Consider the following 57,671-nt stretch of genomic DNA (forward strand, 5'->3'; position numbering starts at 1 on the left):
CCATTAAACCGTCCTTCACCTAAGGTTTAGTCATTATAGTTTTCATCATGTGTATACTCTTTATAATATTCTAGTATTCCTCAATGAAAAATCAATTTTAATCTATTCTTTTTTCAATTTTTATTATCTATATCCAAAAATAATAAAACATTTTTCAACATCATCATATTCATAAGGAATACTAAATTTATTAAGCATACGCTCTATTTCTGATTGTTTATCAGTAACACATGTTTTTGGCTCAATTAAACGTCCTTGACCAAGAACTTTCTCAAATTTACTTCTAATTTTAAACCATTCAACAATTCTCATATTCATATGAAAAAAATGTTCATCAGCATCAATCGTCCAATATATGCTAGGCTCTTCTTCATCAAAAAACGTCTTATATTGTATCGGGATGTCTCTCATGTTCTCCATGATGGAATCTATCAGTTCTTTCCATTTTGTATTGTTCATAAAAGAGGTTAGATTTCTTTCTTCAAGAACCTGCTTAATTTTTTCTTTTTCAGTTTTTTTGTTGTTATATTTCCCATTTTCAATCTCGTCTATAATGTGTTGCATAACAGATAACTCTCTATTATCTAGTTCTTTATAAACATAAGATGGCGATATACATTGTTTATCTCTTTGTACATAATACCACCCGTAATGCATCCAACCAGTCACTATAAAATGGAAATCTCCCTCCCAACTTATATCGAAATAAATTCTATCGTCAACTTTAGAACTACTTATTTTTATAACTCCACTTCTCGAATTTAGTTTTTCACATAAAATAGTATGTATTGATTGCATCTATCACTATTTCTCCTTACACCTTCAAATTTACCTGTCTATTTCTAATACAAACATTTTATTCTTCAAACTTTTCCTCAACATTAAAAATCACTTCACAATCGCAACCAGCACCATTTTCTCGCAAAAATTCTATAACCTTTTCAATATCCATATTTTTATCTTTCAAAAACTCATTTGTTAAAGAAAAATCGTGATTACACTCTACCGTTTCTGATTTATCATTTAGATAATCAAATAATTCATAAAATAATTTCTTTTCCATCGGTAAGTTCTCTTCAAATTCTTCCATTTGTTTGACTTGATATTCTTGTAATAATTTTCTCTTCTCAAATTTGTTCATGAGCTTTTCTCCTTTATAAAATTGTTGTTTTAAATCATTTATTTTTTTTACCTTATACACCATATCTCCACTATTCCAAATATACATAATTGCCGTCACTGGTCTTTTTCCGTCTTCCCGAAGCCATCCTGTAAATGTAGTTGTATTGCCATAATAGCCTTCAATAATGATTTCAAATTCTGAGTCTGTATATTCATCCATAAATTGTTGTAAACCAATAGACTTTCCATTGAAACGCCCTTCACCCAAGGTTTTGTTAAATATCAATACATCGCAAAGGTCGATATCACATTTTTCAAAACATATTTCACCTGGATACGATCTTTCTTCACCTTCTACAAATTCATATATTTTATTCACTTGTAACGTCAAAGTTTCGTTGTAATATGTGATTTCTTTCACCCTACTATCATGAAGGCTAAAAAGGATGTTGCTATTTCTATCGTGTATAAATTTCATACCATTACTCATAATATCACCTTAATATGTTTAGTCATTATAGTTTTCATCATGTGTATACTCTTTATAATCTTCTATAAATCCAGTGCTGTTTCATCCAAGAGAAAGTCCTCTACTCCAATATATAAAATTCCATCATCATCAAATCTAGGCACTATGTTGTTTCTAACTATAACAATTTTCTTAAATGAATCTCCCGTTCTTCTCAAGGATTCCGTTTCTTGTACTTGTTTTTCTTTTGTATCAACATTAAGTGCCGATTGAATATAATATCTATTACTTCCTCTATTGATAACAAAGTCTACTTCTAAATTTTTTCTAACCGTTTTTTTATTCTCATCTTTATAGTTATATTCCACAACACCAACATCTACATTTAGTCCCCTCATACGAAGTTCATTATATATTACATTCTCCATAATATGTGACTGCTCATTCTGTCTGAAATTTAACCTTGCATTTCTAAGCCCAATATCTGAAAAATAGTATTTGTACGGAGATGATATATATTTCCTTCCTTTCACATCGTATCTTCTAGCCTTTTCAATTAAAAAAGCATCAATAAAATAATCCAAGTAATTACTTACTGTAAGCTGAGATATCTTTATATTTTTTTCTGACATAAAAGTATTCGCCAGCTTAGTTGGATTAGATAAAGAACCAATAGATGAAGATATAATATCCAACAAATCATCCATGATAGATGCATCTTTAAGAATTTTATTGCGCTCCATGACATCTTTAATATAGGTGCTTGTAAACACATTCTTCAAATACTCGCTCTTTTTTTCATGATTACTTAGCTGTACAGACATTGGCATGCCACCGTACAAACAATATTCATCAAAAGCCTTTCCCTTGTCGCCTTCATAACATGAATAAAATTCTGCAAATGAAAATGGATATACTCTTATTTCATCACCACGATCTCTAAACTGCGTTAGCACATCTGATGAAAGCATCTTTGAATTACTGCCAGTAATATATACATCTACATTCGGAATTTTCATAAGCCCAAGCACCAAATCAACAAAGTTTACCTTTGAGTCAGTGCCTTCCAGATATGGATTAGAAATTTCTTCTACAAATTGAATTTCATCGATAAAAATATAATATTTACGTCCATTATCTTGTATTTTATCTCTTAAATAATCATCTAGCTCAATTGGATTTCTGTATTTGATATTCTTCAGACTATCAAGTGCAATCATTATAATTTGATCTTCACACACTTCACTAGAAAGTAAATACTTTCTATATAGTTCAAATAAAAGATAAGATTTTCCACATCTTCTAATACCTGTAATAATCTTTACTCTTCCATTATCTTTTTTGTCGATAAGTTGATTTAAATATCTTGGTCTTTGTACTTCCACTCTCATACCCCATTTAATAATATATTGTAAATACGCATTTTTATTAAATCTATTTACTATATTATAGCATTCTTAACCCACAACTCCAATTAGCACTTTTAAAATAAATGCGTATTTACTACTTTTAATTAAATCATTGTAAAATAAAGCAAAAAACGCCACATACTTTCACCCTATAACAGGCTATGAAAGTACATGACGTTTCTAATAGATATGTAATTGTCTAATGCACTAGTACCCAAAGTACCCTAACTTTCAGATTAGTGTGTACTTTTAGAATCATTACGACGGCAAATGCCCGCAAAGATAGATCCTGTAAAGTTGTGGATAATAGAGAACACGGCGCCTGCTACGGCTGCTTGTGGTGTAAAGTGTTTCAATGCCAAACTAGCTGCCAAGGCAGAGTTTTGCATCGCCACTTCGATTTGCATAGCACGACGATCTGGTACGGTAGAACCGAACAGACGACAAATGAAATATGTCACTACATAACCGCTCACATTTTGCACCAAGCAAGCCAAGAAAATCATCACACCATGGGCTAAAATATTATCACGGCTAACGGCAGTGACACCAGCTAAGATGATCAATACAGCTACGGCACCTACTGTTGGCAAGACTTCTTTCACAGGTTCAATGCGAGAACCGATGAAATAGTTCACAATAATCCCTAGTGCAATTGGCACGGCAATGATTTTCACGATGGACATGAACATTGGCCAGAATGCAATATCTACGGTTTGTCCTGCGTATAACACGATGAAGAGCGGTGTTAATACGGGCGCTAATAACGTGGATACTGTTGTGGCAGATACGGACAATGGCACATTACCATTTGCCAAGAATGTCATTACATTAGATGCGGTACCGCCTGGTGCTGCCCCTAACAAGATAAATCCTAAGGCGATTTCTGGTGGGAATCCAAACAAGGTACCTACTAACCAACCTGCTAGTGGCATCCACAAGAATTGAATCAAGGATACCAAGATCACTTGCCACGGTTGTTTAAATACGTCTAAAAATACTTTTCCTGTTAATGTTAAGCCCATGCTGAACATAACTAATTGTAACAAAGGAACTGTTTGTTTCGCTGCGCCCATGAATAGTTCTGGCACTAAAAATGCGATAACTGCCATAGCTAACACAATCCATGCTAGGTAATCATTGAACAAGCGATTAATACTACGAATAAAATTCATATGTAACCTACTTTCTATAAAAAATGAGAACTTTTCAATTATAACAAATATTTCTCTCTAATAAAAGGGATTTATCTTAAATTTATAATATATTTGTCCATTTATGTGTTACAACTATTAGCTGTGATGTCCATCGTATAGTTTTCGTCCTACTCCCCTGATCATAACTAGGATCCGTTATTTTATATCAGAAAATGTTATCTACTTAATTGTATAATGCAATTTCACTTTAAAATAAAAAAGAAACATAAGTGACGATAACTCCTAACATCAACATTAGATGCCTAGATTCCTCATCACTTATATTTCTTCCTTGTGAGACAGTTGTATGTAAACTGATTAACTAGCTATTTAAAAACTCCTCGATTACAGGATTTTTCATCATCTCAGCTTGCTCTGCCTCTGTAATAACTTGTACTTTATCTCGGTCCACATTAACCAAGCAGAGGAATCCTAAATGATCGTCTTGGTTCGCACGGAATTGGTGTGCCATCAATTTAGGAATTTCAATCATATCCCCTTCTTGTACGTTTTCCACGGTGTCGCCTAGTAAACATTGGCCTTTCCCACGGAAGATCATGACCATATGCGTATGTTCATGGCGCTCCATAGTGCTATACCCACCTGGTTGTACCTCAAAATAACGGAATTGGCATGGAATATCCCAAGCTCCATCAAACAAAACTTGACGGGTCACATCTTTAAAAGGGCTATTATCTTGCTTGTACACCAACGTGTCGACTCCATCCCAGGTGTATTCTTTTTGATTAAACTTGCGTATCATACTAACTCCTATAAAAGGGCCATCTTGGAATCAATCCAGATAGCCCCTCCTTGTATTCTAATATATACCTGGCATATCACCAGATAGTACGCCTTATTTGAATATTTTCTTAATAGCGCCCAAAATGCCGCCATGTTCATGAACATAGTCTTTCACAGATTCCACTTCAAAACCTGTTTCGTCGATAGCTGCACGAATGGTTGCTTCATCCGTTTTAGTATGGTCAAAGCGAATACGCACTTCTTTTGTTTTTAAATCTACAGTGGATTCTAGTACGCCTGGTAACCCACGAACAGCACCATTCACAGTATTTTCACAGTTCACGCACATCATACCTGGCACGTGAAATAATTTTGTAGTCACATTACCTGTGCTACCACAACCGCAATCTTTACACATAGTTCCTCCTAATTATTTTGTTTATGACTATTAGTAGCACCAGCTTCTACATCAATAGTTTCCGCTTTTGCAGGCTCTTCTTTAGCTACTTTTTTATCGCCACTAACAGCATCTTTAAATTCATTAATACCTTTACCGATGGCCTTACCAATTTCAGGTAATTTTTTAGGACCAAAGATAACAAGAGCAATAATTAAAATAAGAAATAATTCTTGTGTGCCAAAATTAAACATGCCTAATACCTCCTATTTCAAATCAATTAATTTTTATGGGCAGAATCATCTACATACCATTCTACTGGTTCATGAGTTAATACCGCACCTGGTAAACAATGGTCTACTCGATCCTCCCAAGAATATTCTTCATATTCCTTACGTTGGCGAAGCACGCGTGCTAAGGCCGCCTCTTTAGAAGCACCTACCACCGTGAACCACACAGATTTCGCATTCACCAGCATTGGGAATGTTAATGTCACACGTTCCCATACTTTGCCATCTTTTACGGCCACTACCATACGATCACGTTCATACAAAGCTTCAGATTTAGGGAATAGGGACGCTGTATGTCCATCATCACCTAAGCCTAGTAAGACTAAATCTATGGATTCCTTTTCTGTACGCTTCAAGACCATTTTTACTTCTTGTTCATATTTATCTGCTGCTTCCTCCACAGTACCATTATTTGTTGGTACTGGATAATAGTGAGCAGCTCCCATAATATTTCCAAATAAGCGATCTTTTGCACGGCCAAAATTATTATCTGGATTCGACTGTGGTACAAATCGTTCATCTACCCAAAGGAAGAAAATATGCTCCCAATCGATACGATTTGTATACTCATCAGAATCGAGCAAAGAAAATAATGCATTCGGAGTGGTACCTCCAGATACAGCCACCACACAAGCGCCTGTTTCTGCAATGCATTCATTTGTATAGGTTAAAAATCGATCGGCCACTGCTTTCGCCACGTCATCTCCTGTAGGAAATGCATGAATTATATCTCTCGCCACGACCAAGATCCTCCTTCTAATAACTCTTCCGCTTCTTTTGGTCCCGCACTGAAAGCTGGGTAGAAGCATAACGGTGTTTCTTCATCATTTCGTTCCCATGCTTCAATCAATGGCTTAAATAAGCGCCATGATTTTTCTACCGCATCGTTGCGAACGAATAGTGTTTGGTCTCCTAATAAACCATCTAAAATCAATCTTTCATAAGCATCTGGAATGTCTGCTAATTCCTTAGAATTGCTATAAGAAAAATCCATTTCTAGGGTGTTAACACTCAGCTTAGATCCTGGAGATTTCACCTCTAAGGACAATCCCATTCCTTCATTTGGTTGCATGCGAAGAACCAATACGTTTTGGTTAAAGTCTTTCGCATGGAACGGTTTAAAGATGGAGTGCGGAATTGGTTTGAAAGTTATGGCAATTTCGCTAGATTTCTTCGGCAATCGTTTTCCTGTGCGAAGATAGAACGGCACATCACGCCATCTCCAGTTATCTATGAATAATTTTAATGCCACATAGGTTTCTGTCGTAGACGTCGGTGGCACATTTTCTTCCTTCCGATACTCTGGGGCTGGACGTTCTGTATTACCAGAATCTGCATATTGACCACGCACTGCAATATCGCCTAATTTTTGACGATGTAAACTGCGAATAGAGGAAATTAACTTACCAATTTCATCACGGTAATCGTCAGCATTAAAACTAGCAGGTGGTTCCATGGCAATCAAAGATAATACTTGAATCATATGGTTTTGCACCATATCACGCAAAGCGCCTGCCCCATCATAATAGCCTGCACGTTTTTCTACGCCTAATTCTTCGGCTACAGTAATTTCTACACGCTCAATATATTTGCGATTCCAAAGCGGTTCAAATATAGCATTGGCGAAACGAAGCATTAAAATATTCTGTACCGTTTCTTTCCCTAAATAATGATCGATACGATAGGTTTGCTCTTCCGTAATATATTGTTTCAAGGATTCATCTAATGCAATAGCACTTTCTAAATCATGTCCAAATGGTTTTTCAATGATGACACGGGACCAAGAACCTACTTCTTCTAACAGCTTTGCCCCATGTAATTCACGTACAATAGGTTCAAATAACTCTGGTGGCATGGCTAGATAAAATAGTGCATTCCCGCCTGTACAATGAGCATCTGCCACACGCTCTAATTCTTCGCGCAACGCTACATACGTAGACGGCTCTGTATATTGACCAGCTACATAGGAAAAGCGTTCAATAAATGCTTGTTCTTCTGCATTGGGTTCACGGTCACCTAAGATGGATGCTTTCACTTGTTCACGAAATTCATCGTGGCTCATCGCTGTCCGTGCTACGCCCACTACGGCTACCTTCGGTGAAAGTAAACCACGTTGAAACAAGGAATAAATAGCTGGCAACAATTTACGCTTCGTCAGGTCTCCGGAGGCCCCAAAGATAACAATGGCACCTGCCCCTGGTGTATGTTCAATACATAATTCTTCTTTTACATTATAGGACACATTCATGGTGAATCTCCTCTTACATCAGTTTCCACTGGAAACACTAATACTGTACCTTTTATTATAGCACAAACCCCACTATTGACAATGGTCATCGACCTTTGACTTTTTCATTTTCATAGGGTATAATAATTAAGCACAATTTGTGCAAAGTTTTATTAATCTATGAGGTGATAATCACATGGCAACGAGAAGAGAAGCACGATTTAAGTTATGCCGTCGCTTCGGTGTGAACGTTTTCGGTCACGCGAAGGCTTTAAAACGTGTAAAAAAAGACCAACGTCAAAAGAAAATGTCTGAATATGGTCTTCAATTATTAGAAAAACAAAAAGTTAAAGCATACTACAACTTGCTAGAACGCCAGTTCGTACGCTATTACGATAAAGCGAAAAAAATGCACGGTGTTACAGGCCAAAACATGTTGAAATTGTTGGAATGCCGTTTGGACAACCTTGTATATCGCATTGGCTTCGGTAACTCCATCCGTCAAGCACGTCAAATGGTAAACCATGGCCACATTCTTGTTAACGGCAAACGCGTTGACATCCCTTCTTACCAATGTAAACCAGGTGATGTAATTGAACTTCGTGAAGCTAGCCGTGACAACGAAATGTTCAAAGTGAACTTCCAAGAACTTCGTTCTTTCGAACTTCCTTACATCGAAAAAAATCTTGACGCTTTCCAAGGCACATTAACTCGCCTTCCTGAACGTGAAGAACTTCCTATCGAAGTAAACGAGACACTAATCGTCGAATTGTACTCCAAATAATAGGATACTACAGCAACCAGTCTTCGGATTGGTTGCTTTTTTTTATGCTTTCATAGTTGAAATTATTGTGGGCAGTTTATATAATGAAAGTATATATCATTCATTATATAGTAAGCGAGGTGCGATTATGAAAAAACTGTTTCTTCTACTAACGATTTTTTCGCTTTTTTCAATGTCAGCATTTGCCGTTTCATTAGATGAGCTAAGAAATACACCTGAAAGATATAAACTAGTCCAAGCTAATTCATTAGGTGAAGAGTATATCGATATTAATTCAATAAGTGTAATGATATATAATCCACCTTACTATACTATTAACGCAACCACTTATATTGTTGCTTATGACAAAACTGTAATAATGCAACTTGATAACATTTTCTTTTATAATTACAATCAATCTGTAAATTCTTTAGTAAAAAAATTTATTACACCTGAAGAAGTAACCGCTCGTATAAAAAAAGACACAGGTATAAAATCCCAAATTAAAGGTGCTGCAGTTTTCAATTATGATGGAAGTATCCAAGAAACTTATTACCAATATAATTTATCTAACTCAATGTACATCCCTTTAAAAGCCGATATCTTCTTAGCTACGTACATGTCAGCATTATATAGTTTTTACAAATCTTACAACATGTATTTTAATCCACCTTCTAAAGGTCAGTTATTTTAAAGGTAACCACTATGTCACAAATTCTTTTATCAATATTTTACTTCATTCTAGCTGGCATTGCCGAAATCGGCGGTGGCTATTTAGTATGGCTTTACCTGAAAGACGATAAAAGCCCGTGGTATATGCTCGCAGGTGCTATTACCCTCATCATTTATGGTATCATTCCTACCCTTCAGGAGGCTCCCTTCGGAAAAGTCTATGCTGCCTATGGCGGCATCTTCATTGCCCTCTCTATTTTATGGGGCTATTATGTGGATGGCATTACACCCGATCGATATGATATCATCGGCGGTATTGTGTCTATCATCGGGGTGTTGATTATTATGTATTATCCTCGGTAATAACGTTAATTACAACTATATATACAAAAATCTCTAGTCAAAGCGATGCCTTACGCACTCGCTTACACTAGAGATTTTTATTATCTATTAAATTTTTTCACCATAGAAGATCAATTCTTCATCTTTCACAAGAGCATAGGAACGTGTACCAAGTCCCATGCGGTCTGCACGTAGTAAGATGGCTTGCCATTCGCTGTTAGGGGAAATATCTTTGAAATAATCCCACGTACGTTTTTCTACTGTGCTTAATACGCCATGTTCAACTGGTGTAGCTTGGGTAATAATGTCTCCCAAAGCTTCATCCATAGCCACCATGTCATAGGATACAACAATGCCTAAGTTACCTACGATTTCGTTAGTAGCACCAGCCTCTTTCAGCTTATCTTGGTTCACATAATCCGCCACAATGTCCATCGCTACCCCTACATGGAATCGTTGACGATTTCTAGTGGCAGCTGCTGCATATTCAGCTACCGCTTTATGATGCTCTGTACCTGTTAAGGCTACCAATTCACGACGACCTTCTAGGCTCGCAGAGTACCACCCTGTATTGTTCACAGCCCCAGAGAATCCGCTGTACTCATTCGCTTTAATGTGATTCACAGAAATCACCACATCACTGGTAGCAATGCGTTCGTCGATATAGGCTACCTTCACAGATTCACCATCAGGAATGATGACCTCACAAGAATGGTTGCTAGGCTCATCCACATAAACCACCGTTCCACCTTCGGATTCAATGCGAGCTTTCATATATGCCACTACCGTTTCATACGCCTCATAATCGCTGTGCAAATCATTGCGAAGTAGAGCTACCTTTTTGCCAGCGCAACCAATTTCATCAAAACCAATTTTGCGCAACAAAAAATCTAATCGTTTATGAATTAATTCTTGATTAACCTCTTGTAAAGGGGAGTAATATACTTCCATATCATGCCTCCTACAACTACGTCATTTTGTAAAAAAGGGCTGCATCTACTGACACAGCCCTTACTTTGGCGGAGAGAGGGGGATTTGAACCCCCGCGCCAGTTTCCTGACCTACCGCATTTCGAGTGCGGACTCTTCAGCCACTTGAGTACCTCTCCGTATACGACGGCGTTCTTTGAAAAAATCTTTCATAATTTGACTGCATTCCTCTTGCAATACACCCGCCAACACCTGTGGTTCATGGTTTAGATTTGGATGTGAAAGTACATTAAACAAAGATTCTACCGCACCGCCCTTATAATCGCTACTGCCATAGACAACGCGATCAATGCGACTGTTAATTATGGCACCAGCACACATAGGGCACGGCTCTATCGTAACATAAAGCGTGCAACCGGTCAACCGCCACCTTTCAAGCATGGCATTCGCTTCACGGATGACAAGGACCTCTGCATGAGCCGTCGCATCATGGTCAATCTCGCGTCTATTGTGATGACGACTGATAACCTTGCCTTCATGCACCAACACAGCTCCAATAGGGATCTCGCCCATATCATAAGCCTTCCGTGCCTCTACCAAGGCTTCACGCATATACTCTTCATCAGTCATACAGTCACTTCCTTTCCAATTGCCGCTATTCAATAGAATACCATACTTTCAGAGAATCGTCACTTCTTAAGCTAATTATGATATAATAAAGAGTACATGCAAACATTTTGATGACTTCACTGAGGTGACAATCTTATGGAACAACGAGCTTTTAGTAAAATCAATGTGGGGCTTGCTATCACGGGCAAACGTGATGACGGGTACCACAATATAGATACCATTTTTCAATCTATTTTCTTAGGGGATTCCCTCTATTTCGCACGCCACCATTCTGTGGTGTTCTCTGGCGATGCGCCTGAACTGCCGTATTATATGGCACAATTAATTCCCTATACAGAAAGTAATATTGCTATGAAAGCCCTTCGTATGGTGCAAGACTATACGGGCTGTAAACAAGGGGCTGCCATTCACTTGTTAAAACGAGTTCCTCCTTGTGCTGGCATGGGCGGTGGCAGTGGTGACGGTGCCGCTATGTTACTAGGTCTTAATAAATTTTGGGATCTTCGCTTAACCGATGAGGAACTATTGACCATGGCAACTAAACTTGGTTCTGATGTACCTTTCTTACTGAAAGGCGGTACTGCCCGTGGCACTGGTCGAGGAGAACAATTAGAAGTCTTGCCAACTAGTAGCGCTCAATGGCTACTAATCGTAAAACCAGAAGTGAGCATTTCCACGGCAGAAGCCTACGGAAGATTCACGGGGACTTCTCGTGTCACTTCAGACACGATGGATACCGTTACCACACATATGAACGCCAAAGACTTTCATCAAGCTTTTATTAGTAGTGACAACACCTTTGAAGAATTAATATTCCCTATCCATCCAGAACTTGCATCATGTAAGCAATTTTTCTTAGACCGTAGATTTCCTACCATCATGACTGGTAGCGGTCCTACTATGGTGGTTCTATTGGAAAAAGCACTCGATGCGATTCGATTACAAGAAGACATCAAAACAGCTGGTCATAACTGGCTTTCACTAATTACGAAAACACATGATGAGGAGGCCCTACGATGAATACACCACGTTTACAACCCATTCGTTTAGACGCGTACAAACCGCTTCGTGAAATTGTTAGCGATGCGTTACGCCAAGCTATTCGTGACGGTCTATTGCCACCAGGCGAACGCCTCATGGAGATTCCTTTGGCGGAAGAGCTCGGTGTGAGCCGTACTCCTATTCGTGAGGCAATCCGCATTTTAGAGCAAGAAGGTCTTGTGGTGATGATTCCGCGCCGTGGCACCTATGTGGCAGATATGAGTTTGAAAGATGTGACAGAGGTCTTTGAACTTCGCTCTATCTTGGAAGAGCTCGCTGCAGAACTCGCTGCAGAGCGTATTACCAACGAAGAAATCGAGGTCTTAGAGCAACATCTGGTAGAAATCGGCAACTACATGAACGAAAATAATTTAGACAAAGTCGTACAAGCCGATATTCTATTCCACGAAATTCTTTATAAAGCGTCTCGTAATGATCGTCTTGTGGAAATGATAAACAATCTACGAGAACAAACGTTGCGCTTCCGTACATTGTCTATGAGTCAAACAGGTCGTCTCGCCAAAACTTGGGATGAACATCGTCAGCTGGTGGAGGCAATCTCCGATCGCGATGTAGAACGAGCTCGCCAGATTGCTCGCATCCATATGGAAGAATCTGAAAAAACATTGTTAGAAGGTATGCAATTAAAAAGCCATGAAGGCTAATGTATCTTTCACATATCATAATTGAAATAGAAAGGGTCCTTATAGGACCCTTTTCTAGTTATCTATATATACATAAAATCATATTAGTATAGCATCTACAACAAAAGAGGAATGGCCCTGTATTCTCAGTTCCATTCCTCGTTTTTAAGTTCTATACCATTTTAGTTCTATCATATGTTTTGGCTCTATCATATATTTTGTAGGGACAGCAAAAGCCATCCCCCAAGATATATTTTTTATGCATACCATAGACATCCCATAGGCAGATCATTCAATCTGCTTATGGTCCAACCTCTATTTGCCACTCATATATTTCGCTTTAAATGCCGCCAATTGCGCTTCTTCTAATGCCATGCCTTCCTCTTGGAAGTGAGCAATACTTTGCTCCATTTCTTCGTAAGCTGTTGGCACGATTTTCGTAAAGCGATCTTTGTACAATACCCAGTTTTCAAGCATGTGACGACCTTGTTTAGAGTTCGTATGCAATACATGTTGTTGTATTAATTCGTGGATCCGTGCTAGGTCACTTTCAGTAGTTTTACGAAGTTCCACAAGTCCTGTGTTACAATAACGTCCATCTAAATCAAGCACATACGCATAACCACCGGACATGCCAGCCCCAAAGTTACGACCTACACGGCCAAGGACAAGGACCTCACCGCCGGTCATGTATTCACAACCGTGGTCGCCCACACCTTCTACAACGGCTGTGATACCGCTGTTACGAACGCAGAACCGTTCCCCAGCTACACCATTGATATAGGCAGTACCAGAGGTAGCTCCATAGAATGCTACGTTACCGATTAAGATATTTTCATGCGCTTCATAGGTAGCAGCCTTTGGTGGATACGCAATGATAGTACCACCCGACAAACCTTTACCAAGATAATCGTTGGCATCCCCTTCGAGTTCCAATGTCATACCGTTCGGGATGAAAGCACCAAAGCTTTGACCAGCAGACCCAACGAAATTTAATTTGATGGTATTCTCTGGCAAGCCCGCTTCGCCATAACGACGAACTACTTCGCCACCGACTAAGGTACCTACCACACGATTCACATTACTGATTGCCAATTTAGCACGAATTGGTTTTTGATCATCCAAAGCAGGACGACACATGCGAAGTAATTTTTTCATATCCAAGGTGCGTTCCAATTCATGGTCTTGGTCGATGCTGTGCATATGACCAACAGAGGCATCTGTGTATGGTTTGAACAGGATTCGTTTCAAGTCCACACGAGATAATTTGAAATTATCGTCTTGGGAGCGTTGGCGTACTAAATCGATACGACCTACTAACTCACGCACGCTACGAATGCCTAAACGAGCCATTATCTCACGCAATTCTTGGGCGATGAATTTCATCAAGTTTTCCACATATTCTGGTTTGCCTGTGAATTTAGCACGCAATTTTTCATCTTGTGTCGCCACGCCGTACGGACATGTATTCATATGACAAACCCGTGCCATGCGACAACCTACTGCCACTAATGGCAAGGTACCAAATCCGAATAACTCCGCCCCTAGTAAGGCTGCGATAGCCACATCATAGCCAGTCATCAGTTTACTATCTACTTCCAGTTGTACACGGTCGCGCAAACGATTCAACATCAAGGTTTGATGTGTTTCTGAAAGCCCTAATTCCCATGGCACACCTGCATGTTTTACCGATGTACGACCTGCTGCACCAGTACCACCATCATAGCCGGAGATGAGGATGCTGTCTGCTTTCGCTTTCGCTACCCCTGCAGCAATGGTACCTACCCCAGCTTCTGAAGTCAATTTTACAGAAATCGCTGCACTTGGGTTAACACATTTCAAATCATAAATCAACTCTGCCAAGTCTTCGATAGAATAAATATCGTGATGAGGTGGTGGAGATACTAGCTCTACCCCTGGTGTAGAATGACGAGCTTTCGCAATGTCTGGGTATACCTTTTTGCCCGGTAATTGACCGCCCTCACCTGGTTTCGCACCTTGGGCGCATTTAATTTGCAATTCTTTTGCATGTACCAAGTAATTCGTAGTCACCCCAAAGCGACCGGACGCAATTTGTTTTACTTCACTATTGCGATTATCTCCATTGGCATCGAGAACAAAACGGCTTGTGTCTTCTCCGCCTTCTCCAGAATTCGATGTAGATCCTAAGCGATTCATAGCGATTGCAATGGCTTCATGCGCCTCTTTACTGATGGCACCATAACTCATAGCGCCAGCTTTAAAGCGTTTCACAATGTCTTCCACTGGTTCTACTTCTTCCACAGGAATACCGCCACCTACAGGGAAATTCAATTCCATCAAGCTACGCAAGGTCACATGATAGTCATTGCGAATCATTTTAGAGTATTCTTTGTATGTATTATAATCCCCTTCGATTAAGGATGTTTGCAACAACTTAATCGTATCTGGATTAAATAAATGCTCTTCTCCATCTTTCATAGGTCCGTACCAACCACCTGGTTCAAGGACTTTCACATCTTCTTTGAAAGCCCGTTGGAATCGTTCCAATGTTTCATGAGCCACACCACCTAAGCCGATACCGCCAATGCGTGTCGGTGTATTCGGGAAGTAGGTACTAATAAAATTTGTATTCAAACCCAATGCCTCAAAGATTTGCGCCCCATGGTAACTGCGCACAGTGGAGATGCCCATTTTCGACATGACTTTCATAATGCCAGATACAGAGGCCTTGATGTAGTTTGCTTCTGCTTCCTCTGGTGTAAGGTCTCCCAATCGGTTGGTGGCTTGTAAGTCACGTACTGTTGCTAATGCCACGTATGGATTGATGGCCGTTACACCATATCCTAAAAGTGTACAGAAATGATGCACTTCACGAGGTTCCCCAGATTCTAAGATTAAGCCCATTTCTGTGCGCAATACGGTGTTAATCAGGTGATTGTGCACTGCAGCTACTGCCAATAAGGCTGGAATTGGCGCATGGTGTTCGTCCACGCCACGGTCAGACAAGATCAACACATTTTGGTCTGTGCGAGCTGCTTCCTCTGCATCTTTGCACAAACGGTCTAAGGATTCTTTCATACCTTCCGCACCTTTGGCAGGATCAAACAAGATTGACAAGGTCACAGATTTCATGCGACGGCAGTCCAATTGTTTAATACTTGCCAATTCTTGGTTCGTCATAATTGGAGTTCGCATAGAAACTGCATATGTACCCACTTTGTTAGGGTCTGTTAAATTACCGCTATTGCCTAGCATCACTCGTGTAGAAGTTACCATTTCCTCTCGGATCGCATCGATTGGTGGATTTGTCACCTGTGCAAATAGTTGTTTGAAATAGGAATACAACATTTGCGGTTTATCCGACAAGATTGCTAGCGGTGCATCGGCACCCATAGAACCAACTGGATCTTTTCCGTCTTTCGCCATCGGGATAATCATACGTACCAAATCTTCTTGTGTATAGCCGAATACTTGTTGTTGCATAAACAAGTCTCCTACTTCTGGGATGCTATCTTCCGTAGCTTGTTGAATCTCCGATAAATGAATGACATGCTCTTTTACCCACTCGTGATAAGGAAGTTCTGTAGCCACTCGTTGCTTGATTTCTTCATCAGAAATGATACGGCCTTCTTCTGTATCGATTAATAGCATTTTACCTGGCTCTAAGCGACCTTTCGCACGAATCATATCGTCCGCTTCATTCACTACACCTACTTCAGATGCCATGATCACACGGTCATCAGCTGTTACATAATAACGTGCAGGACGCAAGCCATTTCTATCTAAGACACCACCGATCACTGTACCATCGGTAAAGCCCATTGCTGCCGGTCCATCCCATGGCTCCATCATGAAACTATTGAACTCGTAAAAATCATGCTTTTCTTGGCTCATCAAGGTATTGCGTTCCCACGGTTCTGGAATCATCATCATGATCGCATGTGGCAAGCTACGGCCTGTCATGTGCAAGAACTCAAGGGTATTATCAAACATAGCAGAGTCAGACCCTGTATCGTCCACCACAGGAAACACTTTTTTAATATCTGGGAACAATGGAGATTCTGCTTTTCCTTCACGAGCATTGATCCAGTTTACATTACCACGGATCGTGTTAATTTCTCCATTATGTACTAAGTAACGGTTAGGATGTGCCCGTGCCCAGCTTGGGAATGTATTCGTACTGAAACGAGAGTGGACCATTGCCAAAGCAGAGGTGAAATCTAAATCGTTCAAATCTAGGTAAAAGTTTCGTAATTGCACTGGTGTCAACATACCTTTGTAAACGATGGTTTTGGAAGACAAGGATGCAATGTAGAAATCGCTACTCATTTCTTTACTCAATGGGACGATGCGTTTTTCCGCAATTTTACGAATCATATATAATTTGCGCTCAAACTCCGCTTGGTTCGTCACATCTGGACCTTTACCAATAAGGATTTGGATCATCCAAGGGCGAATCAAGGCTGCCTCATGTCCAACTGCTGTAGAATCTACCGGTACTTCACGCCAGCCTAATACGATTTGACCTTCCTCGCGAACGACCTCTTCTAGGATTCGCTTTTGCTCATTACGCAATGTTTCGTACTTATGAGCAAAGACCATGCCCACTCCATAATCGCCTGCAGGTGGTAAATGGATCCCTAACACTTCGCACTCACGGCGGAAAAAGTCATGTGGAATTTGTACTAAGATACCCGCTCCATCGCCAGTATCCTTATCGGCGCCAGCACCACCACGGTGCTCCAATCGCTCAAGAATACGCAAGCCATCGTCGATAATATCGTGGGACTTTTTACCTTTAATATTGACTACAAATCCCATACCGCACGCATCTTTTTCAAATTGGGAACTATACAAACCATTTGCTTCCAAATGGCGCTGCTCCTCATGTTGTTTTGCAATGGTACTCATTTCCATCATAACCCTCTCCTCCTGTAGGCTCTCTATTACAACACTAGCGTACTTAACACTAGGTATACATATACTGAAAGTTCTAATTCATATGTCAACTGACTGTACTTTACAGTAGTTCGGCTACATGCTGTATTAGCATCCACCTACTATATACTCACTCTGTAAAGAATTAGCCTCTTATGATAATCAGTAACTACATTTCATAATAATCATAAAATATAGTTCTAATTCTATAGAATATAGAACTGTATACTATACTAGCAAAAATTATATTATTTTTCAATACATATTACTTATGTATACATGTATTCTTAAATAATCCATCTCTTTTTACTTCTTACCCCATGACTTCAAACTCATATATTATTGTGTATCATCTATTAACTCTTCAAAAATCTATACATTTACTTTCATGGGGTCTTTCAACATTACTTTCATCCACACCCTTATATATGCCTACTATGCAAGAAAACGCACAGCTACCCTAAGGTAACCATGCGTTTACGTCATTGTAAAAGTATTCTATTATACGATGCGAACAATCCAACCTTCTGGCGCTTCGATTTCACCATGTTGAATGCCAAGTAATGTTTCGCGCAATTTTGTTAATGTTGGTCCCATTTCATCCATGCCGCTTGGGAAGAAGATATCTTCTTCTTTTGTATGAACCATGCCAACAGGAGAAATAACAGCTGCTGTACCGCAGAGACCACATTCAGCGAAGTCTTTCAATTCTTCTTTATACACTTCACGATGTTCCACCGTCATACCCAAATAATGTTCAGCTACATACATCAAGGAACGACGAGTAATCGATGGAAGAATACTATTTGATTTAGGCGTTACTAATTTACCATCTTTCGTGATGAAAATAAAGTTTGCTCCACCAGTTTCTTCTACCTTTGTACGAGTTTGTGGATCCAAGTACATATTCTCTGCATACCCTGCTTCGTGGGCTGCTTCTAGCGCATGCAAGCTCATAGCATAGTTCAAACCCGCTTTAATATGACCTGTACCATGCGGTGCTGCACGGTCAAAATCGGAGATTTGGATTTTCAATGGCTTCACGCCGCCTTTGAAATAATCCCCTACAGGAGTACCAAAAATACGGAATTGGAACTCATCTGCCGGTTTTACACCGATAACACTGTTCGTACCCATCAAGAATGGACGAAGATACAAACTACCACCTGTGCTATACGGAGGCACAAACTCTTGGTTCGCTTTTACCACTTCTTTCACAGCCTCGATAAAACGATCTGTTGGAAATGGTTGCATTACAAGATATTTCGCAGAATCATACATACGCTCAGCATTTAAATCTGGACGGAAACACACAATATGACCATCTTTTGTGTAATATGCTTTCAAACCTTCAAAAATTGTTTGCGCATATTGGAATACACCAGCACATTCATTAAGGACAATATTCGCCTCATCCGTCAAACCGCCTTCATCCCATTGACCATCCTTGAAATTAGACACATAACGGAATGGCGTTTCTTTATAACTAAAATCTAAATTGTTCATATCAATCTTTGCCATACTGTCCTCCTATAATTCCATACCTGTGAAAGCCGTGAAAGTACACGTATATCCGTCCTTCTAGCCCTTCACATCATATGAATATTTACTGATTTGTATTTTATATAAAAACTATTATACACCCAACACGGAAAATGTACAAGAGTTTACCAATTAAACCTGCTTTAAGTAATGTCACTTTTTTATGAAGCCTTACATTGATTGAATACATACAAGATCATCAAGTGTTAGCTCCTTGTCTATTACATCATCCCAACCCGCATCCTTATATATTTTCTCCAAGATACTATGCGCAATCCAAGACCCACCTAATAGATATCCAGCATTAGTAGATTGATATACTTCTACATAAAACCACTTTGCTTCGGTCTCCTCATTCTCTTCATCTGCTGATATTTGATGAAGCAACATAGTAGCTAGATCATGAATCTTTTGTATTTTCTCCGCATCAATTTTATAAAAAGAGTCAGTAATGGTAGGTACGCCTTCTCCATGACCTACCTTTCGTACATGATTCCTCAACGCACTATCATTCTTCAAGGTACTTATATCGTTTGCTTTATCCCAACACATTTCATGAAGAATCATCATATCAGCTTTTGCTATGTCCATATGATTAGCATAAAAACTATACACATATTTTTTCTCATTAGGTCTATCTTCCACAATTTTAATAAGAAGATTATCCATCACTGCTGCAGGATTTTCTATTAGCTTAATCCCCTCTATCCGTTCATAATAGGAATCTATGTATCCCTCAACTTGTCTCATCACCAATATGAGATATTTCCTACGTTCTACATACTTTTGGTCTATCAAATCACTTTCACCTCTATGTATACTACTCCTTTTACCACTCTTCAGTCACATACAAGGTAAACTCCTTTTTCCATGATTCTGGTATAGGCGTACTTTCATAAAACCAATAACATATACAATATTTTATAAAATTTAAGCAAACTTTAATTGGCACATCATCATAATACTTACCCTCATTTCTACAATAGGAAACAAAATCTTTTAAGAAAAACACAATTTGTTTCGGCTTTGTCGTATCTCTCAACCCTCTAAGCATATATTGTTCTAGTTCATCCAATGAGTCAATCTTTCCATTTACATACTTAGACATAGTATGAATAAATTCCGCAGTATCATGTGCTTCTGTTAGGTCCACTACAAATGTATCTTCATCAGTTACTATCTTGTCTCGCAACAAATCATACTCTGATTCTTCCAAATAAATAATTTCATTATGGGGCGGATCTATCGTTTCTGTCCAAGAAGTCTCTTGCACATAGTATAACTTGCACAGCTCTAATGGTATGGATGACCAAGATTCCATAGCTTCTGTTTCAACAGCCCATCTAGGCATAACATTACCAGCAAAAAACGTCCACACCAATAGAGCATCTAAATCTCTATGCATATTAAAAGAAAATATGTCCCTCAAATAACCTAGAATTCCACTTTTTCTTTTCATCGCTATATCCAGATTTCTAAAAATGATATAGAGTTCTCGAACGGGTTCCACTCCTTTAGCATTACCATATAATAGGATATCTTCCAAATGATATAAATTTATAATTCTTTCATCAATGAGAAACTTTTCCTTAACAACCTTGTATATATCATCCCAAGTATCGATATGATTTCCATCAAGTTCTATCATCATTCTATGGTCCGTGCTATTTTCCATATGCAAAGACTTATACTGTGTTTCCGAAATCGCTTCCATAGAAACTATACGTGCCAATGTATTTCCCCCTTTCTCTTTTTATATTCTAGCAGAAAATTTATACATTCCACCATTTAGTAAATATATATATACCCTCGATACAAACAGCACTATAAAAAATATATTTTAAAATATTGCGCACTGTCGAATTAAACCAATACAATAACTCTTTATGTGTCCAATAATAATATCCTACAATCGTATATAGAACCAGCACTAAAGAGTTCCACTTTATCAAATAATTTGTGAAGCCATAGCGAACATATATAAAAAAAGCCACGATGAACAACAACGTACGTAACAGATGAATCACTACATTTGTAAAAGCAGTATATCGTTCGTAATTATATTTCCAACAATACACACATAAAGGAATCAACCCGATGCAATGATAAAAGAAAAACAAAGTATCTTCAGTTTCAGCACCATAATCATGCAATGTATTAAGTATAAGTTTAACTAATTCAAGCATGATCCACCTCTTTTAGTGGAAGTACTAACTTTTTTAAAAATCTAAAAAGACCACTATTAATACTAAATCCAGCTAGTATAAAACATAATCCATTAAAAGGAGGGATGAATATTAAAATCGCCCAAATCGGTGGTATCTGCATAGATCTAAATCGTTTGATAATAAAAAGAAACAACAAATACTGTATACCACCTACAAACAATAATGCTATTACAATTAAAATCTCAAGGCTTACTCCATTTTTTTCTAAAATAGATCCAGGTATACCTACTCCCCAGCCCCATAAAAAAATCCACCATAGACTTTTCCAAAAATCTTTTGCAGTCATAGGTTTATATGGATTGAAAGTATCTTTTATCGTCATTTATATCCACCAATTCTCTCTATAAAACATCTAACAAGCAATATACTTCTCAATTTATATCTAATTATATTTTATCACAACAAATATCCATCTCCTAGAATTGCCCTCATTCGTAGATCATCTCAAGGTGTTCCTATTCTCTTGAGCTTACATGCTTAGAAGATTGGAACATGTGCCGAAAAAACTTCATAAGTCGTAGCCTGTGAATATATTACGCATACATTACACAAACAAAGAAGCGCGCGGCATATTCCGGAGCAAACCTACCGTAGAATCAGTTTGTGGAGGAATGTGCCGCGATCTTCCATTTGCAAGAGATACTGCACAGGCTACAAATGGAGCCAGCGTATATGTTCCGCTCTTCCCTTTGCCTAATCAAGACCGCCCCAAGATGGAATAGAATAGAAAAGACTCCTATGGGATAATCCCCATAAGAGTCTTTTCGTCTTGCAGTATGTTGTCATCCTAAGATGACTATATAATAACTTCGTTCAGCAGCAAACCAACTTACACATTCGCTGACTCACCGGAGTTGAAGTTACTAACTAAATTATTCCGGCTTTTTAAATTTTGGAGATGTTGGACATGTTTCAGGAGTCACGTCTTTACGAGCTCCTAAATCACCACTGCGATCTACATAGGTAGTATGTAACAATTCATGCGCAATGTGTCCTAATGGTTTTTCCAAGAAATTAGCATATGCATCTTTAATTTCAGGGTTTTCATAAGAAGAACGAAGCTTCATGTTGGAATCCCAGTTATAAAGGCCTTCAATACGTTCACCTTTTACTTTATTGGCAACTGGTAATTTAGCACGTGGTTGTCCGCCACCGCCGATACAGCCACCTGGACAAGCCATCATTTCAATGAAATCATATGTTTTACCAGATGCTTTCAATTCATTCAAGAATTCACGGATATTTTTACCACCATGACAAACAGCCACGTTGATGGTATGTCCACCGATTTCTACGGTTGCTTCTTTCACACCGTCCATACCACGCACATCTGTTAAGTTAAGAAGTGGAGCTGGAGATGGTTCGTCACCAGTGATGAATTTGTAGGATGCACGCATCGCTGCTTCCATAACACCACCAGTATTACCGAAGATAACACCGCCACCAGTAGCAGCACCGATGAATTTATCGTATGCAGAGTCTTCTACTGCGGCAAAATCTAATTCTGCTTCACGAATCCATTGTGCAAATTCACGTGTAGTGATACAGATATCTGTATCTGGACCCAAGTCTTCTCCAGTGAAACGAGCTGCATTATTTTGCTCAGGACGACGAATTTCCGCTTTTTTAGCAGTACAAGGAGCTACGGATACGGATACAATTTTCTTAGGATCAATGTTCATATTTTTTGCAAAATATGTTTTGACCATAGCAGATTCCATAGCGATACAGCTACGAGCTGAAGAGATATGTGGTACGTATTCTGGGAAGAATGTTTCACAGAATTTTACCCATGCTGGACAACAGCTAGTAAATTGTGGCAATGGACCTGTACCATGTAATTTACGTTCTAATAGTTCGTTTGCTTCTTCCATGATAGTTAAGTCAGCACCGAAGTTAGTATCAACTACATAGTCAGCACCTAACGCACGAAGAGCACCTACCATTTTGCCTTCTTGGTATGTACCAGGCTCAAATCCAAATTCTTCACCGATGGACACACGAACAGCTGGGGCTGTTTGGATAACAACGATTTTCTCTGGATCTGCAATGGCTTCTTTTACTTTATCTAATTCTGTACGTTCGTACATTGCGCCGAATGGGCAAATAACAGCACATTGACCACATTGGATACAGATAGGATTATCTCCTGTTGCTTCCAAATCGTAGTAATCAAGTACGCTCATAGTGTCAGCACATGCTTTACGACAAAGAGTACAGTTCTTACATTTTTCTAAATCATGAATAATCGCCACATTATCCTCAGCAATAGGGGCACGGCGATCAAGATGTTGGAATCGACTTTCGAAACTCATTTTTATGCACCTCACATAGTGTAAACAATACTAGTTATGTATTCATTAACTTTCCGTCATATTATAACAAAATAAGTATTGAATGTGTAAAAAATCTACTTCATAAGTTAGTATGTATTCATTTTTGTTATGACAAAAATCACGATTTCCACCTGAAATATATTTTTATATTATTTTTTTAGTATATATTAATATTACACCTTGTTTTACAACGCAATTTCTATCATCTATATTTCAAAATTCATATACCCTAAAATTTACTAGGATTTTACCCTCAGTAGCACAAAACAGGAGAGTTCCCCCTCCTGTTTCTATTTTATTTCAACTCAAATAATGGGGTGTTCTTTGCTTGATCCCCCAAAGCTGTTTGTGTAAACGTATTAATAAATTGTTGCACTGCCAATGTAGGAGTTAAGCGGCCCTCAATAACTGCATCTTCAATGCCTCCACGGCAAGATACAATTTCTGGTGCACGATAGAACAAGTTTTGTAGATGTTCTTCTACCATGGAATATACCCACGATAAGGTTTGATCACGGCGGCGTGCTTGTAGCACTCCATTGCCTTCACATTGTTCCATGAATTTTTCGATAACCCCTTGCCATAACTCCATGATGCCATCCCCAGTGTAGGCAGAACATGTGTAGGCATGAGTTGTCCACTGTTCCGTGGCATCACGAATAAACCATAAAATACGTTCGTATTCTTGGCGTGTCACTTTGGCACGTTGCAAGTTATCTCCATCGGCCTTATTAACAACAATGGCATCTGCCAACTCCATAACGCCTTTTTTCATACCTTGTAATTCATCACCAGCACCAGTCAATACAACCAGTAAGAAGAAGTCTACCATGGAACGCACTGTCGTTTCACTTTGACCTACCCCTACGGTTTCTACTAGGATTGTATCATACCCTGCCGCTTCACATAACAGCAAGGTTTCTCTACTTTTACGAGTCAAACCGCCCAATGTCCCACCTGATGGAGATGGACGAATAAAGGCATTCGGTTCCCGTGAAAGTTGCTCCATCCGCGTTTTATCCCCTAGGATAGATCCGCCTGTCACTGTACTCGATGGATCCACCGCAAGAACAGCCACCTTATGACCATTTTGACATAGCTTTGTGCCCAGTGCTTCAATCAAAGTCGATTTACCAGCACCCGGTACCCCTGTAATCCCTACACGAGTGGACTTGCCTGTGTACGGCAACAAACGTTGAATCACTTGCTGCGCCATTTCAAAATGAGCTGCTGCATTACTTTCAATTAAGGTAATGGCACGGGATAAAATCATCCGATTACCAGCCAGTACCCCCTCCACATAGTCATCAACGGTCAATTTTTTCCGTTTTACTACCTTAGGAGCTACCGGCTTTTGTGGTGCATGGGTATGTGCATCCATCCCATCATGGCCACCGTCCACACCGCGCATAACACGGCATGCAAATTTATCATCTTTCTCCTCAGGAACCCAAGAAGGCTTATAGGTATCATCACTCATAAGACACCCTCCTTTCACCGATTCGAATATGACAAACACGCAATCAGTAGCCAGCTACAAAGTAGCACGAGGCACTGACTACGTGTCATGTCTTACCTATATACGTATATCAGATTTTGAATACTAATTATTCTTCCTCTTCTAGACGTTCTTCTAACAATTCAAGTACTTTTTTAGCACATACTGGAATGATGGTACCAGGTCCAAAGATTGCTGCTGCACCATGCTCATAGAGATAATCATAATCTTGAGCTGGGATAACGCCACCGATAACAACCATAATATCTTCACGGCCTAATTTTTTAAGCTCTTCACATAATTGAGGCATCAATGTTTTGTGACCGGCTGCTAAGGAACTCATACCTACGATATGTACGTCATTATCTACTGCATCTTTTGCTGCTTCTTCTGGAGTTTGGAATAAAGGTCCGATATCTACGTCATAGCCCATATCTGCGAAGGCTGTAGAAATTACCTTAGCTCCGCGGTCATGACCATCTTGACCCATTTTCGCTACGAAAATACGTGGACGGCGACCATGTTTTTCTTCAAATTTTTCAGTCATGCTGCGTACTTCTGTGATTACATCATCATCGCTGAATTCACTGCTGTATACACCGGAAATAGAGCGAATAATCGCTTTATGACGGCCACATACTTTTTCTACTGCATCAGAGATTTCACCTTTAGAGGCACGAGCACGAGCTGCTTCTACGGCTAATTCAAGCAAGTTTCCTTCTCCTGTTTCCATCGCTTTTGTAATTGCATCCAAACAGCTACGTACTTTGTCATTATCACGATTAGCACGCAATGTTTTCAATCGTTCGATCTGTGCCAAACGTACCGCTGTATTATCAACTTCTAAGATATCTAGTGGATCTTCTTTATCAAGACGCAAGTAGTTAACACCGACGATTTTTTCACTGCCGGAGTCAATGTGCGCTTGGCGACGAGCTGCCGCTTCTTCGATACGCATTTTTGGAAGACCTGTATCAATCGCTTTAGACATACCACCCAAAGCTTCAACTTCTTGAATATGAGCCCAAGCTTTACGGATCAATTGGTTAGTCAAGAATTCTACATAGTAAGAACCGCCCCATGGGTCGATAACTTTACATACGTTAGTTTCATCTTGGATATACAATTGCGTATTACGAGCAATACGCGCCGAGAAGTCTGTAGGCAACGCAATCGCTTCGTCAAGAGCATTTGTATGTAAGGATTGAGTATGACCCAAAGCTGCTGCCATCGCTTCGATACAAGTACGAGTGATGTTATTGAATGGATCTTGTTCTGTTAAAGACCAACCAGATGTTTGGGAGTGAGTACGCAATGCCATAGATTTAACATTTTTTGGACCAAAGGATTTAACAATCTTAGCCCATAACATACGGCCTGCACGCATTTTAGCGATTTCCATGAAGTAGTTTTTACCCATCGCCCAGAAGAAGGATAAGCGCGGTGCGAATTGGTCAACTGTAAGACCCGCTGCCACACCTGTACGCAAGTATTCCAAACCATCGGCCAAGGTGTACCCTAATTCGATATCTGCTGTAGCACCTGCTTCTTGCATGTGGTAACCAGAAATGGAAATACTATTGAATTTAGGCATGTATTTAGATGTATAGGCGAAGATATCACCGATGATACGCATAGAAGCTGCTGGTGGATAAATGTAAGTATTACGCACCATGAACTCTTTCAAAATATCATTTTGGATCGTACCTGCCATAACGGATTTATCTACGCCTTGTTCTTCACCGGCTAAGATATAGAAAGCCATAACTGGTAATACGGCGCCATTCATTGTCATAGATACAGACATTTGATCCAATGGAATACCAGAGAACAAGATTTCCATATCTAGAATGGAGTCTACCGCAACGCCGGCTTTACCAACGTCACCGACTACACGAGGGTGGTCGGAGTCATAACCACGGTGAGTAGCCAAGTCGAAGGCGATAGACAAACCTTTTTGACCTGCCGCTAAGTTACGACGGTAAAAGGCATTGGATTCTTCCGCTGTGGAGAAACCTGCATACTGACGTACTGTCCAAGGCCGTTGTACATACATGGTGCCATAGGGTCCACGAAGATACGGAGGAATACCCGCTACATATTGTAAATGGTTACATTGATCATAAATGGAGGCATCATACACAGGACCCACATCGATTTGTTCCATAGTACGAATGAAGTTGTCATCATAGGACTTGCCAGTTTCAGCTTGTAATTGCTCTTTCCATGCATCAAAATCGGATGCTTTTGGGCTAGCAGCTGTAAAAGGAATATTTCTAAAATCCGGAATCATCTACATCATTCCTTTCTCGCGTTGCATTGCTAATAATGTTTGATAGCAATTGGAGCGTACACTAATATAATCATCCATGCCTGCTGCATCGCAAAGTTCTTTCAACTCTGGAGATGGAGCCCCTGCCAAGAATACTTTCATAGCTGGGCGAGCGGCTTTGATTGCTTTTGTCACTGCTGGTGCCAATTCTGGGTATGTATCATCAGTGGAACATACGATTGTCACATCTGCATTCGATGCTAAGGCAGCTGCTACCGCTGCGTCTACAGTTGGGAATCCATCATTGGTAAGCACATCAAATTCAGCTACTTGCATAAAGGAAGTAACGAAATCGGCTCTCGCTTTATGTTGAGGAATTGGGCCCATGTTAGCCAAGAAGATTTTAACATTGTCCCCATTATGTGTTTCTTTAAAGTTTTCAGTGCGCATACGCAATTCTTCGTATTGTTCTGTCCAACGATGAGATAGAATTGCTTTCACAGTGATACCTTCACTGCCATCTGCTAAGGCTTCAAAAACTTGTCCAAAGCTAGCGCCCGCTACTAATGCAGTATACGCAGCACTTACCAAAGAACCAATTTCACTGAAGTCGGATTCTTGTAGTTTTTTTAGAGCTAATTCAGCTGCATCAGTTGTACCCACATTAGCTAATGCTGCTACACGAGCTTGGCGTAAGCCCTCAAAATCTACCACTGGTACTTCTAGTAATTCTTCCGTCATGTTTGGATACATGTTACTACCAACGGCACGATCTTTACGGGTTGCCAAGTTTTTAAAGCGGCTTTGTAAAATAGCATCCACGGCTTCTTGCGTTTCACCAGATACTAATGTTTCTAAGATGCCACCTTTACCTTCTAATTCTTGGAACAGTGCCCAAGATTTTTCAGTTAATTCTTGTGTTAATGGTTCTAAGTACCAGCTACCACCGGCAGGGTCAACTGGTTGAATGAAGTTGAACTCTTGTTGCTCCATGATTTGAATATTACGGGCAATACGGCGAGAGAATTCATCACTTGGACGAATGCAGCCATCAAGAGGTCGTACAAACATACCATCCATACCACCAACTACTGCGGAGAAGGATTGAGAACCAGCACGTAATAAGTTTACATATGGATCAAATACAGTTTGTGTAAAGTGAGATGTACTTACGAACAAGTTAATTTTCTTCGCTTCTTCATCACCGCCACAATGTTCAATAATTTGAGCCCATACCATTTTTATAGCACGTAGTTTAGCTATTTCCATGAAGAAATTAGCTCCTACACTGACATGGAAACGAATTTGTTTTGCAAATGTATTCACATCGATACCACGGCGTTCCATTTCACGCAAGTATGTGACAGCTGTAGACATAGCAAAGCCTAATTCTTGTACGTCATTGCCACCGCCATTATGGTATACATCTGTATCTACCAAAACTGTGCGCAATTGTGGTGCATGTGCAGATGCCCAAGCAATGGTATGTGCCATATCATCAAAATATTCGTCCATAGGGCGTGGTAAATGACCATCTTGTGCCAAAGTACCAATTGGGTCCGCCCCAATCATACCGGACAAGGATTTTACATCCACCCCTTGCGATTCGCAAAGCGCATGTAATGCAGCCGCCCAGCATACGCTACTAGCACCTGTACGAATATCTAATTCTTTTGTAGTTAAGTCCATGCCTTTTAATAAAGCTTCCACTTCTTCTACAGTAGACAAAGACACCCCTGCGTCAGCCACATCTTTAGCTTCAGCTTTCGTAGCATCTTGTCCTTTCCGTGTAGCACTGTCCAGTGTGAAACTGATAGCTGTGCTACCTTTATCTAATTCAAATTGTAACATGTCATGCATGTCAGCAATTGTTTTTCCGTCACAACGTTGTGCAATTGTCCAAGGTGTATGGATATATCCACTAGCTTTCGCACCCCGTAAATTGCTATCACGACCAGGATATGTCAAGTTTTGAGTCAATCCCTCTTGGTCGCTCAACCAATACATTGGTTGTAAAGTAATTCCTTCGTATGTTTTTGTATACATACTTTTTTGGAAATCTTTCCCTTTCAAGATACCTTCTACCGTCGTTTTCCACTCCTCGTAGGTAGGGATAGAAAACTCATCAAACGATACATCTGGTAGCTCAAACTGTTCTTCGTGAACTTGTGGTTCATGATGCTTGTCTTGTCCCATAGTCTAGCTTCCTTTCTCTGACCACATAGGCATACGTTCCCTTACTCAAACCACTTTTCTAGTGAGATTTGCCTCATCATAGAGATTCTAATAGCTTATGTAATCGTTGCAGCTCTCATAAAAATAAAATAAACAATTAGAAACTGGGTATACCCTACCCACCCCTATAACTCATCACCCTACCTAGTCTCTTACTGAAAGATATAACTATCATTCATAAAAGAAAAACCGTTTTCGATTGAAAACGGTAGGTTATGATTTAGCGTATGCACTTAGCGCAAAACCATCTCTACCCGTCTCTCGCGGATCTAACGACATGCTTCTTACGGCAGTTCTTCTGACTCAGGATCTTCGCTACGCTTCGCCTTCCCAGTTTCCCAGTGACGCTACATGAAGTTTCGCTCCCCTTTACAGCGGCGGGACCGTGTTGGCTTTTCACCAAGCTTCCCTATTAAGCCTCGCGGCACCAGTAAGGCGAATATAAAGTTATACCTTGATTATAAACTGTTTTATGAAAGAATAGAACGGCATTTACAGGCTATAACAACATTTCACATCGACATAATCTTCAGTTATCATAAGATACCTATAATGCATTTTACAGTCTTACTAACGCAATGGTTAGCATCTATCTCATAATAGACCTCCTATTCATTACTAACAGTTATTTAATGCATAATCAACATTTATTCTTAATATAAAACAGAGGTACGCCTACAGTAGCATACCTCTGTTCTATCGCTCATATTCTATTACAAAAGCTTATTTCTTTTTCCATTCCATGACTTCAAAACCATAGTTACGAATATGTTCTTTCAATAGTTTTAAATATTTTTTCGCAATGGGACTTGGCTCTAGCATATGTGGCATTAAGTACCCCATAGTCATCGTATCTTCTACATCTAGAGGAATGGCGATGATCTTATCGTCATTTAATTCACGGCTCAAAATACCAGAACTAATAGTATATCCATTCAAACCAACCATTAAATTAAAAATAGTGGCACGATCCGATACTTTTATGGTCATTTTTCTGTCCAAAGTACTTAAAATTTCCTCTGAAAAATAGAAGGAATTATCTTCTCCCTGATCATAGCACAAGTAAGGGAAATCCTCTAGTTCTTCCAAGGTAATTTTATCTTGGTTTGCCAAGGGATGTTCGCGGCACAAAAATACATGTGGTTCCGCTTCAAATAATGGGTAGAACGTCAATTTATACTCTTTAAATAACTTTTCCATCACTTGACGATTAAAATTATTCAAATACAAAATACCCAATTCGCTTTTGAAAGTAGCTAAATCCTCAAATATATTTTGCGTTTCTGTTTCCCGCAAACCAAATTGATACTCATCAGTATCTACACTTTTTATAAGCTCTACGAAAGCATGTACCACAAAGGCATAATGCTGAGCAGAAATAAAGAAGTGTTCTTTTCGTTTGGTATTCGATTTATATCGCTCTTCTAATAATTGAATTTGATCTAGTACTTGTCGAGCATAAATCATAAATTCACGTCCATCATGGGTTAAGGTTACCCCTGACTTAGTACGCAACAATAATTGAACACCCATTTCGTGTTCTAGTTCTTTTACCGCATTGGATAAGCTAGGTTGGGATAAATATAATTCCTTAGCCGCTTCATTAATAGATCCTTTTTCTGCAATTTTTTCTAAATATTGTAATTGTTGTATTCTCATCTGTTTTGGCCTTTTCTATATCTATCATGAAGTACACCCTTTTTCATTACTTTCATAGGAATGAAAAACCTAACGAGTAAGGTACGAATACTTACACGTTAGGTACTTCATGTTGTTAACGATTCCATTATTCACCCTCAGGGGGTAATAGTCTTGTACAACTATAATACATAAAAGACCACTCATCGTCAACATTTAATTTCTATCAAATCCTTAGGAATTATAATCAATCCCTATCTTATGCCTCTTTCACTCATTAATGGAAAATTAAAATACAAATCGTAGAGGTAATGAATGTAATTAATACTGGCACTGCAGTTCGTTTTACTAAATCAAAACTAGAAATATTTGCCACACCAGCTACTGCAATCATAACCGCACTAATTGGGCTCAACAAACGTCCAACAGAGGCCGCATTTTGCATACCTAGTAGCATGGTAATCGCATTACCACCTAATTCTTTAGCAAAATTTGGCACTAATGGTGAGAATGCAAACATAGATGCTACACCAGAGCCCATAACAATGCTCAATACTAAAATAATACCAGATACGATAACCCCTACAATATCGGCTTGGATAGAGAAGGTTTTAATGAATGCTACGAACTCATTCACAATCCCTAAGGATGTCAAACCGAATGCAAAGGTTTCCCCTGCTACAATCAATGTTACCGTATTGGTAAATTGGTCCCCCATACCTTTAAAGAAAGTTTGAATAGACGCAGCTACCTTTCGGAAATCACGTAAGCGAATCAATTCAAATATCATGGCGATGAATAAGCTTAGGAACATAGCCAAGTTAACATTCATCTTAATGCCTGCAATACCATATTTACTAAATCCTAACATAAATACAAGTGGCAAGAATGGCAATATTAAATACGCAAGAGGTCCTACTGCTACTTCTTCTTGTGGTTCTGTATGTACAACTTCGGAAGGAACATGACCAGATTTTTTATCCATATATTGTTGCCATATGTAATGTGCAATAGCTGTCACAATACCACTGATAATGTATACCTTCAATTGATAGCCTACGAAGTATTCTTCTACTCCTAAGCCCACCGTTTTAGATACTAATAAGCTTGTAGCAGAAGCTGGTCCAATGTCCAACAAATGACCAGTAGCTACCGCTGCTGCTGCCCCTACCGGGCTTACGCCTAAACGCACCAAGATAGGGAAGATGGTCACCATCATCAACATCGCTAAACCAGATGCACTTGGGATTACCAAGGACATAAACATATTTAATAAGAATGTTAAAGATAATACTAAATAAGGAGCTTTCATCGCTTGCAAAGGTTTTATTGCAGTTGTAACCAAGCGAGAGCTAGCACCAATATGATCCATGTATTTAGCAAAGCCAGTACATGTCATAATCATGAGACCCAACCCTGCTGCATCCTTTGCAGTGGTATTATTAATCCACTCAAAAGCATCAAAGAACATCATGCCTGTTCCTTTTTTCGCATCTACAAACTCCGTTGTATAGCCAAGGAAGTACGCCCCTAGCATCATGATTAAACCGCCTAACAACAATACTGTTTGTGCTTTAAACTTTTTAATCACCAATGTACCTGCGCCTAAAATTATGATAGCGCACAACAATAAATTCATAACTGCTTCTCCCTTACCCATTCAAAATAGGCTACTTAATAATTTGCTTTCGACTGTTGAAAGTCTTCTTGAATCTGAGCCAATAAGCCCGGTGTGGTAAGAATTTCCTCTACTGTAAGAGCGATTCCCTTAGCACCGTACATAATGGCATCCTCTGCTAGCTGAGTTTTTCCATTATCTAACCATTCTTGGGAATGACTAGTCACCCCTCTGCCTACAAATTTAACCCGCAAACAAGCTCCTGGTACGCGGAAAGTAACACTGGAAAAGTCTGTAGAGCCAGTGACTTTACGTGGCTCAGAAATATCTGGTGCCCCCACTTGTTCCGCATTTTTTAAGAGTAAATCATTTAGACTTTGCACATTGACCTTATTATCATAGGCTTTCACTTCATCCCATTCCATAGTAGCTCCCACTTGCAAGGCTGCCCCTTGCGCCACTTGTTTCACGCGCTCCACCACTTCATCTAAGCGAATGCGACTAGAGGAACGAATATACCACTGTGTACACGCATAATCTGGCACGATATTCGCTGCCTTACCACCATCTGTGATAATCCCATGCATACGTACTTCTGTAGGCACATGTTCTCGAAGATATTCCATGCCATTAAAGAATAACAATACCGCATCCAAAGCACTAATCCCTTTTTCTGGGGCAATCGCAGCATGCGCTGACTTACCATGGAATTTAATATTCACCAAGTTAAGCGCCAGGGACTTGCCATCTACCGTTGTGGAATCACTACCGTGCATCATAAATGCTACATCTAAGTCGTCGAATACGCCCTCTTTGGCCATCACTAACTTACCTGATGCAGTCTCTTCTGCTGGAGTCCCATATACCACCAATGTGGCTGGCACTTGCAAGGTACGACGTAAACCAATAGCTGCTGCACAGATGGAAGGCCCTTGCAGATTATGCCCACAAGCATGACCCAAACCTTCTAAGGCATCATATTCGCAGAGAAGCCCAATTTTCGGTCCTCCTCCTTGCACATGGTACACAGCACGAAATGCGGTTTGTAAACCACTCACTTCACGGTCTACAGTAAACCCTTCACTTTCCAGTAAATCTGTTAATTTACCATGGGCTAAAAACTCTTCATTCCCTAGTTCTGGATGGTCGAAGAAAAAATCATTTAATGTTTTCATGGATCCTCGCAAGGATTCAATTTCTTCTAGTAATTGACTCATCACTTTCTCCTTTCTTGCACAATAAGCATGCACAACTCTATGACTACAGGAATTACATTCCCTCATTTTTCTCTTTTTCTGAAAGTCCTACTATAACTAACTAGCAATAGCAGTATTCCGAATACTTCTATTATATAGATTTCTAGTGAAAGTTCCAATACATATAGCATAGGATTCCTCAATTTTCTCTATGCTAATTTCATATGCATCCCCTCCTAATTTCTATTGTCCATTATATATTTATAGTTTTTTCCTATAACGCACAATATATATTATCAATTGGTCTATATAGAAAAAAATTGGTATCATAGAAACATCTTTTACTAATAAGAAAGGAACTAGCCATGAGCGATACTATACAACAAAAACGGCCAACATTATCTTACGAAATATTCCCTCCTAACACACAAGTAGGAGATGAAAAAATCATTACTGTCTTAGATGAATTAAAAAGCCTAAAACCAGAGTTCATCTCTGTTACCTGCAGCAATAAACAACGCAATATCGAAGAAACAACTATCAAGTTGTCCAACTATGTACAAAATACATTGCATATCCCTACAAAAGCCCATTTACCAGCTATTTATTTATCTAAAGAGCAAGTGCGATCCGTTATTGATCAATTAAATCAACTAGGTATCCACAAGCTACTAGCACTTCGTGGTGATATTTTAGAAGATCTACCACCAGTAGGAGACTTTAAATATGCTTCAGAACTCGTACATTTTGTAAAAGAGTATGCTCCGCATTTCCAAGTTTCTGGCGCTTGCTATCCAGAAGTACATCCAGATTCACCTAACCAATTACAGGACATTAAATTCTTAAAAGAAAAAGTAGATGCTGGCTGTGAACTATTAGTCACACAATTTTTCTTAGATAACAATGTATTCTATGACTTCCAAGAAAAATGCGCCTTAGCAGGCATTGATGTGCCAATCTTAGCAGGGGTAATGCCTATCATCAACCGCAACCAAGCTTTGCGTCTATTAACAAGCAATGCTACCGCTATTCCACGCAAATTTAAAGCTATTTTAGACAAATACGAGCATGATCCAATCGCCCTTCGTGATGCTGGCCTTGCTTACGCCTTAAATCAAATCGTTGACCTTGTAACAGAAGGCGTATCTGGTATTCATTTATACACAATGAACCAATCTAATACAGCTTTGTATATCGAAAATGCTGCACGTTCTTTATTTAGCTCTCCTATTTATGAAAGTATATAAATAAGATTAACCATATAGCCTTCAACACTTATAGCATACAGACAAATTATAATAAAAATGCTCTACACAGTGTCTCTCTCAAAGAGAACCTAAGTAGGGCATTTTTTATACATTTTAGCCCTACTAGTATAGATGTGTTGCCAGAACAAACCTACAAAATAAAAGAGGAAAGTTGATCGAAATACATCAACTTTCCTTTATTGGTTCTATAATATATATATTTTTTGGAGAATAGCAAAAGCCATCCTCCTCAAACCTTTTCTATTCGTCTCATTATTCATATTGTAAAGAAAATTAAATGATATGCTTATTTTTATATAAAAATAGTCATTCCATTCAGTTTCCTTACATTTTAAATCTTGACAGCTAAGAATTGACTAGTCATACTTATGCTTTATCCATATCCTCTAAATATAATGTCGTGGTACCCGCTCTGAAAAATTACAGAATATTTCATAAGGAATGGTCCCAACCAAATAAGCCAATTCAAGGGCTGTAATACTCTCTTGCCCTTGTTGTCCTAATAGCACAACAGCATCTCCTGGAGCTACAGTAATATGACTTGGTACTTTCACCATAAATTGGTCCATACAGATACGCCCTACTATAGGGCAGCGTGTACCATGGATAAGCACAGAGCCTTTATTAGACAACGCCCTAGGATATCCATCGGCATAACCCACAGGTATAGTAGCGATCGTTTCCTCAGCCATCGTTGTATAGGTACTTCCATAACCGATAGATGACCCTTTGGGTAAATGTTGTACATGTACTACCTTACTATATAAACTCAAAGCTGGTTTCAATCCCAATCGATTAGGCACATCCATGGAAGGCATAATGCCATATTGAATAATACCTGGTCGAGCATCGTTAAATAAACTATCTCTTACTGCTAACAATCCAGCACTATTAGCTAAAGAAAAGCGATAATCCTCAGTACGATTGGCACGAATTAACTCCACCACATCTCGAAATTGTTGTACTTGTTGATTGGCATGAGTTTGATCCGCAGCATCGCCATTGGCTAGGTGTGTAAAAAATCCATCTACTCGTAAATATTCATAAGACTCTACTGTTTCTAAAAATGCTAATACATCATCTGGCTTACTACCGATACGATGCATACCTGTATCTACAGCAATAGCACACTCTACAATTGTTTCATGTCGACGAGCACATTCATTCAACGCTTCTAAATCTGTGGATTCACAAATAGCAGGTCTAGAATGCCCTTCTATCACTAAATCAAAGGATTGGGGCAGCGTCAGACCTAATAGATAAATAGGTACCGTTATACCTGCCTCACGCAAAGGAATCGCCTCTTCTGGAAAAGCTACGGCTAGCGACTCATACCCTTCCTCTACGGCAATACGTCCTACCATAACACTACCATGTCCATAAGCATTTGCTTTCACCACTGCAGTACTCGTGCACCACTCTGGTAAACAATCTTTAATTTTCCGTAAATTACTTCGTATTTGTGCTGTATCAATTTCTACATATGTAGGTCTCACACATTCACCTTCTTATTATTAGTATATAAAACCTAGTATTAACTACTATTTATTAAACTATTATAATAGCTCCTAACTATTCTAAATAATTATTTGCATTACTAATGTACCATGCTATAAAAGTATATGCAATCCTTTTAGATTATTTCTTTTAATACCTTTCATAAAAAGGACTGACTACAAAATCTTGCAAACAAGATTCTGCGTCAGTCCTTATCTATTACCTATTTAATTTTACATTATACCTAAGCAAAGTATGTTACATTATGGCATATTGAAAGGCCATACCATTGGAATCACGATAAGACTTACGATGAAGCAAACCAGGATTAATGGAGTACCTGCTTTCACATAATCCATAAATTTGTAATTACCAGGTGTTAATACAATTGTATTAGGTGGTGTACCTACTGGTGTAGCGAATGCGCAAGATGCGGCAACGCCAATCGCCATAAGTACTGCATGAGGGCTTGCGCCCATCGCTTGAGCAATGGAGATACCAATTGGTGCTAACAATGCGCAAGATGCTGTATTGGACATAAATTGTGTTAATACGCAAGATAAGATAAATAATACAGCTGTTGCAAAGTAAGGACTTGGGTTATCACCCATGATACCTACTACTGCATTGGCAATCATTTTACCAGCCCCAGAATCATTCATCGCGGCCGCTACTGGCATCATGCCAGCAAATAGGAAAATAGTTACCCAATCTATCGATTGATATGCTTGTTTCTCTTTTAAGCAACCAGCTAATACGGCTAAAATAGCACCTACGATAGCGGCTACATGAAGAGGAACGTTAATACCAATGCTTTTCAATGGATCAGACAATGCCATGAATAATACAACACCTAATAAGATAATACCAGAGTACCACATTTTTTTAGGATCATTAGAAATTTCACTAGCATCTACTTCTTGTTCTACTTCAGCATCTGCATTACCATCATGTTTAGGTAAAAAAAGTTTACCAATTGTTACCATGTAGATCATAAATGCAACTGTTAAAGGAATACCAATCCATGCAAATTCAAAGAAACCGAATTGAGGTAGTTTAGCTTGGCCTAATGCACCATTGATGATGATGTTAGGAGGTGTACCTACTAAAGTGATGATACCACCAATCCCTGCTGCAAATGCCATAGGCATCAATTGACGGGACGCTGGGATTTTAGCAGATGCACAAATACCAATAACTACTGGCAATAACGCTGCTGCCGTACCTGTGTTAGAAAGCACAGATGACATACCTGCTGTTACAAGCATCAAAGCAATCATAAGACCATTTTCACTTTTACCTGCTTTATTAACAACGGAAATACCAATTTTTTGTGCTAAACCAGTATGGAATAATGCAGCACCAATAATAAACATACCTGCGAATAAAACTACTGTACTATCAGATAAACCACTAAATACTTGTTTCATTGGAATTACACCTAATAAACCAAGTGCCATAGCACCACCGATAGACGTAATTGCAAGTGGAATAATTTCTGTTACAAATAATAACGCCATTACACCAAGGACAATTAAGGTTTGTACAGCCGGATCCATAAGAATCAACTCCTCCCTAAGGGATACATTCCTTATTAGCCGCAAAGCGCTTTAAAAAAAAGCGTATATAATATAGGAAGATAGGCCAATAAGAAATAACATAATCGCCGCTACTCCATACCCTTCTGCTGTACAAGGGTATCCAAAATGTAGCCACTCTCCAAGTAGGCCACGGCGGAGAAAAAAGCTATATGTTTTTCGTTTTTGAAACCATTTAGATTTTCGCTCTTCACCTAATAGGAGTGCGGTGATGATAAAAATAAAAAGCGCAATACAAATACAAGCAAAAACCTTTCCTTCGTCTGATAATATCATAGGCGTCACCTCATACATAATAAAAGTGAAAAAAGTCTGAGTATTTCTAAAGCGCTTTAAGACAAACTATATAGTTCATCATAAAAGTATCTGTAATAGCCTAGGCAACCCTTTTAGGCGGATTGCCTAGACACTGTTACAAATTATTTCATCATAGCAAGCATTGTACCAGCTGCTACAGCTGTACCGATAACACCTGCTACATTTGGCCCCATCGCATGCATTAATAGGAAGTTCGAAGGGTTTGCCTGTGAACCCACTACTTGCGATACGCGGGCTGCCATTGGCACCGCAGATACACCAGCAGAACCGATCAATGGGTTTGTTTTACCACCGTCTGCCCAGCACATTAATTTACCGAAAATAACACCACCAGCGGTACCACCGATGAAGGCAACTAAACCTAATACGATAATTTTAATGGTTTCTAAATTTAAGAAACTGTCTGCTGTCATTGTAAGACCTGTACCAGTAGCTAAGAAGATTGTTACTGTGTTAATTAAAGCGTTTTCAGAAGTATCTGCCAAACGAGCTGTTACACCAGATTCACGGAATAAATTACCAAGCATCAACATGCCTAATAAAGAAGTGATCGGTGGTAACAACAAGGAAATGGAAATTGTCGCTACTACTGGGAAAACAACTTTTTCAAAACGAGTTACTTCACGCAATTGTTCCATTACGATTTCACGGTCTTTTTGAGTTGTAAATAACTTCATAACCGGAGGTTGAATCAATGGTACAAGAGACATATAGGAATATGCCGCTACTGCGATAGCACCTAATAACTCAGGAGCTAATTTTGAAGCTAAGTAAATGGATGTAGGACCGTCAGCACCACCGATGATACCGATAGCTGCTGCTTGTTTCGCAGTAAATCCAACCATCATCGCTCCACCAAGAGCCACGAATACGCCGATTTGAGCTGCTGCGCCTAATAATAATGTTTTAGGATTTGCAATGAGTGGACCGAAGTCAGTCATAGCACCTACCCCTAGGAAGATAAGAGGTGGGAAAATTTCGTATTTAATCCCTAATCCAATGAGGTTCATAACACCTTCATGGAAACCATTATTAGGAATATTAGCCAAAATACATCCAAATGCGATTGGACTCAACAATAGAGGTTCAAAGCCTTTCGCAAAAGCTAAATACAATAAGATAATTCCTACAAGGATCATGATACCATGACCCATTGTGAAACTAATAAAACCACTATCCACCCAAACAGAGTTGAGTGCAACAAGAAAAGCGTCCATATGGAGTTCCTCCTTAAGAAATAGAAGGGTTTAGTTTAAGCAGTATAAATTTATGATTAGCCTAAAACAACTAAAGCGTCGCCAGTTGCTACAGTTTGGTTAGCTGCTACGCGAACTTCAGCTACTGTTGCATCATGTGGAGCATAGATTTCATTTTGCATTTTCATAGCTTCTAAAATGCAAAGAAGATCGCCTTTTTTAACTGCTTGACCAGCTGTAACTGCTACGGATAAGATTTTACCTGGCATTGGGCATTTTACTGTTTCTGCGCCTGCTGGAACTGGAGCTGCTGCTGGAGCTGCTTTAGGAGCTGGAGCTGCTGCTTTAGGAGCTGCTGCTACTGGAGCTGCGCCGCCAACTTCATTTACTTCTACTTCATAAACTGTACCGTTTACTGTAACATTGAACTTTTTCATTATAACTTCCTCCTGAATTACCTATTTGTAATGAAACTTTTTCATAAGCTTAGATTAGCTTATAGGGCCTGTAAACGACTAGCTAGTCGCCAAGAATTAGACACTACTGGGCGAATGGATGCAATTTGATTTTGCGAATAGCCCATAGCAACGATAGCACTGACAATAGCTGCTACAACTTCTGTTTCTTTGTTTGCAGCTTGTGCGTTGGTAGTCTTATTCATTAAGTTCTCCTCCAAACTATCTGGTTACATTCCTACCTAGCAGTCTACCGTCCAATTTCCAACCTGTGCTCACAATCGGTCTTACGGAAGCAATTTGTGATTTGGAATATCCCATCGCACATACTGCTGCCACAATGGCTGCAACCACTTCATCATGTTTTGTTGTGGTACTTGCCACACTAGGAGCTGTGGCTGATGGTACCTCTGCTACCTCAGCCTTAGTTGACTTTTTTTTTGTAGGATCTACTAGATAAATAATATGCATAAGCACGCCTAACAAAATTAGAACGGCGAATACAATTGTCATATTGATGGCCATAATTAGCCACGGATTATCTGTCATACTTTCACCTCATTAATAGAGAACCATGATAGTAGAATCATGCAAGAAGCAAAGTGTGTAGTATGCCTCTAGGAAATAGTTTATAGAGGGATATTACCGTGTTTTTTCGGAGCACGGGTTTCGCGTTTACTTGCCAACATTGCTAATGCATTGATGATAGCAGGTCGAGTATGTTTAGGTTCAATTACCACGTCAACGAATCCACGTTCAGCAGCTTTGTATGGAGTTGCAAACTCTTCTACGTATTTAGCTGTTTTTTCATCTTTATCTTCATCGCGTTTGAAAATAATGTTCGCTGCACCAGCAGGTCCCATTACAGCAATTTCAGATGTAGGCCATGCATACACTTGGTCTGCACCCAAATCTTGGGAACACATTGCAAGGTAAGATCCACCATATGCTTTACGAGTGATAACAGTAATTTTAGGTACTGTTGCTTCAGAGTAAGCATATAACATTTTCGCACCGTGACGAATGATGCCGCCCCATTCTTGGTTTGTGCCCGGTAGGAAGCCCGGTACGTCAACGAAGTTTACAACAGGGATATTGAAAGCATCGCAGAAACGGATAAAGCGGGAAGATTTGTCAGATGCATTGATATCTAAGCAACCTGCCATTACGCGTGGTTGGTTAGCAATGATACCTACGCTTTGTCCAGCAAAACGTGCGAAACATGTAATGATATTTTGTGCGTAGTGTGGTTGTACTTCATAGTATTCACCATTATCTACTGTTGCACGAATCACATCAAACATGTCGTAAGGCATATTTGGATTATCTGGAAGTAAAGTATTTAAACCTTCATCTTCACGAGCTGGGTCATCACCAGTGTCAACTAATGGAGTATCTTCCATATTGTTACTTGGTAAGAAGCTCAACAAGTAACGAATTTGTGCTAAGCAATCATCTTCGTTTTCTGTTGCAAAGTGAGCTACACCAGATACACTGTTATGAGCCATTGCACCACCAAGATCTTCTGCTGTTACTTCTTCTGCTGTTACAGATTTGATAACTGCTGGACCAGTGATGAACATTTGAGATGTATGTTTAACCATGTAAATGAAGTCAGTTAATGCTGGAGAGTATACCGCACCACCTGCACATGGTCCCATGATAACGGAAATTTGTGGGATAACGCCAGAAGCGTTAGTGTTTTCAAAGAAGATTTTACCGTAGCCAGCTAATGCGTCTACTGCTTCTTGAATACGAGCTCCACCGGAGTCATTGATGCCGATAATAGGAGCGCCCATTTTCATTGCCATACGTTGTGCTTTAACGATTTTAGCAGCATGCATTTCCCCAAGGGAACCACCTTCTACTGTAAAATCTTGAGCAAAAGCAAATACCAAACGTCCGTCGATAGTGCCGTAACCAGTCACTACGCCTTCACCTGGTAATTCTTTTTTCTCTTGACCGAAGTTCACACAACGATGTTTAACGAATTGATCTAATTCAACAAAGCTATTTTCGTCGAATAATTTTTCAATACGTTCACGAGCTGTATATTTACCGCTCGCATGTTGTTTTTCTACGCGTTTTTCACCGCCACCTTGTTTAACAGTGGACAGCTTTTTGTGCAATAATTCAATTTTTTCCTGAACCGTTGCCATTTTACACCTCCATAGAATAATTACGGATATAGTTTATTATTTCATACGTTGGCAAAGTTCTAATAAAACACCGCCAGTAGCTTTTGGATGAAGGAATGCAATTGCAGATCCACCAGCACCATAGCGAGGTTCTTCGTCGATTAATTGAACACCTTTTGCTTTTAAGTCAGCAATCGCTGCTTTGATGTCATCAACGCGAAGTGCTACGTGTTGGATACCATTACGGCCACCATTTTTTTCGATGAAACGACCGATAGGGCCATCTGGAGTTGTAGATTCTAAGAACTCAAGTTCAGCATCACCGCAAGGGAAAAAGCTTACTTTTACTTTTTGCTCTTCAACTACTTCATCTTCTGGTAGATGTTCCATACCAAGTGCGTTTTTATAAAACTCTTTTGTTGCTGCCAAGTCAGATACACCGATACCGATGTGGTCTACTTGTAATACTTTGAATGCCATAATAACTCTCCTTTCAAATGAGCTGCAACTCGAAAGTGATTTTTGTCATCTTTCGATTACTTATATGATACCACGATATTAGATTTTTATCATTCTTTTTATTATCTTTTTAAGGACTTTTCTAATACCGAGTTAACAACACTATAAGGGTCATTAGTTCTATTATTAACAGCTGCTACATCTTGTTTGAAAGCGTCGCTTTCAACCACATGTTCATGAACATAACGCATAATTTGCTCATTGATCATCGCTACTAGTTCATCATGCGTACGTTCTGCACGGCGAGCTGCTAATTCTCCACTATCTTCAAGATATTCAAAGTGTTCATCTAGTGCTTCCACTAATTCATCAACACCTTCATCTTTACTAGCGATAGTTCTCTTAATTGGTGGTCTCCAATCAAGTTCACGAGAATCTAAGTCTAGCATCATTTCAATTTCAACATTAAGCTTATCACAGCCATCGCGATCTGCTTTATTGATAGCGAATACATCGCCAATCTCTAAAATACCCGCTTTGATTGCTTGGATATCATCACCTAAACCTGGTACCAATACAACCAATGTAGTATCTGCATTTTTAACGATATCTACTTCAGATTGTCCAACACCTACGGTTTCGATGATAACAAGATCCATGCCAAATGCATCCATTAATTTAACAACATCTGCTGTTTTTTTAGATAATCCACCTAGGCTACCACGTGTACCCATACTACGGATAAATACATTTTCATTTAATGTCAAATCATTCATCCGAATACGGTCACCTAAAATAGCACCACCTGAGAATGGACTGGTTGGGTCAACAGCAACGATGCCGATTCTCTTACCTTGTTCTAGATAATGCTTAACCACTTTATCTGTCAATGTACTTTTACCAGCCCCTGGAGCACCTGTGATACCCAAGATACGAGCCTTACCAGTACGTGGATAGATAGATTTCATAATGTCGATCGCATTATCGTATTCATTTTCTACAGCCGTAATCGACCGAGCCAAAGCAAGACGAGAACCTTCTAATAGTTCTTTGATTAAATCCATATTGTCACCGTCCCAATTATATATACGTCTAGGCTCGAACATACATGCCCGAGCCTAGCTCAAGTATATTATTTTACGTTAGCTTTGATGAATTCAATTACATCAGCTGTTGGAGTGCCTGGTGTGAATACTGCGGATACGCCAGCTTCTTTTAAGCCAGGGATATCAGCGTCAGGAATAACGCCACCGCCAACTACTAATACATCGCCCATGCCTTTTTCTTTAAGCATTTCAACGATTTTAGGGAACAATGTGTTGTGCGCGCCAGAAAGAAGAGATAACGCAACTACGTTAACGTCTTCAGAAAGAGCAGCTTCAACGATTTGTTCTGGAGTTTGACGAAGACCTGTGTAGATAACTTCGAAACCAGCATCGCGAAGTGCGCGTGCTACTACTTTTGCACCACGGTCATGACCATCAAGACCTGGTTTTGCTACGATTACTCTGATACGTTTTTCTGCCATGATGTTATACCTCCAAATAGGTTCGATTAATTATAGTGTGGAATGAGCTTGGTATTCACCGAATACGCCGCGCAATACGTTACAAATTTCACCTAATGTAGCATATGTTTTAACGGCAGCCAAGATTAATGGCATCAAGTTTACAGATTCATCTTCTGCACCAGCTTTTAATGCTGCTAATGCTGCATCAACTGCTGCTTGATCACGGTCTGCACGAACTTGTTGTGTTTTCTTGGATTGGTTGATACCTACAGAAGCATCGATGCGAAGAAGACCTTCAACTGGTTTTTCCTCAACTTGGAATTTGTTAACACCTACGATTGTACGAAGGCCAGATTCCACTTCCATTTGCCATTTATAAGCAGACTCTTGGATTTCTTTTTGGATGTAACCTTTTTCGATTGCTTCAACAGCGCCACCCATTTCATCGATTTTTTGGATGTATGCTTTAGCTTCTTCATAGATAGCATTAGTCATAGCTTCTACATAGTAAGAACCACCCAATGGGTCAACTACGTCAGCTAAACCGGATTCGTAAGCAACGATTTGTTGAGTACGAAGAGCGATTTGTACAGATGCTTCAGTTGGAAGAGCCAATGCTTCGTCACGAGAGTTAGTATGTAAGGATTGAGTACCACCCATTACAGCAGCTGCAGTTTGAAGAGCAACACGAACGATGTTGTTGTCAACTTGTTGTGCAGTCAACATAGAACCAGCTGTTTGAGTATGTACACGTAACATCATGGATTTAGGTTTTTTAGCACCAAAACGTTCTTTCAAGATATGTGCCCATAGACGACGGGATGCACGGAATTTCGCAACTTCTTCTAATACGTTGTTGTGTGCGTTCCAGAAGAAGGATAAACGACCTGCAAAATCGTCAACTTCCAAGCCAGCTTTAAGAGCTGCTTCGATGTATGCAATACCATCAGCAATTGTGAAAGCGATTTCTTGCGCAGCAGTGGAACCAGCTTCACGAATATGGTAACCGGAGATGGAGATAGTATTCCATTTTGGCACATATTGAGAGCAATATTCGAAAATATTAGTGATCAAACGCATGGATGGTTTTGGAGGGAAGATGTAAGTTCCGCGAGCTGCGTACTCTTTCAAAATATCATTTTGAATTGTACCGCGAAGTTCAGTGGAAGGTACACCTTGTTTTTCAGCAACTGCAATGTACATAGCAAGAAGTACAGATGCAGGAGCGTTGATTGTCATAGAAGTGGAAACTTTACCTAAGTCGATACCTTGGAACAAGATTTCCATATCTTTTAAGGAGTCAATCGCAACACCTACTTTACCAACTTCGCCTTCAGCCATAGCGTCGTCAGAGTCATAACCGATTTGTGTTGGTAAGTCGAATGCGCAAGAAAGACCTGTTGCACCGGACTCGATTAAGTAACGGTAACGTTTGTTGGACTCTTCAGCAGTTGCGAAACCAGCATACATACGCATTGTCCAGAAACGGCCACGGTACATAGTAGGTTGCACACCACGAGTATAAGGATAGAATCCTGGGAATCCAAGATCACGTTCATAATCAAAACCTTCTAAATCAAGCGGTGTGTATACCGGTTGTTCTGGTAAGTTTTGACGAGCAGGTACTTTCTCACAGTTTTTAGCGTACGCTGCATCATATTCAGCAAGTTTGGCTTTTAAGTTGTCATTAGCCATGTTCATCATCCTCCTATAAAATTAACCTTGTTTTTTCATGCTTCCTGTTTCAGTGAAGCGTTTATGCCAAGAAAGAGCTTCATCTAATAAGATAGGTGTATGGGCGCCATTTGTCTTTTCAATAGCTCTTTCGAGGTAGTTAAGTAATTCTTGTTTGTAGTCTGGGTGAGCACAGTTTTCAATGATTTTGTATGCTCTTTCAATTGGAGCCAAACCACGAACATCGGCAATACCTTGTTCTGTACAGAATACTTGTACATCATGTTCTGTATGGTCAATGTGAGATACAAAAGGAACGATGGAGCTGATATCTCCGCCTTTTGCTACAGAGTTCGTACAGAAAATGGAGATATAACCATTTCGAGTGAAGTCCCCGGAACCACCGATACCATTCATCATTTTGCTACCCATAATGTGAGTAGAGTTTACATTACCGAAGATATCGAACTCGATTGCTGTATTCATAGTGATTACACCAAGTCTACGAGCTAAACCAGGGTTATTGGAAATCTCTTGCGGACGCAATAGAATGTGTTTACTGTATTTGTCGATATTGTCATAGAAGCGTTTCAATCCATCTGGAGATGGGGACAATGCTGTACCAGAGCAATCTGTTACTTTACCTGCATCAATTAAATCCAACATGCCATCTTGGATAACTTCAGTGAAAATAGATAAGTTTGTGAAAGGACCTTCTGCCAAACCTGATACAACTGCATTCGCTACAGAACCTACGCCAGATTGTAATGGCAACAAGTTTTCAGGTAAGCGACCTGCTTTTACCTCTTCTAAGAAGAAGTTAATCAAATGTTGACTCATCGCTTTTGCATCATCATCGATTGGTGCTAGTGGACGAGTTGTGTCAGGTACATCACATGGAACGATAGCTACGATTTTCGCAGGATCACATGGGATGTAATCTGTTCCGATACGATCGCCAGCCGCTTTGATCGGGAATGGCTCACGGTATGGAGGATCTTGTGGTTCATAGATATCGTGCATACCTACCAAGGACATTGGTTGAGATACGTTTACTTCTACGATAACTTTTTTAGCTTGACTCACAAATGTTGGAGAGTTACCAACGGATGTACTAGGAACGATACCACCATCTTCACGGATGCAAACCGCTTCAATGATAGCTACGTCAGTGTCACCGAAGAAACCATAACGGATTTGTTGAGCCATTTGGCTAAGGTGCATATCAATATAACGAATTTTTTGGCTATTCAAAGCTTTGCGAGTATCGTTATTTGTTTGATATGGGAAGCGACGACGAATACCGTTTACACGAGTTAATGCTCCGTCTGCTTCATCACCAACTGATGCACCAGTCCAAAGATCAATTTGGAAAGGATCTGATTCCATGCGTTTTGCTAGAGCCAATGGCACTGCTTTAGGGTAACCAGATGGTGTAAAACCACTGATACCTACATGGTCTCCTGGATTAATCAATTTAGCTGCTTCTTCTGCTGTAGTAATTTTTGCTTGCAACGCTGCGCCTTGCACGCGATCTAAAATGTCGATCATACTACCATCTCCTTTAGTTTGAATGACTTATTCAGCTATCTAACAATCACACTATACATTCAATTCTTTTATTTCTATTATGAAAGAAATTTCTTACTTACAAAACTGCTAAAGAAATATAAGATTAAATATCTACTCAAAGTGTGACATTTGTTAATTCCCATAAATACTACTCATTTTTCTTATTATTGTCAACCATATATGCAAATATATGCATAATAGGCATACAGAACAGATAAATCCAATGCGAGTATAACTTTTTGTTATACCCTTTATCTACCTATATCTATAAATGTTGGTGTAGTACAACTTTTTTCGATATTTCAACTCTTATGCATACACTCTATTTATGTTTATGCATTTCTATGTGTTATATTATTCATAACTAACAGTTATTTGCTTTTATTATTTTTTGTTATATCCCAAATCATATTTCTTAATCCGCTTCATAGTCTGCGTTAAAACTATATCACCTGTGATAGGTTCACACTTTATTTCTTAACCTTACTGCCAAGAAATACTCTCTTATAATTGGCAGCTCAGCATTCTCATTCATCTATAGTCATTGATATATGTAAATATTGTTATAGTCCTCATACAATCTAAATACAATGATTACCACATATAAAAAGTATAGAGATTGTCATAAGACCTTCTCTATACTTTTAATTTTTTATATTGTTTTTTTATTTCGTATGACACTCATAGAAAAGCCTAATAGTTGCCACAAGACCATACTTACTTGCTGGCTATATAAAGCATGATCAAAGAGACCGCTTACCAAAACAACTACGGTGATTAAGGTCATACTATAGCGATATGGAATGGAAAGGCACTTTTGTTTTTGTACATTTCTACTATGCCCTAGCAATATTGCTAACAACAAGCACAAGGAAATGGGGCCCGTTTCTGCAGCCACTTGCAAATACAAATTATGAGCATGATAGATTATGACCGTTGGATCTTGGATAAAGTAATTATAGTCTGGATAGGTCATCCAAAACGCATCCCAACCAATACCAAAGACAGGAAAATCTTCTATCATGTACATAGTACTATCCCACAATGCCCACCGAAGCATGACCGATGTATCTTGCCCACTAAAAAGGGACCATAATCGACTGGATACTTCCCCATGGTAAAAGAATAACACTAACGGCACTACTAGAAGAGCATATAATAATCTTCGCTCTACACAAATACCTGCTACAAATACAACAATAGCCAAACTAAGCCACATGCCTCTCGAATAGGTAAGAACAAGGCATAATAGCATAAATACGACAGCTAATGCCATGTAAGCAAAGCGTTTCCAATCTTTAGCTTTCAATACCTGTATCGTTCCTAATCCACCAATGGACAGGACAAACAATAAATACTCACCCAATAAATTAGGGTTCTGTAACGTCCCATACATGCGCCGCATGAGTCCTGGAAAATAAACATTATCCACCCATTCATGAATATGTTCCGGAGTCATATAAAAATACTGATATCCCGCACCTAAGCACACGAGAACTCCAGTCATACAAAATAAGGACAAAAACGTTTTCTGCCGTCTTTCAGTATCTATATAATATGTCATCAACCAATAGATACTGCCATACATACCTATATGGTAGAACCAGCTCATAGCCGACCATTGTATATTCATGGAATTAACGATAGAAATTCCTGTCCAAAGAATAAATCCCAGAACTGCCCATTGTAGCCAATGTAAGGCCCCAGAAAATCGTTGCCTATCAAATAGCAATGCCAATATCCCCGCCACAAGGACAAGAATATTGCCTCCTATAGGTAATAAGGGAATACACACCGTTGCTCCATAGAGTAGATAGACTATCCACTGATCTATAGATAGTCTACGTAGGGCATCCATTAGTGCCCCATTTCTTGGGCGAGCCATTGTTGCACATCACCAAGAATGTATAAAGATCCCACCACAGCGATGATATCGCCTTCCTTAGTTAGTTTCATAGCATGGTCTAAGCCCTCTTGGATTGTCTCCATAGGATCTGCTTGGACGGGCATTTGTTTTGCCAACTGTTGCGGTGCAATGCCTCGTGGTGTTGGCGCTGGCACCGTAATCACTCGATCTTTTTGTCCTACTAAATAGCTGACCATAGTGGATACATCTTTATCTTCCAAAATTGATAAAACCACAGTTTTCGCTTTGTCTGGATACAGTTCATTGAAAGTCATAGAAAAAGCTTCTGCTCCGCTCGCATTATGAGCCCCATCTAAAATGATTGTCCTGCCATGGACTTTGAAGGTTTCAAACCGTCCTGGCCAAGCAGCACGAGCCAATCCTTCACGGTACGTTTCTTCACTCACTGCTGGTTCTTTGTCTTTCAAAATTTGCAATACCCTTGCTGCACACGCTAAATTTAGGGCTTGATGGATACCATGCATGGATGTGAAGAGCATGTCTTTATGGCCTGCTTTATCTTTTACTGTAATCATTTGTCCCATCGCCATCGCACTGCGACTATCGATGGTAAAGTCCTCATTGAACACATGATAGGTCACGCCTAGAGAACGAGCCGTTTCCTTGATCACATCAAGAGCGCTCCCTTGAGCTGCTGTTACAAGAGGCACTCCTTGTTTGATGATACCTGCTTTATGGCGGGCAATCTCCTCTACGGTATCTCCACAGTACGCTTGATGGTCAATGGTCACGTTTGTAATTACTGCCACTTCTGGAGTAATGACATTCGTAGAGTCTAGTAATCCACCTAAGCCTACTTCGATAACGGCATAGTCCACACCTTGTTCTTGGAAGAATAGGAACGCCGCTGCTGTTAAGATTTCAAATTGTGTGGGTGCTTCCACACCGCGATCCATAATAGTTTTCACAGCATGGCTTACACGTTCAATCAAATCAGCAAAGGCCTCTTCTGTAATATAGGCCGTATTCACACGCATACGTTCTGTATAGGATTGGAGATGCGGGGACGTAAATGTCCCCACTCGAAGCCCGCTCATATACAAGCCATAGGTAATATACGTAGAAACAGACCCTTTCCCATTTGTTCCTGTGACATGTATGGTTTTATATGTATGTTGTGGATTTCCTAGCTCTTCTAATAGCGCTGTAATCCGTTCTAATCCTGGATGAATCCCAAAGGAGGCTACCTCTTCTAGGTAGGCAATCGCTTCCGTATAATTCATGATGGATCTCCTTATGCTAATGTTTTTAAGAACTCTTCACGTTCGTTCAAGGCTTGTTGTTTTTGTTTGTATTCTTCCAATTTTTCTTTTTCTTTCGCCACTACCGCTTCAGGGGCTTTCGCTAAGAATCCTTGGTTGTTCAATTTGCCTTCTAAACGAGCGATTTCTTTCAATACTGTGGCTTGTTCTTTGGCGATACGTTCTTTTTCTTTGTCTGCGTCAATTAAATCTTTCAACAACAAGTACACTTCTAAGCCGTTCACCACAGTTACTGTAGCATTTTCTGGTTTTGGCGCATCTGGTGAAAGTACCGTCACTTTTTCAGCCCAACCTAAGGTATGGAAGTAATCACCATGGGTTTCTAAGATACCTTTCAACTCTTCTGTAGCAGGCACTAAGATAACTTCAGAACGTTTACCCATTGGTACATTCATTTCTGCACGCATGTTACGAATACCTTTGATACCGTCCATCATCACATTCATATATGCTGCTGCAGAGCTGAACCCTTCCATGGATAATGTACTTGGCCATGGAGCGACCATGATGCTCTCTCCTTCATGTGGCAAATGTTGCCAAATATGTTCTGTTACGAATGGCATGAATGGGTGCAATAATTCCATCATATGACGAAGGATGGATACCAATAGGTATTGAGCTGTTTGACGGTCACGGCCACCTTCTTTGTTGTACAAACGAGGTTTCGCTAATTCAATGTACCAGTCGCAGTACGTATTCCAAATGAAATCGTATACAGCGCTCGCTGCTTCCCCTAATTCAAATTTATCAAGGTTATTCGTAATATTAGTCACTGTTTTATTGTATTCTTCTAGAATCCATTTATCCGCCAATGTGTAGTCTTCTGCGCTTGGTACAAAGCTTTCATCAAAGCCTTCTAAATTCATCAATACGAATTTGGATGCATTCCAGATTTTGTTGGCAAAATTACGATTTGCTTCCACACGTTCCATGTAGAAACGCATATCGTTCCCTGGCGTATTCCCTGTTACCAAGGTAAAGCGCAACGCATCGGCACCGTATTCTTCAATCACTTCTAATGGATTGATACCATTGCCCAAGGATTTACTCATTTTACGACCTTGGCTATCACGTACTAAACCATGAATGAAGACGTGTTTGAAAGGAATTTCTTCTTTAAATTCTAAGCCCATGAAAATCATACGAGCTACCCAGAAGAAGATGATGTCGTAGCCTGTTACCATAACGCTTGTAGGATACCAATGTTTCACTTCCTCTGTATTGTCAGGCCAACCCATTGTGGCAAATGGCCATAACGCAGAGCTGAACCATGTATCTAATACGTCTGGATCTTGTTCTACTTTGCCATGGCAATGTGGACATTCTGTCAACGTTTCTGCTGTTACGATGGTTTCTCCACAATCTTGGCAGTACCAAGCTGGGATACGATGTCCCCACCACAATTGACGAGAAATACACCAATCACGAATAGATTCTAACCAGTTAGTATACGTTTTTGTAAAACGTTCTGGTACAAATTCAATAGATTTATCACGTACCACTTCTAAGGCAGGTTTTGCCAATGGTTCCATAGATACAAACCATTGTTTCGACACCATAGGTTCTACTGTCGTGTTACAACGGGAACAATGGCCTACACTATGACCATGTTCTTCCACTTTTTCTAATAAACCTTGCGCCTCTAATTCTGCTACTACTTGTTTACGTGCTAATTCACGAGGCATGTTCACAAAGTGTCCTGCTCCTGCATTCATAGTGCCATCTGGATTCATCACCACGATGCTTTCTAAATTATGGCGTTGTCCCATTTCAAAGTCATTAGGGTCATGGGCTGGCGTGATTTTTACGCAACCAGTACCGAACGATTGATCTACATATTCATCAGCAATGATTGGGATATGACGATTTACGAATGGAAGCAATAATTCTTTACCTACTAAATGGGCATAGCGTTCATCATTAGGGTTCACCGCTACAGCTACGTCACCAAACATCGTTTCAGGGCGTGTGGTAGCTACGGTTAAGAATGTATCTTCCTCCCCGATAACAGGGTATTTAATATGCCACAAATGACCATTTTCATCTTCGTGTTCTACTTCGATATCGGATAAGGCTGTCAAACAATTAGGGCACCAGTTAGTGATGCGTTCTCCGCGATAGATTAAACCTTTTTCGTATAATTCTACGAATACTTTTAATACCGCTTCATGGTAACCTTCATCCAAAGTAAAACGCTCTCTCGTCCAATCGCAAGAAGCGCCTAAACTACGGATTTGTTTTACGATGGTGCTACCGTACTCTTGTTTCCACTCCCATACACGTTTTAAGAACTCTTCACGACCTAAATCATGACGAGATTTTCCCTCTGTTTTCATGATATTTTCTTCTACTTTTACTTGCGTTGCAATCCCTGCATGGTCTGTACCAGGCATCCACAACACATTGTAACCTTGCATACGTTTCGTACGAATCAAAATATCTTGCAAGGTGTTATCAAGGGCATGACCCATGTGCAATTGACCTGTTACATTTGGTGGTGGTAACACAATACTGAACGGCTCTTTATTCGTATCTACTTCCTCGTGAAAGTACCCTTTCTCTTCCCAATATGTGTACCATTGTTGTTCAATCTCTTTTGGATTGTACGTTGTGAGATTTTTATATTCCTTCATATGTCCTCCTAATTTGGATATAATAATTATTTTATTAATTGGTACTTTCTACCTTTATTATTACCAATTCCTTTGATTTTACCATCTTTCACTAATTCCTGTAATAAATATCTTGCTCTCGACGCTTGTAACCCCAACAATTCCGCGATATCCTTCGCCTTAAAAAATAGATTCATTTCAGCAAAAATAAGTATTTGCTTTTTTTGTTCATTTTTTATCGTTGTTTTATCGCCGGTCTTGACCGCCGGTCTTATATCGCCACTATCAGAACTATTTCCTTTAACATCAGGATTGATAGCCCCTTTATCGCCGTTCTCATCATCTTTTATCGCCGGTCTTATATCGCCACCATCAGAACTATTTTCCTTACTATCAAGATTGATAGCCCCTTTATCGCCGTTTTTTACTGCCGTTCTTTTATCATATTCATAGTTCAAATTTTTAAGTACAGCAAAAAAAGAACTTTGAGTGGAACGAAACTCTGGACGTAAAGATGCATTATATTCTTCTTGTGACTCGTAGATATCCAACACTTTTTTTAGCCCACTGCCCCGTCGCTCCATTAAGTGCATTCTACTAAATACATCAGCAATCATAGGATTTCTACGTTTAGATGATATATTCGATATGTTTAACTCTTGAATAAAAGTTCCATCCATCATCCCCCCAGGAGAATATATTTCTAATCTATCATCATACATATCAATATGAACTTCTGAACCTAATTCACCATAATCACGATGAATCAAAGCATTTACCAATACTTCTTGTATTGCTCGCTCTGGATAATCAGGATATTCCACGCGATATGTATCAACTTTTTTCCAACGTTTTTTAGAATTGGTTTTTATAAAGTCTATACTATTTTGTAACAATAACAAAAGACTACCTTCAAACTCTTTATCATCAAGAGCCTCTTCTCTACCATTCGTTTTATCAAGGCCATTCCATCTTGTGGCGAATACCCTTGACTGACGAACTAATGGTTCATCAGCTAATAACGCTCCTGCATTCGTAAGATAATGATCACTACTTACTAACCCAAAAGATAATAAATCATTGTCTCGCAAATCATTCCCTGTTCGCTGAAAGTATACAGATTTTAACTTAGAAAATGCAGCTCGTTCTATCGAAATAGTTGTTGATATGGTGTCAAATGTTTTATTCATACCTCGTAAAATAAGGCTATTTAATTGCACGCTGCTGGCTGCAACGCTTTCATTTCCAACTCGTATAAAGGCAAGCCTATTTCCACTATCTACATAATAATAGGGAGTTTCGTTTCCCTCATACACCTGTAACATAATAAGATCTTTATTATCATTCCTGATGACTTCTAAATTAACTCTAGGTGTAGGGTCTAGCTTGGTCTTAATTATCGCGCTAATGAACTCAGAATCACCTTTTGCATCATCTAATCCTACGAGCCTATCTTCATCATCGATTCCCCAAATAAGCACCCCGCCTTTTGAATTGGCAAATGCACTAACAGATTTTAGCCAACTTTTAGGTTTATGCCGTTCGAGCTGTACTTTTTTATCGTAAGAACTAGTTTCTCCGATATAGTTTACTAAATCCATAGTTTTCCCTCTTCAAAACATCAAAAAGACCCCTTCGTCCATTAGGACGAAAGGGTCTATACTTCCGCGGTACCACCTAGATTATTGCCGTAGCAATCACTCACTATCGTTAACGCTGATCAGCGGGCACACTTACTCTAGTTCACCATGCCAACTCCGAGGCTACCCTCTTCCTACTACATACATTGTTCCACCAACCCAATGCTCTCTGTGATGCGTTCAAAAGATTTTTCCTCTTCTTAGTTATTATCTATATAGTATTAGTATACGTGAAAGTATGCAACACCGTCAATATATGAAGCTACAAAACTATCTACTTTATAAAAGACACATTCATTTCATCTAAGGACTTCGTTAAACTAGGCACATACACTTTCAAAAATAGATCTACCTCTGGCAATTGCATCTGTACTAATCGTTCGTGAATCGTATCATAGGCTGCATTAAACTCGTCATTACCTGCGGCTTTTTCTGTTACGCATTTCATGAATGCTGATAAAGTGTCCGCTGCTTTCACTAGTACTTCGTATTCCTCTGGAACAGATACTAAGGCTTCCTCATAGACTGGTTGCACCGGTTCTGGCAACGTACGCCATAAGGTTTCATTAGCCAACTGTTCCACTTCCCCATATAGGGCACGCAATTTAGGGTTAAAATATTTCACTGGCGTGGGCATATCTCCTGTAAATACTTCGCTCACATCATGATACATGGCCAGTACCGCTAATCGGTTCACATCCACAGTTCCCTCAAAATATGTATTCCGAAGCACTCCTAATTGATGGGCAATCATAGCCGTTTCTAAACTATGACCTTGCAAGTTTTCTACTTCGGTATTGCGCATCAAGCTCCAACGTTGAATATATTTCATACGCCCTAAAAGGGCAAAAAAATGACTTTCTTCCATGGTACATGCCTCCTTAATCCATTATACTCATTATACAAAAAAAAGCCCATTATCGCTATTCCGGTAATGAGTTGTTTAGTACGTCCCAATAGTTATTATGTTAATCTCTGATACATAAAATATACTAAATTCAATATCCCCTATGTTCCGTTTTATGGTACTATAACTATATAAAATCTCATGTTACTTACTAGGAGGATATATGCCCAATCACAATCAATATAAGGCCCCTACTACACTACGTAGTGGTGGCTATGTAGATATACACAATTCTGCCATTACTGTGACTTATGATATGCCTTATTATGCCATCAGCACGAGCCCTTTCAACGGTGGCTTGCACCATGTCATGGCTGTGCGCAATCAACAACTCACATTTTTCGTCAATGATGAAAGTGAATTACCTGGTGGATCCACGTCTGCTTATTTAGCAAAAGAATGCGTACAACTAGACCTACCGATTCATTTTTGTACAGCCTTATTGACTAGCGCTTCTATGGAGCGACATGCCTATGTATGCTTACAAGAGGGAACCATCATAGTCGAAGTCATTGCTACAGCAGGTGTTGAAAAAACAGCGCATCGAGCAGGCGATGGCTATACATACTACGAAAAAGATGGCGCCTTCCATGCCGGAGGCACCATCAACCTATTAGTGTTTACCAACTGCGCCCTCACCGACGGGGCTCTCACAAAATCATTGCTAACTATAACGGAAGCCAAAACCGTAGCACTCCAATCCAAGGGAATCACTAGCATCCTATCTGGACAACTAGCTACAGGCACATCCACAGATGGTGTCATCATGACCATTGATCCGAACGGAGAGCTCCTCACAGACTCAGGCACGTTCTCCCAGTTTGGCGACACCTTAGCCAAAGCCGTACGAAGTGCTATAGAAACAGCATTAGAGAATGCAGATACCTTGGATTTATAACTATTAGGGCTTATTGTGCTACCATTCCGTTAACCTAGATCTCCGTAGAGTGCATAGCACAATAATAAACGCCTTAATAGAGTGTAAACAGTTTCTCTAAATCTTCTCGACTTCGTTCTTGTTGTAACGCCAACATCAAAAGTATTCTAGCTTTCACAGGTGACAAAGAATCGCTAACGATTAATCCCTCTTTCACATCCGATGAATTACTAGATACAATACCATTCCCAATGCGGGATGACCGCACTTTGGGAATGGTAATTTTTTTGAGCGTATCTCGTACACCCTGTGGCAATGTGCCATGCCCAAAACCACCCACAATTAACCCCTGTGATCGACTTGCTACCATAGTTAGTATTTCTGTATCCATACCTCCATAGAG

49 protein-coding genes, 1 tRNA gene, 1 riboswitch and 1 other annotated feature (1 of these 52 running past the window's edge) are annotated in these 57,671 nt (G+C 39.5%); of the genes, 7 read left to right on the forward strand and 43 right to left on the reverse strand.

What is annotated here, in order from left to right; translation table 11 throughout:
- Positions 1–123: 123 nt before the first annotated feature.
- The 9 genes from EO116_RS01930 to zwf all read right to left on the reverse strand — a co-directional run bounded on the left by EO116_RS01930 (position 124) and on the right by zwf (position 7,875).
- Positions 124–798, reverse strand: a complete 675-nt coding sequence (locus tag EO116_RS01930) for a DUF6678 family protein (protein ID WP_127160415.1) — start codon at positions 796–798, stop codon at positions 124–126.
- Between the two features lie 58 nt (positions 799–856).
- Positions 857–1,612 carry a DUF2695 domain-containing protein gene (locus EO116_RS08525; protein WP_206168313.1) on the reverse strand — a complete coding sequence of 252 codons (756 nt, stop codon included), beginning with the start codon at positions 1,610–1,612 and terminating at the stop codon, positions 857–859.
- A gap of 62 nt (positions 1,613–1,674) precedes the next feature.
- The gene (locus tag EO116_RS01945) at positions 1,675–2,976 is read right to left on the reverse strand and encodes an ATP-binding protein (protein ID WP_127160416.1); all 1,302 of its coding nucleotides are present in this window, start codon (positions 2,974–2,976) and stop codon (positions 1,675–1,677) included.
- A 260-nt stretch (positions 2,977–3,236) separates the two neighbouring features.
- Positions 3,237–4,175 carry a bile acid:sodium symporter family protein gene (locus EO116_RS01950; protein ID WP_127160417.1) on the reverse strand — a complete coding sequence of 313 codons (939 nt, stop codon included), beginning with the start codon at positions 4,173–4,175 and terminating at the stop codon, positions 3,237–3,239.
- A 343-nt stretch (positions 4,176–4,518) separates the two neighbouring features.
- Positions 4,519–4,959, reverse strand: coding sequence for a cupin domain-containing protein (locus tag EO116_RS01955; RefSeq protein WP_127160418.1), 441 nt, complete (start codon positions 4,957–4,959; stop codon positions 4,519–4,521).
- Positions 4,960–5,052: 93 nt separating this feature from the next.
- Complete coding sequence (locus tag EO116_RS01960) at positions 5,053–5,358, reverse strand: heavy-metal-associated domain-containing protein (RefSeq protein WP_127160419.1); 306 nt, start codon at positions 5,356–5,358, stop codon at positions 5,053–5,055.
- An 8-nt stretch (positions 5,359–5,366) separates the two neighbouring features.
- Positions 5,367–5,591: a twin-arginine translocase TatA/TatE family subunit gene (locus EO116_RS01965; RefSeq protein WP_127068892.1), complete on the reverse strand. Its 225-nt coding sequence runs from the start codon at positions 5,589–5,591 to the stop codon at positions 5,367–5,369.
- A 26-nt stretch (positions 5,592–5,617) separates the two neighbouring features.
- Complete coding sequence (gene pgl / locus EO116_RS01970) at positions 5,618–6,367, reverse strand: 6-phosphogluconolactonase (protein WP_009352975.1); 750 nt, start codon at positions 6,365–6,367, stop codon at positions 5,618–5,620.
- Positions 6,352–7,875: a glucose-6-phosphate dehydrogenase gene (zwf, locus tag EO116_RS01975; RefSeq protein ID WP_127160420.1), complete on the reverse strand. Its 1,524-nt coding sequence runs from the start codon at positions 7,873–7,875 to the stop codon at positions 6,352–6,354. The genes pgl and zwf overlap by 16 nt, the downstream gene beginning before the upstream one ends.
- A gap of 175 nt (positions 7,876–8,050) precedes the next feature.
- On the opposite strand from zwf, the gene rpsD reads away from it, so the two are divergent.
- From rpsD to EO116_RS01990, 3 genes are all read left to right on the forward strand, one after another.
- A complete protein-coding gene (gene rpsD, locus EO116_RS01980; protein WP_126939854.1) occupies positions 8,051–8,638 on the forward strand; it encodes a 30S ribosomal protein S4 in 588 nt (195 codons plus the stop codon).
- 127 nt (positions 8,639–8,765) lie between these two features.
- On the forward strand, positions 8,766–9,311 hold the full coding sequence (locus EO116_RS01985; RefSeq protein WP_127160421.1) for a hypothetical protein: 546 nt from the start codon (positions 8,766–8,768) through the stop codon (positions 9,309–9,311).
- A 20-nt stretch (positions 9,312–9,331) separates the two neighbouring features.
- Positions 9,332–9,652 (forward strand): YnfA family protein, encoded by a 321-nt coding sequence (locus tag EO116_RS01990; protein ID WP_197413469.1) that lies wholly within the window; start codon positions 9,332–9,334, stop codon positions 9,650–9,652.
- An 87-nt stretch (positions 9,653–9,739) separates the two neighbouring features.
- Here the strand turns inward: EO116_RS01990 and EO116_RS01995 are convergent, their stop codons facing one another.
- The 3 genes from EO116_RS01995 to tadA form a co-directional block, all read right to left on the reverse strand.
- Complete coding sequence (locus tag EO116_RS01995) at positions 9,740–10,582, reverse strand: DUF362 domain-containing protein (protein ID WP_127160422.1); 843 nt, start codon at positions 10,580–10,582, stop codon at positions 9,740–9,742.
- A 66-nt stretch (positions 10,583–10,648) separates the two neighbouring features.
- Positions 10,649–10,739 (reverse strand) — tRNA-Ser (locus tag EO116_RS02000).
- On the reverse strand, positions 10,693–11,190 hold the full coding sequence (tadA, locus tag EO116_RS02005; RefSeq protein ID WP_127160496.1) for a tRNA adenosine(34) deaminase TadA: 498 nt from the start codon (positions 11,188–11,190) through the stop codon (positions 10,693–10,695). The genes EO116_RS02000 and tadA overlap by 47 nt, the downstream gene beginning before the upstream one ends.
- A gap of 135 nt (positions 11,191–11,325) precedes the next feature.
- Here tadA and ispE point away from each other — a divergent pair, with 135 nt between their 5' ends.
- Positions 11,326–12,210 (forward strand): 4-(cytidine 5'-diphospho)-2-C-methyl-D-erythritol kinase, encoded by an 885-nt coding sequence (gene ispE / locus EO116_RS02010; RefSeq protein ID WP_127160423.1) that lies wholly within the window; start codon positions 11,326–11,328, stop codon positions 12,208–12,210.
- Positions 12,207–12,896, forward strand: a complete 690-nt coding sequence (locus tag EO116_RS02015; protein ID WP_127160424.1) for a GntR family transcriptional regulator — start codon at positions 12,207–12,209, stop codon at positions 12,894–12,896. Before ispE ends, EO116_RS02015 begins: the two co-directional genes overlap by 4 nt.
- Positions 12,897–13,190: 294 nt before the next feature.
- Here EO116_RS02015 and gltB read toward each other — a convergent pair whose 3' ends face one another.
- The 12 genes from gltB to EO116_RS02075 all read right to left on the reverse strand — a co-directional run bounded on the left by gltB (position 13,191) and on the right by EO116_RS02075 (position 34,379).
- Positions 13,191–17,777, reverse strand: coding sequence for a glutamate synthase large subunit (gene gltB, locus EO116_RS02020; protein ID WP_370447260.1), 4,587 nt, complete (start codon positions 17,775–17,777; stop codon positions 13,191–13,193).
- A 519-nt stretch (positions 17,778–18,296) separates the two neighbouring features.
- A complete protein-coding gene (locus tag EO116_RS02025; protein ID WP_127160425.1) occupies positions 18,297–19,316 on the reverse strand; it encodes a branched-chain amino acid aminotransferase in 1,020 nt (339 codons plus the stop codon).
- 192 nt (positions 19,317–19,508) lie between these two features.
- Complete coding sequence (locus tag EO116_RS02030) at positions 19,509–20,087, reverse strand: hypothetical protein (protein ID WP_127160426.1); 579 nt, start codon at positions 20,085–20,087, stop codon at positions 19,509–19,511.
- A 79-nt stretch (positions 20,088–20,166) separates the two neighbouring features.
- Positions 20,167–21,051 (reverse strand): hypothetical protein, encoded by an 885-nt coding sequence (locus tag EO116_RS02035; RefSeq protein ID WP_127160427.1) that lies wholly within the window; start codon positions 21,049–21,051, stop codon positions 20,167–20,169.
- A 464-nt stretch (positions 21,052–21,515) separates the two neighbouring features.
- Complete coding sequence (locus EO116_RS02040; protein WP_127160428.1) at positions 21,516–21,887, reverse strand: hypothetical protein; 372 nt, start codon at positions 21,885–21,887, stop codon at positions 21,516–21,518.
- 550 nt (positions 21,888–22,437) lie between these two features.
- Entirely contained in the window at positions 22,438–23,880 is a 1,443-nt protein-coding gene (locus EO116_RS02045) for a [FeFe] hydrogenase, group A (protein WP_127160429.1), read from the reverse strand.
- Between the two features lie 316 nt (positions 23,881–24,196).
- On the reverse strand, positions 24,197–25,381 hold the full coding sequence (gene meaB / locus EO116_RS02050) for a methylmalonyl Co-A mutase-associated GTPase MeaB (RefSeq protein WP_127160430.1): 1,185 nt from the start codon (positions 25,379–25,381) through the stop codon (positions 24,197–24,199).
- A gap of 127 nt (positions 25,382–25,508) precedes the next feature.
- Complete coding sequence (gene scpA / locus EO116_RS02055; RefSeq protein WP_062401047.1) at positions 25,509–27,692, reverse strand: methylmalonyl-CoA mutase; 2,184 nt, start codon at positions 27,690–27,692, stop codon at positions 25,509–25,511.
- Positions 27,693–29,867, reverse strand: a complete 2,175-nt coding sequence (locus EO116_RS02060) for a methylmalonyl-CoA mutase family protein (RefSeq protein WP_127160431.1) — start codon at positions 29,865–29,867, stop codon at positions 27,693–27,695. It abuts the gene before it with no gap.
- Between the two features lie 309 nt (positions 29,868–30,176).
- Positions 30,177–30,353: riboswitch (cobalamin riboswitch) on the reverse strand.
- A gap of 276 nt (positions 30,354–30,629) precedes the next feature.
- A complete protein-coding gene (locus tag EO116_RS02065; protein ID WP_127010245.1) occupies positions 30,630–31,565 on the reverse strand; it encodes a LysR family transcriptional regulator in 936 nt (311 codons plus the stop codon).
- 256 nt (positions 31,566–31,821) lie between these two features.
- Positions 31,822–33,183: a C4-dicarboxylate transporter DcuC gene (dcuC, locus tag EO116_RS02070; RefSeq protein WP_127160432.1), complete on the reverse strand. Its 1,362-nt coding sequence runs from the start codon at positions 33,181–33,183 to the stop codon at positions 31,822–31,824.
- A 35-nt stretch (positions 33,184–33,218) separates the two neighbouring features.
- A complete protein-coding gene (locus EO116_RS02075; RefSeq protein WP_127160433.1) occupies positions 33,219–34,379 on the reverse strand; it encodes a M20 family metallopeptidase in 1,161 nt (386 codons plus the stop codon).
- A gap of 344 nt (positions 34,380–34,723) precedes the next feature.
- Between EO116_RS02075 and metF the strand changes: the two genes are divergently transcribed.
- Positions 34,724–35,605, forward strand: coding sequence for a methylenetetrahydrofolate reductase [NAD(P)H] (gene metF, locus EO116_RS02080; RefSeq protein WP_127160434.1), 882 nt, complete (start codon positions 34,724–34,726; stop codon positions 35,603–35,605).
- 407 nt (positions 35,606–36,012) lie between these two features.
- Here the strand turns inward: metF and alr are convergent, their stop codons facing one another.
- From alr to yfbR, 18 genes are all read right to left on the reverse strand, one after another.
- The gene (gene alr / locus EO116_RS02085) at positions 36,013–37,122 is read right to left on the reverse strand and encodes an alanine racemase (RefSeq protein ID WP_009352878.1); all 1,110 of its coding nucleotides are present in this window, start codon (positions 37,120–37,122) and stop codon (positions 36,013–36,015) included.
- A gap of 264 nt (positions 37,123–37,386) precedes the next feature.
- On the reverse strand, positions 37,387–38,682 hold the full coding sequence (locus EO116_RS02090) for an SLC13 family permease (protein WP_009352963.1): 1,296 nt from the start codon (positions 38,680–38,682) through the stop codon (positions 37,387–37,389).
- 51 nt (positions 38,683–38,733) lie between these two features.
- The gene (locus tag EO116_RS02095) at positions 38,734–38,997 is read right to left on the reverse strand and encodes a hypothetical protein (protein ID WP_009352887.1); all 264 of its coding nucleotides are present in this window, start codon (positions 38,995–38,997) and stop codon (positions 38,734–38,736) included.
- A gap of 143 nt (positions 38,998–39,140) precedes the next feature.
- Positions 39,141–40,256 (reverse strand): sodium ion-translocating decarboxylase subunit beta, encoded by a 1,116-nt coding sequence (locus EO116_RS02100; RefSeq protein WP_009352994.1) that lies wholly within the window; start codon positions 40,254–40,256, stop codon positions 39,141–39,143.
- Positions 40,257–40,312: 56 nt separating this feature from the next.
- Positions 40,313–40,672 (reverse strand): biotin/lipoyl-containing protein, encoded by a 360-nt coding sequence (locus EO116_RS02105; protein WP_127160435.1) that lies wholly within the window; start codon positions 40,670–40,672, stop codon positions 40,313–40,315.
- Positions 40,673–40,731: 59 nt separating this feature from the next.
- Positions 40,732–40,896, reverse strand: a complete 165-nt coding sequence (locus tag EO116_RS08420) for a hypothetical protein (protein WP_009352831.1) — start codon at positions 40,894–40,896, stop codon at positions 40,732–40,734.
- Positions 40,897–40,912: 16 nt separating this feature from the next.
- Positions 40,913–41,239 carry an OadG family protein gene (locus tag EO116_RS02110; protein WP_062401065.1) on the reverse strand — a complete coding sequence of 109 codons (327 nt, stop codon included), beginning with the start codon at positions 41,237–41,239 and terminating at the stop codon, positions 40,913–40,915.
- Positions 41,240–41,319: 80 nt separating this feature from the next.
- Positions 41,320–42,849 (reverse strand): carboxyl transferase domain-containing protein, encoded by a 1,530-nt coding sequence (locus tag EO116_RS02115; RefSeq protein WP_062401066.1) that lies wholly within the window; start codon positions 42,847–42,849, stop codon positions 41,320–41,322.
- A gap of 36 nt (positions 42,850–42,885) precedes the next feature.
- The gene (mce, locus tag EO116_RS02120) at positions 42,886–43,308 is read right to left on the reverse strand and encodes a methylmalonyl-CoA epimerase (protein ID WP_009352819.1); all 423 of its coding nucleotides are present in this window, start codon (positions 43,306–43,308) and stop codon (positions 42,886–42,888) included.
- A 101-nt stretch (positions 43,309–43,409) separates the two neighbouring features.
- Positions 43,410–44,351 carry a methylmalonyl Co-A mutase-associated GTPase MeaB gene (gene meaB, locus EO116_RS02125; RefSeq protein WP_062401068.1) on the reverse strand — a complete coding sequence of 314 codons (942 nt, stop codon included), beginning with the start codon at positions 44,349–44,351 and terminating at the stop codon, positions 43,410–43,412.
- A gap of 68 nt (positions 44,352–44,419) precedes the next feature.
- Entirely contained in the window at positions 44,420–44,815 is a 396-nt protein-coding gene (locus EO116_RS02130; protein WP_009352817.1) for a cobalamin B12-binding domain-containing protein, read from the reverse strand.
- Positions 44,816–44,845: 30 nt separating this feature from the next.
- A complete protein-coding gene (locus EO116_RS02135) occupies positions 44,846–46,492 on the reverse strand; it encodes a methylmalonyl-CoA mutase (RefSeq protein ID WP_126941051.1) in 1,647 nt (548 codons plus the stop codon).
- A 21-nt stretch (positions 46,493–46,513) separates the two neighbouring features.
- Positions 46,514–48,022, reverse strand: coding sequence for an acetyl-CoA hydrolase/transferase family protein (locus EO116_RS02140; RefSeq protein WP_127160436.1), 1,509 nt, complete (start codon positions 48,020–48,022; stop codon positions 46,514–46,516).
- A gap of 673 nt (positions 48,023–48,695) precedes the next feature.
- Complete coding sequence (locus tag EO116_RS02145; protein ID WP_164726037.1) at positions 48,696–49,901, reverse strand: O-antigen ligase; 1,206 nt, start codon at positions 49,899–49,901, stop codon at positions 48,696–48,698.
- Complete coding sequence (locus EO116_RS02150; RefSeq protein ID WP_127160438.1) at positions 49,901–51,193, reverse strand: folylpolyglutamate synthase/dihydrofolate synthase family protein; 1,293 nt, start codon at positions 51,191–51,193, stop codon at positions 49,901–49,903. Before EO116_RS02150 ends, EO116_RS02145 begins: the two co-directional genes overlap by 1 nt.
- Before the next feature lie 11 nt (positions 51,194–51,204).
- Positions 51,205–53,865, reverse strand: coding sequence for a valine--tRNA ligase (locus tag EO116_RS02155; protein ID WP_127160439.1), 2,661 nt, complete (start codon positions 53,863–53,865; stop codon positions 51,205–51,207).
- Positions 53,866–53,891: 26 nt separating this feature from the next.
- Positions 53,892–55,445: an ATP-binding protein gene (locus tag EO116_RS02160; RefSeq protein WP_127160440.1), complete on the reverse strand. Its 1,554-nt coding sequence runs from the start codon at positions 55,443–55,445 to the stop codon at positions 53,892–53,894.
- A 39-nt stretch (positions 55,446–55,484) separates the two neighbouring features.
- Positions 55,485–55,695 (reverse strand) — a binding site (T-box leader).
- Between the two features lie 63 nt (positions 55,696–55,758).
- Positions 55,759–56,352, reverse strand: a complete 594-nt coding sequence (gene yfbR, locus EO116_RS02165) for a 5'-deoxynucleotidase (RefSeq protein WP_127160441.1) — start codon at positions 56,350–56,352, stop codon at positions 55,759–55,761.
- 202 nt (positions 56,353–56,554) lie between these two features.
- Here yfbR and EO116_RS02170 point away from each other — a divergent pair, with 202 nt between their 5' ends.
- Positions 56,555–57,289 (forward strand): adenosylcobinamide amidohydrolase, encoded by a 735-nt coding sequence (locus EO116_RS02170; RefSeq protein WP_127160442.1) that lies wholly within the window; start codon positions 56,555–56,557, stop codon positions 57,287–57,289.
- Between the two features lie 73 nt (positions 57,290–57,362).
- Here the strand turns inward: EO116_RS02170 and EO116_RS02175 are convergent, their stop codons facing one another.
- A protein-coding gene (locus EO116_RS02175; RefSeq protein ID WP_127160443.1) for an asparaginase crosses the window boundary here: on the reverse strand, positions 57,363–57,671 show its 3' portion. 669 nt of this gene lie beyond the right edge of the window; the window shows 309 of its 978 coding nt (coding positions 670–978); the start codon falls outside the window, past its right edge; the stop codon is at positions 57,363–57,365.

Source organism: Veillonella sp. VA137, assembly GCF_003992015.1.
Classification (GTDB): domain Bacteria; phylum Bacillota; class Negativicutes; order Veillonellales; family Veillonellaceae; genus F0422.

Bases quoted from the DNA above. Each gene is read 5' to 3' on its own strand.
- gltB (WP_370447260.1), bottom strand. From the start codon at position 17,777: ATGATGGAAATGAGTACCATTGCAAAACAACATGAGGAGCAGCGCCAT.
- EO116_RS02065 (WP_127010245.1), bottom strand. From the start codon at position 31,565: ATGAGAATACAACAATTACAATATTTAGAAAAAATTGCAGAAAAAGGA.
- EO116_RS01930 (WP_127160415.1), bottom strand. From the start codon at position 798: ATGCAATCAATACATACTATTTTATGTGAAAAACTAAATTCGAGAAGT.
- EO116_RS01955 (WP_127160418.1), bottom strand. From the start codon at position 4,959: ATGATACGCAAGTTTAATCAAAAAGAATACACCTGGGATGGAGTCGAC.
- EO116_RS02110 (WP_062401065.1), bottom strand. From the start codon at position 41,239: ATGACAGATAATCCGTGGCTAATTATGGCCATCAATATGACAATTGTA.
- EO116_RS02060 (WP_127160431.1), bottom strand. From the start codon at position 29,867: ATGGGACAAGACAAGCATCATGAACCACAAGTTCACGAAGAACAGTTT.
- EO116_RS01995 (WP_127160422.1), bottom strand. From the start codon at position 10,582: ATGGAAGTATATTACTCCCCTTTACAAGAGGTTAATCAAGAATTAATT.
- EO116_RS01985 (WP_127160421.1), top strand. From the start codon at position 8,766: ATGAAAAAACTGTTTCTTCTACTAACGATTTTTTCGCTTTTTTCAATG.
- tadA (WP_127160496.1), bottom strand. From the start codon at position 11,190: ATGACTGATGAAGAGTATATGCGTGAAGCCTTGGTAGAGGCACGGAAG.
- EO116_RS02140 (WP_127160436.1), bottom strand. From the start codon at position 48,022: ATGATCGACATTTTAGATCGCGTGCAAGGCGCAGCGTTGCAAGCAAAA.
- dcuC (WP_127160432.1), bottom strand. From the start codon at position 33,183: ATGAATTTATTGTTGTGCGCTATCATAATTTTAGGCGCAGGTACATTG.
- EO116_RS02035 (WP_127160427.1), bottom strand. From the start codon at position 21,051: ATGGAAGCGATTTCGGAAACACAGTATAAGTCTTTGCATATGGAAAAT.
- meaB (WP_127160430.1), bottom strand. From the start codon at position 25,381: ATGAGTGATGATACCTATAAGCCTTCTTGGGTTCCTGAGGAGAAAGAT.
- EO116_RS02135 (WP_126941051.1), bottom strand. From the start codon at position 46,492: ATGGCTAATGACAACTTAAAAGCCAAACTTGCTGAATATGATGCAGCG.
- EO116_RS08525 (WP_206168313.1), bottom strand. From the start codon at position 1,612: ATGAGTAATGGTATGAAATTTATACACGATAGAAATAGCAACATCCTT.
- mce (WP_009352819.1), bottom strand. From the start codon at position 43,308: ATGGCATTCAAAGTATTACAAGTAGACCACATCGGTATCGGTGTATCT.
- EO116_RS02170 (WP_127160442.1), top strand. From the start codon at position 56,555: ATGCCCAATCACAATCAATATAAGGCCCCTACTACACTACGTAGTGGT.
- EO116_RS02090 (WP_009352963.1), bottom strand. From the start codon at position 38,682: ATGGATCCGGCTGTACAAACCTTAATTGTCCTTGGTGTAATGGCGTTA.
- EO116_RS02045 (WP_127160429.1), bottom strand. From the start codon at position 23,880: ATGAGTTTCGAAAGTCGATTCCAACATCTTGATCGCCGTGCCCCTATT.
- EO116_RS01960 (WP_127160419.1), bottom strand. From the start codon at position 5,358: ATGTGTAAAGATTGCGGTTGTGGTAGCACAGGTAATGTGACTACAAAA.
- zwf (WP_127160420.1), bottom strand. From the start codon at position 7,875: ATGAATGTGTCCTATAATGTAAAAGAAGAATTATGTATTGAACATACA.
- EO116_RS02145 (WP_164726037.1), bottom strand. From the start codon at position 49,901: ATGGATGCCCTACGTAGACTATCTATAGATCAGTGGATAGTCTATCTA.
- EO116_RS02130 (WP_009352817.1), bottom strand. From the start codon at position 44,815: ATGGCAGAAAAACGTATCAGAGTAATCGTAGCAAAACCAGGTCTTGAT.
- EO116_RS01965 (WP_127068892.1), bottom strand. From the start codon at position 5,591: ATGTTTAATTTTGGCACACAAGAATTATTTCTTATTTTAATTATTGCT.
- EO116_RS02015 (WP_127160424.1), top strand. From the start codon at position 12,207: ATGAATACACCACGTTTACAACCCATTCGTTTAGACGCGTACAAACCG.
- EO116_RS01950 (WP_127160417.1), bottom strand. From the start codon at position 4,175: ATGAATTTTATTCGTAGTATTAATCGCTTGTTCAATGATTACCTAGCA.
- EO116_RS02040 (WP_127160428.1), bottom strand. From the start codon at position 21,887: ATGACGATAAAAGATACTTTCAATCCATATAAACCTATGACTGCAAAA.
- EO116_RS02075 (WP_127160433.1), bottom strand. From the start codon at position 34,379: ATGAGTCAATTACTAGAAGAAATTGAATCCTTGCGAGGATCCATGAAA.
- yfbR (WP_127160441.1), bottom strand. From the start codon at position 56,352: ATGGAAGAAAGTCATTTTTTTGCCCTTTTAGGGCGTATGAAATATATT.
- EO116_RS08420 (WP_009352831.1), bottom strand. From the start codon at position 40,896: ATGAATAAGACTACCAACGCACAAGCTGCAAACAAAGAAACAGAAGTT.
- scpA (WP_062401047.1), bottom strand. From the start codon at position 27,692: ATGATTCCGGATTTTAGAAATATTCCTTTTACAGCTGCTAGCCCAAAA.
- EO116_RS02115 (WP_062401066.1), bottom strand. From the start codon at position 42,849: ATGGCAACGGTTCAGGAAAAAATTGAATTATTGCACAAAAAGCTGTCC.
- EO116_RS02095 (WP_009352887.1), bottom strand. From the start codon at position 38,997: ATGATATTATCAGACGAAGGAAAGGTTTTTGCTTGTATTTGTATTGCG.
- EO116_RS02025 (WP_127160425.1), bottom strand. From the start codon at position 19,316: ATGGCAAAGATTGATATGAACAATTTAGATTTTAGTTATAAAGAAACG.
- EO116_RS02160 (WP_127160440.1), bottom strand. From the start codon at position 55,445: ATGGATTTAGTAAACTATATCGGAGAAACTAGTTCTTACGATAAAAAA.
- metF (WP_127160434.1), top strand. From the start codon at position 34,724: ATGAGCGATACTATACAACAAAAACGGCCAACATTATCTTACGAAATA.
- ispE (WP_127160423.1), top strand. From the start codon at position 11,326: ATGGAACAACGAGCTTTTAGTAAAATCAATGTGGGGCTTGCTATCACG.
- EO116_RS02030 (WP_127160426.1), bottom strand. From the start codon at position 20,087: ATGAGACAAGTTGAGGGATACATAGATTCCTATTATGAACGGATAGAG.
- meaB (WP_062401068.1), bottom strand. From the start codon at position 44,351: ATGGATTTAATCAAAGAACTATTAGAAGGTTCTCGTCTTGCTTTGGCT.
- EO116_RS02150 (WP_127160438.1), bottom strand. From the start codon at position 51,193: ATGAATTATACGGAAGCGATTGCCTACCTAGAAGAGGTAGCCTCCTTT.
- EO116_RS02100 (WP_009352994.1), bottom strand. From the start codon at position 40,256: ATGGACGCTTTTCTTGTTGCACTCAACTCTGTTTGGGTGGATAGTGGT.
- EO116_RS02155 (WP_127160439.1), bottom strand. From the start codon at position 53,865: ATGAAGGAATATAAAAATCTCACAACGTACAATCCAAAAGAGATTGAA.
- EO116_RS02105 (WP_127160435.1), bottom strand. From the start codon at position 40,672: ATGAAAAAGTTCAATGTTACAGTAAACGGTACAGTTTATGAAGTAGAA.
- rpsD (WP_126939854.1), top strand. From the start codon at position 8,051: ATGGCAACGAGAAGAGAAGCACGATTTAAGTTATGCCGTCGCTTCGGT.